At 65.0% G+C, this 54,795-nt stretch carries 58 protein-coding genes and 1 tRNA gene (2 of these 59 cut by a window edge); 13 read left to right on the top strand and 46 right to left on the bottom strand.

Translation table 11 applies throughout. The features are described from left to right. From eno to Q0P60_RS13790, 6 genes are all read right to left on the bottom strand, one after another. Positions 1–892, bottom strand: partial view of a phosphopyruvate hydratase gene (eno, locus tag Q0P60_RS13815; RefSeq protein ID WP_294994375.1) — the 5' portion only. 401 nt of this gene lie to the left of the window's left edge; the window shows 892 of its 1,293 coding nt (coding positions 1–892); its start codon is at positions 890–892; its stop codon lies beyond the left edge, outside the window. Positions 893–988: 96 nt separating this feature from the next. Continuing rightward, positions 989–1,318, bottom strand: a complete 330-nt coding sequence (locus Q0P60_RS13810; RefSeq protein WP_294994372.1) for a hypothetical protein — start codon at positions 1,316–1,318, stop codon at positions 989–991. Further along, on the bottom strand, positions 1,318–1,665 hold the full coding sequence (locus Q0P60_RS13805) for a hypothetical protein (RefSeq protein ID WP_294994369.1): 348 nt from the start codon (positions 1,663–1,665) through the stop codon (positions 1,318–1,320). The genes Q0P60_RS13810 and Q0P60_RS13805 overlap by 1 nt, the downstream gene beginning before the upstream one ends. Further along, complete coding sequence (kdsA, locus tag Q0P60_RS13800) at positions 1,662–2,492, bottom strand: 3-deoxy-8-phosphooctulonate synthase (RefSeq protein WP_014036736.1); 831 nt, start codon at positions 2,490–2,492, stop codon at positions 1,662–1,664. The genes Q0P60_RS13805 and kdsA overlap by 4 nt, the downstream gene beginning before the upstream one ends. Before the next feature lie 89 nt (positions 2,493–2,581). Next, complete coding sequence (locus Q0P60_RS13795) at positions 2,582–4,246, bottom strand: CTP synthase (RefSeq protein WP_294994365.1); 1,665 nt, start codon at positions 4,244–4,246, stop codon at positions 2,582–2,584. A gap of 398 nt (positions 4,247–4,644) precedes the next feature. Then, the gene (locus tag Q0P60_RS13790) at positions 4,645–4,878 is read right to left on the bottom strand and encodes a hypothetical protein (RefSeq protein ID WP_005416022.1); all 234 of its coding nucleotides are present in this window, start codon (positions 4,876–4,878) and stop codon (positions 4,645–4,647) included. A 172-nt stretch (positions 4,879–5,050) separates the two neighbouring features. Between Q0P60_RS13790 and parE the strand changes: the two genes are divergently transcribed. The 3 genes from parE to Q0P60_RS13775 all read left to right on the top strand — a co-directional run bounded on the left by parE (position 5,051) and on the right by Q0P60_RS13775 (position 9,305). Beyond that, positions 5,051–6,940, top strand: a complete 1,890-nt coding sequence (parE, locus tag Q0P60_RS13785; protein WP_294994360.1) for a DNA topoisomerase IV subunit B — start codon at positions 5,051–5,053, stop codon at positions 6,938–6,940. A 185-nt stretch (positions 6,941–7,125) separates the two neighbouring features. Continuing rightward, positions 7,126–7,704, top strand: a complete 579-nt coding sequence (locus tag Q0P60_RS13780; RefSeq protein ID WP_294994412.1) for a GNAT family protein — start codon at positions 7,126–7,128, stop codon at positions 7,702–7,704. Positions 7,705–7,814: 110 nt separating this feature from the next. Beyond that, entirely contained in the window at positions 7,815–9,305 is a 1,491-nt protein-coding gene (locus Q0P60_RS13775) for a S10 family peptidase (RefSeq protein WP_294994357.1), read from the top strand. 190 nt (positions 9,306–9,495) lie between these two features. Here Q0P60_RS13775 and Q0P60_RS13770 read toward each other — a convergent pair whose 3' ends face one another. Continuing rightward, on the bottom strand, positions 9,496–10,617 hold the full coding sequence (locus tag Q0P60_RS13770; protein WP_294994354.1) for an inorganic phosphate transporter: 1,122 nt from the start codon (positions 10,615–10,617) through the stop codon (positions 9,496–9,498). Between the two features lie 13 nt (positions 10,618–10,630). Then, complete coding sequence (locus Q0P60_RS13765; RefSeq protein WP_004152833.1) at positions 10,631–11,257, bottom strand: DUF47 family protein; 627 nt, start codon at positions 11,255–11,257, stop codon at positions 10,631–10,633. Positions 11,258–11,549: 292 nt separating this feature from the next. Here Q0P60_RS13765 and Q0P60_RS13760 point away from each other — a divergent pair, with 292 nt between their 5' ends. Both Q0P60_RS13760 and Q0P60_RS13755 read left to right on the top strand, forming a co-directional pair. After that, positions 11,550–12,854, top strand: coding sequence for a hemolysin family protein (locus Q0P60_RS13760; RefSeq protein ID WP_294994350.1), 1,305 nt, complete (start codon positions 11,550–11,552; stop codon positions 12,852–12,854). Further along, positions 12,838–13,497 (top strand): exopolysaccharide biosynthesis protein, encoded by a 660-nt coding sequence (locus Q0P60_RS13755; RefSeq protein WP_294994347.1) that lies wholly within the window; start codon positions 12,838–12,840, stop codon positions 13,495–13,497. Before Q0P60_RS13760 ends, Q0P60_RS13755 begins: the two co-directional genes overlap by 17 nt. Before the next feature lie 140 nt (positions 13,498–13,637). Here the strand turns inward: Q0P60_RS13755 and Q0P60_RS13750 are convergent, their stop codons facing one another. From Q0P60_RS13750 to Q0P60_RS13735, 4 genes are all read right to left on the bottom strand, one after another. Further along, positions 13,638–14,135: a pyridoxamine 5'-phosphate oxidase family protein gene (locus Q0P60_RS13750; protein ID WP_294994344.1), complete on the bottom strand. Its 498-nt coding sequence runs from the start codon at positions 14,133–14,135 to the stop codon at positions 13,638–13,640. 68 nt (positions 14,136–14,203) lie between these two features. Then, on the bottom strand, positions 14,204–15,199 hold the full coding sequence (locus tag Q0P60_RS13745; protein ID WP_294994341.1) for an LLM class flavin-dependent oxidoreductase: 996 nt from the start codon (positions 15,197–15,199) through the stop codon (positions 14,204–14,206). Between the two features lie 219 nt (positions 15,200–15,418). Then, positions 15,419–16,186, bottom strand: coding sequence for a sulfurtransferase (locus Q0P60_RS13740; protein ID WP_294994338.1), 768 nt, complete (start codon positions 16,184–16,186; stop codon positions 15,419–15,421). A 92-nt stretch (positions 16,187–16,278) separates the two neighbouring features. Then, positions 16,279–16,644 (bottom strand): DUF6164 family protein, encoded by a 366-nt coding sequence (locus Q0P60_RS13735; protein ID WP_294994335.1) that lies wholly within the window; start codon positions 16,642–16,644, stop codon positions 16,279–16,281. 70 nt (positions 16,645–16,714) lie between these two features. On the opposite strand from Q0P60_RS13735, the gene Q0P60_RS13730 reads away from it, so the two are divergent. Together Q0P60_RS13730 and Q0P60_RS13725 are read left to right on the top strand one after the other, a co-directional pair. Next, complete coding sequence (locus Q0P60_RS13730) at positions 16,715–17,149, top strand: FKBP-type peptidyl-prolyl cis-trans isomerase (protein WP_294994332.1); 435 nt, start codon at positions 16,715–16,717, stop codon at positions 17,147–17,149. Next, positions 17,136–18,383 carry a TIGR03862 family flavoprotein gene (locus Q0P60_RS13725; RefSeq protein ID WP_294994329.1) on the top strand — a complete coding sequence of 416 codons (1,248 nt, stop codon included), beginning with the start codon at positions 17,136–17,138 and terminating at the stop codon, positions 18,381–18,383. The genes Q0P60_RS13730 and Q0P60_RS13725 overlap by 14 nt, the downstream gene beginning before the upstream one ends. Positions 18,384–18,467: 84 nt before the next feature. Here Q0P60_RS13725 and Q0P60_RS13720 read toward each other — a convergent pair whose 3' ends face one another. From Q0P60_RS13720 to Q0P60_RS13705, 4 genes are all read right to left on the bottom strand, one after another. Next, positions 18,468–18,929, bottom strand: a complete 462-nt coding sequence (locus Q0P60_RS13720; protein ID WP_294994326.1) for a GNAT family N-acetyltransferase — start codon at positions 18,927–18,929, stop codon at positions 18,468–18,470. A gap of 105 nt (positions 18,930–19,034) precedes the next feature. Beyond that, a complete protein-coding gene (locus Q0P60_RS13715) occupies positions 19,035–20,657 on the bottom strand; it encodes an FMN-binding glutamate synthase family protein (RefSeq protein WP_294994323.1) in 1,623 nt (540 codons plus the stop codon). A 55-nt stretch (positions 20,658–20,712) separates the two neighbouring features. Further along, complete coding sequence (locus tag Q0P60_RS13710) at positions 20,713–21,999, bottom strand: nucleotide sugar dehydrogenase (RefSeq protein ID WP_294994320.1); 1,287 nt, start codon at positions 21,997–21,999, stop codon at positions 20,713–20,715. A gap of 142 nt (positions 22,000–22,141) precedes the next feature. Further along, complete coding sequence (locus Q0P60_RS13705) at positions 22,142–22,576, bottom strand: BLUF domain-containing protein (protein ID WP_294994317.1); 435 nt, start codon at positions 22,574–22,576, stop codon at positions 22,142–22,144. Positions 22,577–22,707: 131 nt separating this feature from the next. On the opposite strand from Q0P60_RS13705, the gene Q0P60_RS13700 reads away from it, so the two are divergent. The 3 genes from Q0P60_RS13700 to Q0P60_RS13690 all read left to right on the top strand — a co-directional run bounded on the left by Q0P60_RS13700 (position 22,708) and on the right by Q0P60_RS13690 (position 24,968). Continuing rightward, a tRNA-Leu gene (locus Q0P60_RS13700) sits at positions 22,708–22,794 on the top strand. 152 nt (positions 22,795–22,946) lie between these two features. Beyond that, positions 22,947–23,921, top strand: coding sequence for a site-specific integrase (locus tag Q0P60_RS13695; RefSeq protein WP_294994315.1), 975 nt, complete (start codon positions 22,947–22,949; stop codon positions 23,919–23,921). Between the two features lie 57 nt (positions 23,922–23,978). Next, the gene (locus tag Q0P60_RS13690) at positions 23,979–24,968 is read left to right on the top strand and encodes a tyrosine-type recombinase/integrase (protein WP_294994312.1); all 990 of its coding nucleotides are present in this window, start codon (positions 23,979–23,981) and stop codon (positions 24,966–24,968) included. Positions 24,969–25,660: 692 nt separating this feature from the next. Here Q0P60_RS13690 and Q0P60_RS13685 read toward each other — a convergent pair. Beyond that, positions 25,661–26,194 carry a hypothetical protein gene (locus Q0P60_RS13685; protein WP_294994409.1) on the bottom strand — a complete coding sequence of 178 codons (534 nt, stop codon included), beginning with the start codon at positions 26,192–26,194 and terminating at the stop codon, positions 25,661–25,663. A 266-nt stretch (positions 26,195–26,460) separates the two neighbouring features. Here Q0P60_RS13685 and Q0P60_RS13680 point away from each other — a divergent pair, with 266 nt between their 5' ends. Beyond that, positions 26,461–27,351: a hypothetical protein gene (locus Q0P60_RS13680; RefSeq protein ID WP_294994309.1), complete on the top strand. Its 891-nt coding sequence runs from the start codon at positions 26,461–26,463 to the stop codon at positions 27,349–27,351. A 693-nt stretch (positions 27,352–28,044) separates the two neighbouring features. On the opposite strand, the gene Q0P60_RS13675 is transcribed toward Q0P60_RS13680, so the two are convergent. Then, positions 28,045–28,455 carry a hypothetical protein gene (locus Q0P60_RS13675; protein WP_294994306.1) on the bottom strand — a complete coding sequence of 137 codons (411 nt, stop codon included), beginning with the start codon at positions 28,453–28,455 and terminating at the stop codon, positions 28,045–28,047. 732 nt (positions 28,456–29,187) lie between these two features. Between Q0P60_RS13675 and Q0P60_RS13670 the strand changes: the two genes are divergently transcribed. Continuing rightward, complete coding sequence (locus Q0P60_RS13670) at positions 29,188–29,466, top strand: hypothetical protein (protein ID WP_294994303.1); 279 nt, start codon at positions 29,188–29,190, stop codon at positions 29,464–29,466. 78 nt (positions 29,467–29,544) lie between these two features. Here Q0P60_RS13670 and Q0P60_RS13665 read toward each other — a convergent pair whose 3' ends face one another. After that, positions 29,545–29,973: a BLUF domain-containing protein gene (locus Q0P60_RS13665; protein WP_294994300.1), complete on the bottom strand. Its 429-nt coding sequence runs from the start codon at positions 29,971–29,973 to the stop codon at positions 29,545–29,547. Between the two features lie 274 nt (positions 29,974–30,247). Next, entirely contained in the window at positions 30,248–31,024 is a 777-nt protein-coding gene (locus tag Q0P60_RS13660; protein WP_294994297.1) for a thioesterase family protein, read from the bottom strand. A gap of 217 nt (positions 31,025–31,241) precedes the next feature. Here Q0P60_RS13660 and Q0P60_RS13655 point away from each other — a divergent pair, with 217 nt between their 5' ends. Then, a complete protein-coding gene (locus tag Q0P60_RS13655) occupies positions 31,242–31,382 on the top strand; it encodes a hypothetical protein (protein WP_294994294.1) in 141 nt (46 codons plus the stop codon). Here Q0P60_RS13655 and Q0P60_RS13650 read toward each other — a convergent pair. The 26 genes from Q0P60_RS13650 to Q0P60_RS13525 form a co-directional block, all read right to left on the bottom strand. After that, the gene (locus Q0P60_RS13650) at positions 31,379–31,849 is read right to left on the bottom strand and encodes a hypothetical protein (RefSeq protein ID WP_294994291.1); all 471 of its coding nucleotides are present in this window, start codon (positions 31,847–31,849) and stop codon (positions 31,379–31,381) included. The genes Q0P60_RS13655 and Q0P60_RS13650 overlap by 4 nt on opposite strands. A gap of 2 nt (positions 31,850–31,851) precedes the next feature. Beyond that, positions 31,852–33,015, bottom strand: a complete 1,164-nt coding sequence (locus Q0P60_RS13645) for a hypothetical protein (protein ID WP_294994288.1) — start codon at positions 33,013–33,015, stop codon at positions 31,852–31,854. Positions 33,016–33,083: 68 nt separating this feature from the next. Further along, positions 33,084–37,766, bottom strand: a complete 4,683-nt coding sequence (locus Q0P60_RS13640) for a host specificity factor TipJ family phage tail protein (RefSeq protein WP_294994285.1) — start codon at positions 37,764–37,766, stop codon at positions 33,084–33,086. A gap of 50 nt (positions 37,767–37,816) precedes the next feature. Further along, positions 37,817–38,212, bottom strand: coding sequence for a peptidoglycan endopeptidase (locus Q0P60_RS13635; protein WP_294994282.1), 396 nt, complete (start codon positions 38,210–38,212; stop codon positions 37,817–37,819). Continuing rightward, positions 38,212–38,673 carry a DUF1833 family protein gene (locus Q0P60_RS13630; protein ID WP_294994280.1) on the bottom strand — a complete coding sequence of 154 codons (462 nt, stop codon included), beginning with the start codon at positions 38,671–38,673 and terminating at the stop codon, positions 38,212–38,214. Before Q0P60_RS13630 ends, Q0P60_RS13635 begins: the two co-directional genes overlap by 1 nt. Beyond that, entirely contained in the window at positions 38,670–39,026 is a 357-nt protein-coding gene (locus Q0P60_RS13625; RefSeq protein ID WP_294994277.1) for a hypothetical protein, read from the bottom strand. The genes Q0P60_RS13630 and Q0P60_RS13625 overlap by 4 nt, the downstream gene beginning before the upstream one ends. Positions 39,027–39,084: 58 nt before the next feature. After that, positions 39,085–42,672 (bottom strand): phage tail tape measure protein, encoded by a 3,588-nt coding sequence (locus tag Q0P60_RS13620; protein ID WP_294994273.1) that lies wholly within the window; start codon positions 42,670–42,672, stop codon positions 39,085–39,087. 61 nt (positions 42,673–42,733) lie between these two features. Continuing rightward, entirely contained in the window at positions 42,734–43,009 is a 276-nt protein-coding gene (locus Q0P60_RS13615) for a hypothetical protein (RefSeq protein ID WP_294994270.1), read from the bottom strand. 62 nt (positions 43,010–43,071) lie between these two features. Beyond that, a complete protein-coding gene (locus Q0P60_RS13610; RefSeq protein WP_294994267.1) occupies positions 43,072–43,314 on the bottom strand; it encodes a hypothetical protein in 243 nt (80 codons plus the stop codon). A gap of 80 nt (positions 43,315–43,394) precedes the next feature. After that, entirely contained in the window at positions 43,395–43,742 is a 348-nt protein-coding gene (locus tag Q0P60_RS13605) for a hypothetical protein (RefSeq protein WP_294994264.1), read from the bottom strand. Between the two features lie 3 nt (positions 43,743–43,745). Beyond that, positions 43,746–44,198: a phage tail protein gene (locus tag Q0P60_RS13600; RefSeq protein ID WP_294994261.1), complete on the bottom strand. Its 453-nt coding sequence runs from the start codon at positions 44,196–44,198 to the stop codon at positions 43,746–43,748. A 66-nt stretch (positions 44,199–44,264) separates the two neighbouring features. Then, positions 44,265–44,603 (bottom strand): DUF3168 domain-containing protein, encoded by a 339-nt coding sequence (locus tag Q0P60_RS13595; RefSeq protein ID WP_294994258.1) that lies wholly within the window; start codon positions 44,601–44,603, stop codon positions 44,265–44,267. Continuing rightward, on the bottom strand, positions 44,600–45,001 hold the full coding sequence (locus tag Q0P60_RS13590; protein WP_294994255.1) for an HK97-gp10 family putative phage morphogenesis protein: 402 nt from the start codon (positions 44,999–45,001) through the stop codon (positions 44,600–44,602). Before Q0P60_RS13590 ends, Q0P60_RS13595 begins: the two co-directional genes overlap by 4 nt. Further along, entirely contained in the window at positions 44,994–45,335 is a 342-nt protein-coding gene (locus tag Q0P60_RS13585) for a head-tail adaptor protein (protein WP_294994252.1), read from the bottom strand. The genes Q0P60_RS13590 and Q0P60_RS13585 overlap by 8 nt, the downstream gene beginning before the upstream one ends. After that, positions 45,332–45,811, bottom strand: coding sequence for a head-tail connector protein (locus tag Q0P60_RS13580; RefSeq protein WP_294994249.1), 480 nt, complete (start codon positions 45,809–45,811; stop codon positions 45,332–45,334). The genes Q0P60_RS13585 and Q0P60_RS13580 overlap by 4 nt, the downstream gene beginning before the upstream one ends. A 3-nt stretch (positions 45,812–45,814) precedes the next feature. Next, the gene (locus tag Q0P60_RS13575) at positions 45,815–46,207 is read right to left on the bottom strand and encodes a hypothetical protein (protein WP_294994247.1); all 393 of its coding nucleotides are present in this window, start codon (positions 46,205–46,207) and stop codon (positions 45,815–45,817) included. 60 nt (positions 46,208–46,267) lie between these two features. Then, positions 46,268–47,521 carry a phage major capsid protein gene (locus Q0P60_RS13570; RefSeq protein WP_294994244.1) on the bottom strand — a complete coding sequence of 418 codons (1,254 nt, stop codon included), beginning with the start codon at positions 47,519–47,521 and terminating at the stop codon, positions 46,268–46,270. A gap of 11 nt (positions 47,522–47,532) precedes the next feature. After that, positions 47,533–48,375, bottom strand: coding sequence for a head maturation protease, ClpP-related (locus Q0P60_RS13565; RefSeq protein ID WP_294994241.1), 843 nt, complete (start codon positions 48,373–48,375; stop codon positions 47,533–47,535). Beyond that, the gene (locus Q0P60_RS13560) at positions 48,353–49,615 is read right to left on the bottom strand and encodes a phage portal protein (protein WP_294994238.1); all 1,263 of its coding nucleotides are present in this window, start codon (positions 49,613–49,615) and stop codon (positions 48,353–48,355) included. Before Q0P60_RS13560 ends, Q0P60_RS13565 begins: the two co-directional genes overlap by 23 nt. 8 nt (positions 49,616–49,623) lie before the next feature. Further along, the gene (locus tag Q0P60_RS13555; RefSeq protein ID WP_294994406.1) at positions 49,624–51,432 is read right to left on the bottom strand and encodes a terminase TerL endonuclease subunit; all 1,809 of its coding nucleotides are present in this window, start codon (positions 51,430–51,432) and stop codon (positions 49,624–49,626) included. A gap of 28 nt (positions 51,433–51,460) precedes the next feature. Continuing rightward, a complete protein-coding gene (locus Q0P60_RS13550; protein WP_294994235.1) occupies positions 51,461–51,838 on the bottom strand; it encodes a hypothetical protein in 378 nt (125 codons plus the stop codon). Positions 51,839–52,467: 629 nt separating this feature from the next. Further along, the gene (locus tag Q0P60_RS13545) at positions 52,468–52,812 is read right to left on the bottom strand and encodes a DUF1064 domain-containing protein (RefSeq protein ID WP_294994232.1); all 345 of its coding nucleotides are present in this window, start codon (positions 52,810–52,812) and stop codon (positions 52,468–52,470) included. Next, a complete protein-coding gene (locus tag Q0P60_RS13540; RefSeq protein WP_294994229.1) occupies positions 52,809–53,099 on the bottom strand; it encodes a hypothetical protein in 291 nt (96 codons plus the stop codon). The genes Q0P60_RS13545 and Q0P60_RS13540 overlap by 4 nt, the downstream gene beginning before the upstream one ends. Then, entirely contained in the window at positions 53,075–53,503 is a 429-nt protein-coding gene (locus tag Q0P60_RS13535) for a hypothetical protein (RefSeq protein WP_294994226.1), read from the bottom strand. The genes Q0P60_RS13540 and Q0P60_RS13535 overlap by 25 nt, the downstream gene beginning before the upstream one ends. A gap of 633 nt (positions 53,504–54,136) precedes the next feature. Next, a complete protein-coding gene (locus Q0P60_RS13530) occupies positions 54,137–54,451 on the bottom strand; it encodes a hypothetical protein (RefSeq protein WP_294994223.1) in 315 nt (104 codons plus the stop codon). After that, positions 54,448–54,795, bottom strand: the 3' portion of a protein-coding gene (locus Q0P60_RS13525) for a glycoside hydrolase family 104 protein (RefSeq protein ID WP_294994220.1). 141 nt of this gene lie beyond the right edge of the window; only the last 348 of its 489 coding nucleotides appear in the window; its start codon lies beyond the right edge, outside the window; it ends in the stop codon at positions 54,448–54,450. The genes Q0P60_RS13530 and Q0P60_RS13525 overlap by 4 nt, the downstream gene beginning before the upstream one ends.

Here is a 54,795-nt window from a genome sequence, read left to right as displayed (position 1 = left end):
AGCCGGCCCAGTCGTTCTCGGCCAGGCCGTCTTCGATGGTGATGATCGGGTACTGCGCGGCCCAGTCGGCAAGGAAGTCGACGAACTGCTCGGAGGTCAGGCGCTTGTTTTCGCCCACCAGGTTGTACTTGCCGTTCTCGAAGAATTCGCTGGAGGCCACGTCCAGGCCCAGCAGCACGTCTTCACCAGCGGTGTAACCGGCCTTGCCGATCGCTTCCAGGATGGTGTCGAGCGCTTCGACGTTGCTGCGGAAGTCCGGTGCGAAGCCGCCTTCGTCGCCGACCGCCGTGCTCAGGCCGTGGCCCTTCAGCACCGACTTCAGCGAGTGGAAGATTTCGGTACCGGCGCGCAGCGCTTCGGAGAACGAGGTGAAGCCGACCGGCAGCACCATGAACTCCTGGAAATCGACATTGTTGTCGGCGTGCGCACCGCCGTTGATGATGTTCATCATCGGCACCGGCAGCGACGGGGTCACGCCGGTACGGGTGGCCAGGTACTGCCACAGCGCCTGCTTGTTCGAGGCGGCGGCGGCATGTGCGGCAGCCATCGAAACACCGAGCAGCGCGTTGGCGCCCAGGCGGCCCTTGTTCTCGGTGCCATCCAGGTCGATCAGGCGACGGTCGAGGCCGGCCTGGTCGCTCGCCTCGAAGCCCTTCAGGGCATTGGCGATGGCGGTGTTGACGTTGTCGACGGCCTTGCGCACGCCCTTGCCCAGGTAACGGGTCTTGTCGCCGTCACGCAGCTCGACCGCTTCCTTGGTGCCGGTCGATGCGCCGGAGGGAACCGCGGCACGACCGAACGAACCGTCCTCCAGGGTGACTTCGGCTTCCAGCGTGGGATTGCCACGGCTGTCGAGGATTTCACGGGCGTGGATGCTGCGGATCGTACTCATGGTCGGGCCGGTTACCTGTATGGAGAGGGGGCGACAAAACGAATGCCGCGTGATTATCCCCGGCTGCCCGTCACTTGCCAAATGGCCCGGACGGCATCAGCCCCAGTTGGCCCCGATCACCAGCAGTACCAGCGATGCCAGCAGTGTCAGCAACACACCGGCAATCCCGGCACAGAGCGCTCCGCGCCCGCGGCGCCAGGCCATCACCATCGCCACCAGGCTGCCGATGAACGACAGGCCCAGCGTGAGCAGCGCGGCCAGGACCCAGTACTGCATGGCCTGCACGCCATGATTGCCGTCGCCCGGCGGCGCGAAGCTGGCGGCGAAGGCCAACACCCCCATCACCAACGCGGCCCAGGCAAGCACGGACAGCCCCAGGGCAATCAGGCCCCAGGGCCACCCCCGCGCGGAGTTCGCCGCATTCATCAAAGCAGCCCGTAGAACAGGGCGCCGAGCCACAGCGACAGCAGGATGATCGCCAGCGCTGCCGTGAGCTTGCCGCGGTTCAGGCGCCAGCCGAGGACCGCCGCCGCCACGCAGCCCAGGCTGCCCAGCAGTTCCGCGACCAGCAGCGCAATGAAGTACGCCTTCAGGTTGTGGGCACTGCTGCCATCACCCGGAGGCCGCACCGAGGCGGCGCCGATCAGCACCAGGCCGAACATGCCCAGCGTGCACAACAGCGCCAGGCCCAGGGCGATCAGGCCCCAGGGCCACTGCCTCCAGCGCCGGCGGCGACGCTGGGCTTCCAGCGCCAGCCACGGGTCACGACTCACGCGAAGCGCGAGAAGCCGTGCTTCTTGGTCACCGCATCAAGTTCCATCAGGGTCTCGAGCAGCGCTTCCATCTGGTCCAGCGGCCACGCATTGGGGCCATCGGACAGCGCCTTGGACGGATCCGGATGGGTCTCGGCGAACAGGCCGGAGATGCCCACCGCCACCGCGGCACGCGCCAGCACCGGCACGTGCTCACGCTGGCCACCCGAACTGGTGCCCTGCCCGCCCGGCAGCTGCACCGAGTGGGTGGCATCGAACACCACCGGGCAACCGGTGTCGCGCATCACCGCCAGCGAACGCATGTCGCTGACCAGATTGTTGTAGCCGAAGCTGGCGCCGCGCTCGCAGACCATGATCTGCTCGTTGCCGGTGGCCTTGGCCTTCTCCACCACCGGCTTCATGTCCCACGGTGCCAGGAACTGGCCCTTCTTGATGTTGACCGGCTTGCCGGCCGAGCACACCTTGCGGATGAAGTCGGTCTGGCGGACCAGGAACGCCGGAGTCTGCAGCACGTCCACCACCGAAGCCACTTCATCCATCGGGGTGTATTCATGGACGTCGGTCAGCACCGGCACGCCGATCTGCTTCTTGACCTCGGCCAGGACCTTCAGGCCCTCTTCCATGCCCGGGCCGCGGAAGGCGGTACCCGAAGTGCGGTTGGCCTTGTCGAAGCTGGACTTGAAGATGAAGTTGACGCCGAGCTTGTCGGTGACTTCCTTCAGCTTGCCGGCGGTATCGAGCTGCAGCTGCATCGACTCGATCACGCAGGGGCCGGCGATCAGGAACAGGGGCTGGTCCAGCCCGACCTCGAATCCACACAGTTTCATGGCGTTTCCTTGTTGTCCGCGGCACCGGCCGGGCCGGCGCGCTGGGGGTTGAAGCGTGCAAGATGGGGGCCGGCGGCCCCCATCACAAGTCAGGCGCGGGCTTCCTGCAGCAGCTTGCCGCCGGCCTTGCGCTCGCGCGCGGCACGGATGAAACCAATGAACAGCGGGTGGCCGTCACGCGGCGTGGAGAGGAATTCCGGGTGTGCCTGGCAGGCCAGGAACCACGGGTGTGCGTCGCGCGGCAGCTCGACCACTTCCACCAGGGTGTCGTCCATCGACTTGCCAGCGATCACCAGGCCCGCATCTTCCAGCTGGGTGCGGTAGCGGTTGTTGAACTCGTAGCGGTGGCGGTGGCGCTCGGCGACCACGTCCTTGCCGTACAGCTCACGCGCCAGCGTACCCGGCTTCAGGCGCTGCTCCTGCAGGCCCAGGCGCATGGTGCCGCCGAGGTCGCTCTTGTCGTCACGCTTCTCGACATCACCGCTGGCGGTGCGCCACTCGGTGATCAGGCCGATCACCGGATTCGGCGACTGGCGGTCGTTCTCGGTGCTGTTGGCACCTTCCAGGCCGACCACGTTGCGGGCGTAATCGACCACCGCCGCCTGCATGCCGTAGCAGATGCCGAAGTACGGCACGCGCTGCTCGCGGGCGAACTTCGAGGTCAGCACCTTGCCTTCGAAACCACGGTCACCGAAGCCGCCCGGCACCAGGATGCCATCGACATCGGCCAGCGCGGCCATGTCGGTGCCCTCCAGGTCCTGGGCTTCCAGCCACTTCAGGTTGACCTTGGTGCGCTGGCGCAGGCCACCATGCTTGAGGGCTTCGCCAACCGACTTGTAGGCATCCTGGTGGTCGACGTACTTGCCGACCACGGCGATCGTCACTTCGTCCAGCGGGTGCAGGGTCGCGTCGACCGCGTCTTCCCACATCGACAGGTCGACCGGGCCGGCCTTGTCGGCCAGCTTCAGCTGGTTGACCACGATCTCGTCCAGGCCCTGCGCGTGCAGGCCCGACGGAATGCGATACAGCACGTCCACGTCGGGCACGCTGATCACCGCACGCTCGGAGACGTTGGTGAACTGGGCAATCTTGCGGCGCTCGGAATCCGGCACCGCCTGTTCGGAGCGGCACAGCAGCACGTCCGGCTGGATGCCGATCGAACGCAGTTCCTTCACCGAGTGCTGGGTCGGCTTGGTCTTCAGCTCACCTGCAGCGCCGATGTAGGGCACCAGGGTCAGGTGCATGAACAGCGCCTTCTCCGGGCCACGTTCGGTGCGCACCTGGCGGATCGCTTCCAGGAACGGCAGCGACTCGATGTCACCGACGGTACCGCCGATCTCGACCAGGGCCACGTCGTAGCCTTCGGTGGCTTCGTCGATGCAACGGCGGATCTCGTCGGTGATGTGCGGAATGACCTGCACGGTCGCGCCCAGGTAGTCGCCGCGACGCTCCTTGCGGATCACGTTCTCGTAGATGCGGCCGGTGGTGACCGAGTTCTTGCGGCTCAGGCGGGTGCGCACGAAGCGCTCGTAGTGGCCCAGGTCGAGATCGGTCTCGGCGCCGTCGTCGGTGACGTAGACCTCACCGTGCTGGAACGGGCTCATGGTGCCCGGATCGACGTTGATGTACGGGTCGAGCTTCATCATCGTGACCTTCAGGCCACGGGCTTCGAGAATGGCGGCCAGTGACGCAGCGGCAATGCCTTTGCCGAGCGAGGACACCACGCCGCCGGTTACGAAAATCAAGGGAGTCATGGCTGCAAGCATCCTGTCTGGAAATGGAAAACGGCAGCACCACGCGCACCCGGAGGGCGGGCATGGTGCTCAGAGGGGGTTTTCCGGTTCGCTGGAGCAGCGAGGGAGGTGCCGATCCGTGCGGCGGCAAGCGCCGGACGGGGACCATCGTGCGAGGTCGGGGCGGCCGTGCCGGTCAAATCGACCGTCACCTGCGACCCGCATTGCTGGAGGCCACGCATGGCCGTGCCAGCCCATTCGCAAATGGTGGACACGCACTACTCCCGGAAAGCCGTAGTTTACAGATTGATGGCCGCCAACCCAAGGGGCTCGTGCGGCCGTTCCAACAAAAAACGCCCCGCTGGGCGGGGCGTTCCGGTACGCAACCCTTGTCGCAAGGGCGCTTGGCGGGTGCGGGATCAGCGCTTCTTGCGCGCCTCTTCCTCTTCTTCCTGCTGCGGGGCCGGCTGGCCCTGCGCCTTCATTTCGGCATTGGCCTGGGCACGGCGCTTGGCCTTGGCATCGGCTTCGGCCTGCGCCTTGTCGGCCTGGTCACCCTGCTGCGGGGCCGGCTGGCCGGCGTTCTGTGCCACCACCAGCGGCACTGCAACGGCGGCAGCGGCCAGGATTGCAATGGTCAGCAACTTCTTCATGAGGTCCTCCTCGCGGTATGGCTTGGACGTTTCGACCCAACCGGGGTCGCCGGCGTTCAGATTCCAGCGACTGCCATTTTACCCCCTCCCCAGCGCCGAGGCTGAACCGCAGGCGTGCAAATTCGCCGCCCAGACCGCACACTTGCGCGTCGCTCCGCGCTTTAGAAGATAGATGAACGCCCGCTATAACGCCGCCGATATTGAAGTCCTGTCCGGCCTTGACCCGGTCAAGCGCCGTCCCGGCATGTATACCGACACCGCGCGCCCGAACCACCTGGCGCAGGAAGTGATCGACAACTCGGTGGACGAGGCCCTCGCTGGCCATGCCCGCTCGATCGAGATCACCCTGTTCAAGGACGGCAGCGTGGAAGTCAGCGATGACGGCCGCGGCATGCCGGTGGACATCCATCCGGAAGAGAAGATCCCGGGCGTCGAGCTGATCCTTACCCGCCTGCATGCGGGCGGCAAGTTCAGCAACAACAACTACACCTTCTCCGGCGGCCTGCATGGCGTCGGCGTCAGCGTGGTCAACGCGCTGTCGACCCTGGTGGAAGTGCATATCAAGCGCGAAGGTGCCGAACACCGCATCACCTTCCGCAACGGCGACCGCGCCACCCCGCTGGAAGTGGTCGGTACGGTCGGCAAGAAGAACACCGGTACCCGCGTGCGCTTCTGGCCGGACCCGAAGTACTTCGACACCCCCAAGTTCGCGGTGCGCGCGCTGAAGCACCTGCTGCGCGCCAAGGCCGTACTGTGCCCGGGCCTGACCGTCAAGCTGACCGATGAAGCCACCGGCGAAGTCGACACCTGGTATTACGAAGACGGCCTGCGCGACTACCTGAAGCTGGAACTGGGCGAGCGCGAATCGCTGCCGGCCGACCTGTTCGTCGGCAACCTGAAGAAGGACACCGAAGTGGTTGACTGGGCCGTGGCCTGGCTGCCCGAAGGCGAGCTGGTCCAGGAAAGCTACGTCAACCTGATTCCCACCGCCCAGCACGGCACCCACGTCAACGGTCTGCGCACCGGCCTGACCGAGGCGCTGCGCGAATTCTGCGACTTCCGCAACCTGCTGCCGCGTGGCGTCAAACTGGCCCCGGAAGACGTCTGGGACCGCGTGTCGTTCGTGCTGTCGCTGAAAATGACCGACCCGCAGTTCAGCGGCCAGACCAAGGAACGCCTGTCCTCGCGCCAGGCCGCCGGCTTCGTCGAGGGCGCCGCCCACGACGCCTTCAGCCTGCTGCTGAACCAGAACGTGGAACTGGGCGAGAAGATCGCGCAGATCGCCATCGAGCGCGCCAGCGCGCGCCTGAAGACCGAGAAGCTGGTCGTCCGCAAGAAGGTCACCCAGGGCCCGGCCCTGCCCGGCAAACTGGCTGACTGCATCAGCCAGGACCTGTCGCGCACCGAGCTGTTCCTGGTCGAGGGTGACTCGGCAGGCGGCAGCGCCAAGCAGGCCCGCGACAAGGACTTCCAGGCGATCCTGCCGCTGCGCGGCAAGATCCTCAACACCTGGGAAGTCTCGTCCAACAGCGTGCTGGCCTCGGAAGAAGTGCACAACCTGGCGGTGGCGATCGGCTGCGATCCCGGCAAGGACGACATCAGCGGCCTGCGTTACGGCAAGGTGGTGATCCTGGCCGACGCGGACTCCGACGGCCTGCACATCGCCACCCTGCTGACCGCGCTGTTCCTCAAGCACTTCCCGGCGCTGGTGGATGCCGGCCACGTGTTCGTGGCGATGCCGCCGCTGTTCCGCATCGACGTGGGCAAGCAGGTGTTCTACGCCCTGGACGAGGAAGAAAAGCGCTCGATGCTGGACAAGATCGAACGCGAGAAGCTCAAGGGCGCGGTCAACGTGACCCGCTTCAAGGGCCTGGGCGAGATGAACCCCCTGCAGCTGCGCGAGTCGACCATCCACCCGGATACGCGCCGCCTGGTGCAGCTGACCGTGGACGATGGCGAGCAGACCCGCTCGCTGATGGACATGCTGCTGGCCAAGAAGCGCGCCTCCGACCGCAAGGGCTGGCTGGAAACCAAGGGCGACCTGGCTTCGCTGGAAGTCTGATCCCCCGACCGGGGTCGGATCCCTTTCCGGCGGAAAGGGCTCTGACCCGGTTGCCCATGAACCACCTGGATATCGAGGTTGCCGGCCAGCGGCCGGCACTACCGGTTCATGCACCCCGGGCATTACGCCCCCATCGGCAAACCCGGCGGCGCCATAATGCGCGTTCATCCGTGTGGACCATCGTATTGGCCAGCCACTCGCAGCTGTTCCCTGCCCTGCCGCTGCACAGCACGCGGCTGGTCCTGAGCCCGATCCGCCGCGACGATGCCGCCGCGCTGTTCACCCTGCAATCCGACCCGGACGTGATGCGCTGGTGGAACCACCCGGCCTGGACGCGGCCGGCCGAAGCGCGCGAACAGATCGACGACGACCTCGCCGCCCATGCCATCGGCACCCAGCTGAAGCTGGCCGTGCGCGAGTCACTGGAGGGACCGCTGCTGGGCATCTGCGTGGTGTTCGCGATCGACCGTGACGCCGCACGCGCCGAGATCGGCTACCTGCTGGCCCCCGATCGCCAGGGCCAGGGCTACATGCATGAAGCCCTTCAGCAGACCCTGGCCTATCTGTTCGGCACCCTGCGCCTGCACCGCATCGAGGCCGAGATCGACCCGCGAAACGTGCCATCGGCGCGCGTGCTCGATCGCCTCGGCTTCCACCGCGAGGGCGTGCTTCGACAGCGCTGGCGCATCCAGGGCGAGCTTTCGGACTCGGCCGTCTACGGCCTGCTGGCCAATGACGAAGCCGCCACCGCCCTGCCCGCTTGACCCCATCTGGCCGCAAGCCGCTGCAGCCTGCGGCCATGCCTTTGGACACATACGGCACACCCCGCCGCCGGCCTAGCATCGGAACCCCCTTCCGCTGCCGATACGGTGCCATGAAGTCCCTGCTGCACACTGCCGCGCTCTGCGTCGGCCTGCTCATCGCTCCGGCCAGCGTGCTGGCCGCGCCCGACGCCAAGCCCGAACCGAAAGACGAAAAGACCGAAGCGCCCGCGCTGCCGGCCGATGCCTCGGCCCGCCAGAGCATGCGTCTGGCCGGCCGCACCCTCGATTACACCGCAACCGTCGGCACCCTGCCGGTGCGCGACGCACAGGGCAAGGTGATCGCCGACGTGGTGTTCACCGCCTACACCCTGCCGGGCAAGGACCGGCCGGTGACCTTCGCCCTCAACGGCGGCCCCGGTGCCTCGTCGGTCTACCTCAACATGGGCGCGATCGGACCGAAGGTGGTGACCTTCGGCTCGGAGGGCGACAGCGCCTCGGCGCCGGCGACCCTGCATGACAATCCGGGGACCTGGCTCGACTTCACCGACCTGGTGTTCATCGATCCGGTCGGCACCGGTTTCAGCCGCGCGCGCATCGGCGACGACGAAGCCAAGAAGCAGCTGTACAACCCCGCTGCCGACATCGAGTACCTCTCGCGCTCGATCTATGACTGGCTGCTGCGCAACCAGCGCATGGCCTCACGCAAGTACCTGACCGGCGAGAGCTACGGCGGCTACCGTGGCCCGCGCATCACCCATTTCCTGCAGACCCGGCTGGGCGTGGCCATGAACGGCCTGGTGCTGGTCTCGCCGTACCTGAGCCCGACCCTGGAAGACAACGCCGACGTCTCGCCGATGGCATGGATGCAGACCTTGCCGTCGATCGCGGCGGCACACCTGGAACGCCAGGGCAGGCTGACCGATGCCGCGATGCGCGAGGTGGTGGAATACACCCGCGGCGACTACGCCACAGCCCTGATGAAGGGCCGCAGCGATCCGCAGGCAACCGAGGCGATGCTGCGCCGGGTGACCGAACTGACCGGGCTGGACCCGCAGTTCGTGCGCCGTGCTGGTGGCCGCCTGGAGACCCAGGCCTATCTGCGCGAAGTGTTCCGTGACAAGGGCACGCTGGGCAGCCGCTACGACTCCAACGTGACCGCGTTCGATCCGTTCCCGAACGATCCGGAACAGCGCGCCAACGATCCGCTGCTGGACAGCATCATCGCGCCGACCACCACGGCGATGGTCGACTTCGTGACCCGGGTGGTCGGCTGGAAGGTGGATGCGCGCTACCAGGCACTGAACTACGACGTGAACCGGCTGTGGGACCGCAACGGCGAGCTGCGCCAGGGCGCGGTAACCCAGCTGCGCCAGGCGGTGGCGATCGACCCGCACCTGCAGGTACTGATCGTGCATGGCTGGAACGACCTGTCGTGCCCGTTCATGGGCTCGATCCTGACCGTGGACCAGATGCCGGCAATGGGCAGCAATCCGGACCGGGTGCAGGTGCGCAGCTATCCGGGTGGGCACATGTTCTACAGCCGGGCGGACAGCCAGGCGGCGTTCCGCAAGGATGTGCAGGCGCTGTTCCAGCGTAATTGAGGGGGCGGCCGGGCCTGCGGCCCGGCACCCGCTGGATCAACGGCAACGCCAACGGCAACGTCAGTTGGTCGGCACGCTGGATGCGGAAAAATTCTCTGCCCATGAAAAAAGCCCGCCGGAATCCGGCGGGCTTTTCCATTCTCTGGGGTCAGATCCCGTTCCCTGTGGAAAAGGGATCTGACCCCGAACCTCAGGTCCAGCCGAACAGCGCGAACAGCTTGAGGATCAGGTAGGCACAGCCGCCCGCCGCCGGGATGGTCAGGATCCAGGCCCAGACGATGCGTTCGATCACGCCGAACTTCAGCGAACGCGGGTTCTTGGCGAAGCCGACGCCCATGATCGCGGTGGAGATGCTGTGCGTGGTCGAGACCGGCATGCCGAAGTGGGCCGCCAGGGTCAGGATGGTGGCCGAGCTGGTTTCCGCGGCGAAGCCGTGGATCGGGTGCAGCTTGACCATCTTGTGGCCCAGGGTCTTGATGATCTTCCAGCCGCCCGAGGCGGTACCCGCGGCCATCACCACCGCACAGGTCAGCACGATCCACATCGCGATGCCGTCACCGGCGCTCGCGTCCGGGTGCATGAAGGCCAGCCACGACGGCAGGTCATCCAGCGCACCGGTGGCTTCGGCACCGATCAGGGTCATGGCGATGATGCCCATGGTCTTCTGCGCATCGTTGTGGCCGTGGGCGAAGCCCATGTAGGCCGCCGAGGCGATCTGTGCCTTGCCGAAGAACGCATTGACGATGCGCGGACGGGCCAGGCGGCCGATGGCGCCGCCCACCTTGGCCAGGCCGGCGATCAGCGCCCACAGCAGCACCATCACCACGATGCCGAGCAGGAAGCCGGCGATCGGCGAGGTGATCATCGGCACGAACACCTTCCACAGCAGGCCCTTGTTCTGCGCCCAGCTGCCCAGGCGCTCGGACCAGATCAGCGCGTCCCAGTTGTTGTGGGCAGCGGCCAGGCCGGCGCCGCAGAGGCCACCGATCAGCGCGTGCGAGGAGGAGGACGGCAGGCCCTTCCACCAGGTGATCAGGTTCCAGATGATGCCGCCCAGCAGGGCGCACAGGATCACCTGCGGGGTGACGTCGACCACGTTGGTGTTGAGCAGGCCCGAGGCGATGGTCAGCGCCACCGCGGTACCGGTCAGCGCACCGATGAGGTTCATGAAGGCGGCCAGCATCACCGCCCAGCCGGGCGAGAGCACCTTGGTCGCGACCACGGTGGCAATGGAGTTGGCAGTGTCGTGGAAGCCGTTGATGAACTCGAAGACGAGTGCGGCCAGGATCACCACCAGGACAAGGGTCAACATGCGGCGGCGTCCGTCAGCTGTTCTTCAACACGATCTGGTACGCCACCACGCCGGCCTCGCGGCAACGGTCGATGGCCTTTTCCAGGATCTCGAAGAATTCCTTCAGCAGGAACATCTGCAGGTTGTCCAGGCGGCCGGAATAGATGTCGCGGTACAGCTCCAGCATCAGGCGGTCGGCCTCGTTCTCCAGCGAGCGCAGCTTCTCGTTGAGCGCGGTCATCCGGTCCAGGTTCATGTGGCGCAGGTCGGCCACCATCTCCACCACCACCCCGGCCGCCTGTTCCAGCATCGCCGCGCGCGGCGCGAAGTCGATGTGCTCCAGGTGGGTCGTGGCCAGCGAGTAGCGATCGGCGAACTTCTCGATCTGCTTGGGAATCTTGTACAGCGCCGAGCCCAGCGCTTCGATGTCTTCGCGCTCGATCGGGGTCATGAAGCTGTCCACCAGCGCCTGGCTGATCTTGTCCGAGGCCGCGCGTTCGCGCAGGCGGGCCAGCTTGAAGGCGTCCAGCGCGGGCTGGCGGTCGGCCTCGCGCAGCATGGAATGCAGCGCCTTGGCGGCGTCGGAGGCCGCGACGGCGGCCTCATCGAGCAGGGTGTAGAACTGTTTGCCGGAACCGAAAATGGTCTGCAGAGAGAACATTGAGAAACCTGTCAGCCGTCGCGGGAAGGACGGCACCAGACGGAATTATGACGGCTAGATGACCATCACGGGTATCCCTGCCCCCTTTTGGCGCCTTGCCGGCCCCAACCTGAACAGGCAGTTGCCACCCGGCTACGCCCCTTTGCTAAGATGCCAGCGCGCCTTCGGGCGCACCTTATGGACGACGACCCTTATCCCCCAGCGCCGCGCCGGACCCCGCTCCTGAGCGCCTGCCGCCATCGCAAGCACCCGCCCTCCCTGCCACCAACCGGGGACGACGCCCGTGTTTGAAATGATCCTGATTGTCTTCGCGCTTGTTCTGCTGAACGGCTTCTTCGCCATGTCCGAGATGTCGGTCATGACCTCGCGCAAGAGTCGCCTGAAGCAGATGGCCGCCACCTCCAAGCGGGCCGCCAAGGCGCTGGAGCTGTCGGAGAAGCCGGAGAGCTTCCTGTCCACCGTGCAGATCGGCATCACCGTGATCGGCGTGCTCACCGGCTACCTCGGTGGTGAAGCGCTGGGCGAGGCCTTTGCGGGCTGGATCCAGGGCCTGATGCCGGGCTTCGCCTACGCCGGCAACGTCGGCACCGCGCTGGCGGTGAGCCTGATCACCTTCATCACGCTGATCTTCGGCGAACTGGTACCCAAGCGCCTGGCACTGACCCGCTCGGAAGCGATTGCCGGGCTGGTCGCGATGCCGATGAGCTGGTTGGCCAAGCTCGCCCTGCCCTTCGTCTGGCTGCTGTCCAAGACCACCCAGCTGGTGCTGAAGGTGCTGGGCCTGGGCCAGGACGAGGCCGCCCAGGTGACCGAAGAGGAGATCCGCATGCTGGTGGCCGAGAGCCACGAAGCGGGCGTGATCGATGCCCACGAGCGCGACATGATGAACCGTGTCATGCGCCTGGGCGACCGCACTGCCGACAGCCTGATGACCCCACGCAACCGGATCGCCTGGCTCGATACCCAGGCCGGCCTGGAACGCAACCTGGAGATCATGGCCGAGCACGAGTTCTCGCGTTACCCGGTGTACCGCGACAACGACCAGGACGTGGTCGGCGTGCTGGAACTGAAATCACTGGCGACGCGCATGGCACGCGGCGACAACGCGCTGTTCCAGACCCTGCGCGAACCGCTGTACGTCTCCGAATCAACCCACGCGATGAAGCTGCTGGAGATCTTCCGCGAGGAACAGCAGTCGATGGCGCTGGTGGTGGACGAATATGGCGAGATCCAGGGCCTGGTGACCATCAGCGACCTGATGGGTGCGGTGGTCGGCCGCCTGCAGGCGGTGGAGAACGCCGACGAGGACGCGCTGGTGGTGACCCGAGAGGACGGTTCGCTGCTGGTGGATGGTTCGCTGCCGATCGAGGACCTGCGCGAACTGATCGGCAGCAACGACCTGCCCGACGCCGAGGACGGCGACTACTACACGTTGGCCGGCATGTGCATCCACTACTTCGGCCGCATCCCGCACGCCGGCGAATACTTCGACTGGGCTGGCTGGCGCTTCGAAGTGGTCGACCTGGATGGGGCGCGGGTGGACAAGCTGCTGCTGCGCACGCTGTCCGACGAGCAGGCCGATGAGCTCACCGCCTGAGCCCGGCCAGGGTCCGGGCGGCGAGCGCCCGACCTACCGCAACGAAGGCATCCGCACCCTGCTGGAGATGTTCGCCTCCGGCGACCCGGCCGAGCACATGCCGCTCGGCCAGATCCTTGGCAACCTGCAGCAGAGTGCATTCGGCGTCTTCCTGTTCGTGGCGATCCTGCCGTCGTTCATCCCGATTCCGGGCATGGGCGGCGCGCTCAGCGGACCGCTGGTGATCCTGATCGGCCTGCAGATGCTGTGCGGCCTGCGCCGGCCGTGGCTGCCCGGCTTCATCGCCCGCCGCGGCCCACGCCGCGCCACCATGCACCGCTTCCTGGACCGGATCGACCGCCCGCTGCGGCGGCTGGACCGGATGCTGAAACCCCGCCTGCCGCAGCTGCTGGCGCCACTGCCGGCACACGCCTTCAGCGGCCTGCTGCTGGTGCTGCTGGGCATCCTGCTGTCGTTGCCGATTCCCTTCACCAATTTCCTGTTCGGGTTCCAGCTGCTGCTGTTCTCGTTGGCGCTGCTGGAACGCGATGGCGCGCTGATGCTGTTCAACTGGATCGCGGGCCTGGCGGCGATCGCCTTCTTCGGTTTCAGCTCGGGTCAACTGGTCGGTTACACGATCGACCTGTTCCAGCGCTGGTTCTGAGCTGAAATCCGGTAGTGCCGGCCGCTGGCCGGCTGCAACGCTTCCCGTTTGCCGGCCAGCGGCCGGCACTACCAGCATCGGACGTATCCCATCCACACAGCGCGTCGCCAGTAGATCCACGCCATGCGTGGATGAAGCGGTCAGCGCAGGTCGATGAACCCGTTGTCGGCCAGCGGCGCCGGCTCGTCCTGCACTGCCGAGAGCACGAAACTCAACGCCTTGCCCAGCAACGTACCCGGGCCATCCCAGTACTCGGCCGAATCAGCACGCACCTGGATCAGGCGCAGGTTCGGATCATCGCTGCCACCGGGGAAGAACAGCTTCATCGCCGGTGACCACAGCTCCTCGATCCGGGCGCGGTCGTCGACGATGCGCGCGCGCCCGGCCACCGACACATAGGTGTTCCTGGACGGCGAGGCATAGGCCACGTTGACGCGCGGATCCAGCGCGATCTCGGCCACCTTCGGGCTGTCGGCGGTGATGACGAACCACAGGTCACCGTTGAACGCGACCTGCTGGGTGGCCAGCGGCCGGCTGTAGAGGCGGCCATCGACGCCGGTGGTGGTGAACATCGCCACCTCCACGTCCTTGATCAGTTCGGCCAGCTGGGCAATGTGTTCGGCGCGGGTCTCGGCCATGTGGGGGCTCCATCGATATGAGCCCCCATCAGACGCGGTCCGGCCGCAATGGACCGTGACGCAATCGTTCAGTTCGCGTGGCGGGCATGCCAGGCATGCATCGCCAGCTCGAACGAACGCAGCCGCGCGCGGTGGTCGTACAGGTTGGCGGTCAGCATCAGTTCGTCGGGCCTGTGCCGTTCGACGAACGCCGCGATTCCGTCGGCCACCTGCTGCGGATCGCCCAGCACGGTGCAGGCCAGTGCCCGCTCCACACCCAGCTTCTCGTGCGGCTCCCAGAAGGCCTCGATGTCGTCGATCGGTGCCGGAATCTTGCCGGGACGGCCGCGCCGCAGGTTCACGAAACTCTGCTGCTGGCTGGTGAACAGGCGGCGCGACTCGGCTTCGCTGTCACTGGCGACGACGTTCAGGGCCAGCATTGCGTGCGGCTGCTTGAGCGTGGCCGAGGGACGGAACTCGCGGCGGTACACCGCCAGCGCTTCGTCCATCACGTCGGGCGCGAAGTGCGAGGCGAACGCATACGGCAGGCCCATCGACGCAGCCATCCGCGCCCCGAACAGGCTCGAGCCGAGAATCCAGGTCGGCACCCGCAGGCCGCCGCCCGGCACTGCCTGGACCGCCTGGCCGGGCTGAACCGGCTCGAAGTAGTGCAGCAGCTCGCGCACGTCCTGCGGAAACTGGTCGGCGCTGTCGAAGTAGCGACGCAGCGCGCGCGCGGTCGGCTGGTCGGTTCCCGGCGCGCGGCCCAAGCCCAGGTCGATGCGGTCGGGATACAGCGATGCCAGCGTGCCGAACTGCTCGGCCACCTGCAGCGGTGCGTGGTTGGGCAGCATGATGCCGCCGGCACCGACCCGGATACGCCGGGTACCGCCAGCGACGTGGCCGATCAGCACGGCAGTGGCCGCACTGGCGATGCCGGGCATGTTGTGGTGTTCGGCCAGCCAGTAGCGGCGGTAGCCCAGCGCATCGGCGTGCTGGGCCAGTTCCAGCATGTTGGCGAAGGCAGCGGTGGTATCACTGCCCTCGCAGACCGGGGCCAGGTCGAGAATCGACAATGGGATCATCAGGCGGTTTTCCGTCACAGGATCACCCATGCATGGGGTCGACCAGCGGCAGCGGCCAGTGACGATGGCGGGATGCTGATTCCCGCGGGGCGGGTTCAGCACCACAGGCCAATGCAGCGCCAAGCCCAGGCTCGGCCGCTGTTGGGTAGTGTCGGCCGCTGGCCGGCAGGCAGAGCGATTTGCAGCCGGCCAGCGGCCGGCTCCACCGGGCAGGCGCGCTCAGAAGGCGCTGGGGCGTGGCTCGGGCAGCGGCTGGTCGACCATCGGCTTCAGTTCGGCATCCAGCGCCACCCGCTCGTCGAAGACGAAGCAGCGGCCCTCGTAGCCCTCGCCCCCCACCTCCTCGAAGTAGCCCAGGATGCCGCCGTCGAGCTGCAGCACGTTGTCCATGCCATCGTTGACCATCCACAGCGCCGCCTTCTCGCAGCGGATGCCGCCGGTGCAGAAGCTGACCACCGTGCTGTCCTTCAACGCCTCGCGATGCGGCGCCAGCGCCTCCGGCAGGTCGGTGAACTTGTGGATGGGCAGCACCAGCGCATCCTTGAAGGTGCCGTACTCCACTTCCTGCAGGTTGCGGGTATCGAGCATCACCACCGGCTTGCCGGCGTCGTCATGCCCCTGCCGCAGCCAGCGCTGCAGCGTGGCCGGATCGACCGCCGGTGCACGCGGGTAGTCCAGCGGCTGCCCGTCATCACGGCGGAAGCTGATGATCTCGTCCTTCACCTTGGCCTTCAGCCGCGCGAACGGCTGGTGCTCGCTGAGGCTGGTCTTGACCCGCATGCCGGCAAACCGCGCATCCTCGTGCAGCGCCGCGTAGAAACCCTCGATGGCCCCCGGCTCACCGGCCAGGAACAGGTTCAGCCCTTCGGGCGATACCAGGATGGTGCCACGCAGCTCCGCCGCCCCGGCACGCGCCAGCAACTGGTCGCACAGGACCTGGGGCGTATCGATGACGGTGAAATGGTAGGCGGCGGTATTGGCGATCATCCCGCTATTTTAGCGCCAGACCGCCCCAGGACCAGATTTACCGTTCATCCACGCATGGCGTGGATCCACAGCCGGTCGAAAACTGCCGAACCCTACCCCCGCAACAGCATGAACGGCAGCAGGACCAGCGCCGCCGCGGCCGCCATTCCGAGCAGCACCAGCACCACGAACAACGGTCGCCGCCGCAACAGGCTGCCGAAGGTCTCGGCGGTGCCATCGCGCAACGCCTGCTCGCGCTCGGCACGGATGCGTGGCCCGCGTTCGGCCTGGTACTCCGCCATCAGCGCCTTCGCGCGCGCATGGTCGGCGTCCTCGCGCAGCCACAAGCCGCCGTTGGAGATACCCCAGGGGCTGGGTTCGGTGCGGTACCAGGCGATGCCGTGCTGGTCCAGCAGCGTGCAGACATCGGCATATTCGTCGTCGCCGACATTGCGCAGATTGAGCAGGAGTTTGGCCATGCCGCCATGATACCCGGCGTCGATGCGCTACCCTTGCCGCCCTCGCCCTGCGCCCTTCCGGAGACGCCCGATGCGCCGCCTGCTGCTACCCCTGCTGTTGTCCCTCGCCGCCGCCGGCTGCTCGACCGGGCCGTCCGGTCCGCCGCCGGGTGGCACCCTGACCGCCTTCGAGCGCATCGACACCGTGCCCGGCACCGGTGCCGAAGCCGTCTCCGGCAGCAAGGTCACCGTGCACTACACCGGCTGGATCTACGACAACCGCACCGAAAGCAAGCACGGCAAGACGTTCGACAGCTCGGTCAGCCGCGGCGAGCCGTTCACCTTCGCGCTCGGCGCTGGCCAGGTCATCCGCGGCTGGGATGAAGGCGTGGCCGGCATGAAGGTCGGTGGCAAGCGCACGCTGATGATCCCGCCGGACTACGGCTATGGCGACCGCCGGGTCGGCCCGATTCCGGCCGGTTCCTCGCTGGTGTTCGATGTCGAGCTGCTCGATGTCAAACCGTAATGCCGCCCAGCCCGCCCGGGTCGCCGTCATCGGCGGCGGTCCAGCCGGCCTGTTCGCCGCCGAGCGCCTGCGTGGCGCCGGGCTGGAAGTGGACCTGTACGAGGCCAAGGGCTCGCCCGGCCGCAAGTTCCTGATCGCCGGCAAGGGCGGGCTCAACCTCACCCATTCCGATCCGCGGCCGCTGTTCGACAGCCGCTACCGCGAGCAGGCCGCTGCGGTGGGCCGCTGGCTGGACGGTTTCGACGCACAGGCGCTGCGTGACTGGGCCGCCGGTTTCGGCGTGGACACCTACGTCGGCAGCTCCGGCCGCGTGTTCCCGGTCGATCGCAAGGCGGCCCCGCTGCTGCGCGGCTGGGTGCGCCGGCTGAAGGAGCAGGGCGTGCGCCTGCATGCCAACCATCGCTGGACCGGCTGGAACGACGACGGCAGCCTGCGCTTCGCCTGCGAAGGTGGGCAGATCGACGTCCGTGCCGATGCCACCGTGCTGGCGATGGGCGGGGGCAGCTGGCCGCAGCTGGGCAGTGACGGCAGCTGGGTCGCGCCGCTGCAGGCGCGCGGCGTGGACATCGCGCCGCTGCAGTCGGCGAACTGTGGCTTCGACGTGGACTGGACGCCGTTCTTCGCCCAGCGCAATGCCGGTGCACCGTTGAAACCGGTGGTCGCGCACTGGATCGACCTGGCCGGACAACCGCGCTCCCTGCAGGGCGAATGCGTGGCCAGCGAGTACGGCATCGAAGGCAGCCTGGTCTACGCGGTGGCTGCCGACCTGCGCGAGACCATCAACCGTGATGGCCACGCCATGCTGTGGCTGGACCTGGTGCCGGGCCGCGACGAAGCACGCCTGCTGGCCGACCTGTCACGCGCGCGCAAGGGCCGCAGCTTCGGCGAGCATCTGCGCCGCCAGGCCGGCCTTGATGCAGTGAAGGCCGCACTGGTGTTCGAGATTCTCGGCAGGGAGGCCGGCAACGACCTGCCAGCGGTGGCCGCCACGCTCAAGCGCCTGCCGTTGCGACTGCTGCGCCCACGGCCGATGGCCGAGGTGATCAGCACCGCCGGTGGCGTGCGACTGCAGGCGCTGGATGAAGGCCTGATGCTGCGCGCCCTGCCCGGCGTGTTCTGTGCCGGCGAGATGCTGGACTGGGAAGCGCCCACCGGCGGCTACCTGTTGACTGCCTGCTATGCCAGCGGCCTGCGCGCCGCGGAAGGCGCCATCGCGTGGTTGGCCGGGCGGTGAAGCCGGCTCAGTAGAGCCGAGCCGATGCTCGGCAGTTTCCGCAGATGCCAGGCGCAGCCGAGCATGGGCACGGCTCTACAACCTTCACCACGGCCTGCGCATGGTCACCGAGGCCAGCGCCACGCCGCTGGGATGCGGATAGAGCTCTTCGCGCACGCTGCTGAAGCCCTGCCGTTGATAGAACGGCACGGCATTGAGCGAGGCTGACAGCACCACGTCGCGCGTGCGGTCGGCCATCGCCAGCAGGCGCTGCATCAGGGCCTGGCCGATCCCCCTGCCACCACGATCCGGATCGACGAACAACGCATCGACTTCATTGGCGTCGCGGTCGAACACGCCGAAACCGAGCAATGCGCCCTCCCCGTCCTCGGCCACCACGCAACCGCCCTGCTCGAGCAAGCGCGCGTACTGCGCCGGCGGCGGCGACGCCGACCACGGCGCGATGACCTCCGCAGCGTAATGGCTGCTGCAGGTCTCGCGCACACAGCGCGTGCGCAGGGCCCACAGCGTGGCCACATCATCCAGGGTGCCGGTCCTGAACTGCATCTCCCACCTCCGTGTAGCGCCAGGCCCATGCCCGGCGGTTGTTGATTCCGGCGTCACGATGCCAGCCCGCAGGGCAGTTGGGCATGGCGCGACGCGACGAACCTGTCATCGCGACTTGCTGGCGCGCAGTGCCTGGATCTTCGGCGGCGGCTGGAACGAGTCGCTGCGCGCATCGGCCCAGAATGCATGGAACACGGCATGGTCCGGCACCTTGTGCAACAGCTCACCCGGTTCCAGGTAACGGTACAGCGAGGCCAGTGAGCGGATCTCCACCGGCGAGACCCGGCGCAGGATGTGCTCGGGCCCCAGCTCGGCCGGATCGTTCAGGCCGGCGGCGCACAGCAGCTCCTTCAGCGCGTGCAGCGTGTGTTCGTGGAAGCTGTGCACACGGGTGGCCTTGTCCGGCGCATCCAGGTGCTTCCAGCGCGCCGGGTCCTGGGTGGCGATGCCGGTCGGGCACTTGTCGGTATGGCAGCTCAACGACTGGATGCAGCCCAGCGCGAACATGAAGCCACGCCCGGCATTGCACCAGTCGGCGCCCAGCGCGATGGTGCGCGCGATGTCGAATGCACTGGTGATCTTGCCGGCCGCACCAATGCGGATGCGCTCGCGCAGGTCGAGGCCGACCAGGGTGTTGTGCACCAGCAGCAGCGCTTCGTGCATCGGCACGCCGACGTGGTCGACGAATTCGGCCGGTGCCGCGCCGGTGCCGCCTTCGGCGCCATCGACCACGATGAAGTCCGGCAGCAGCCCGGTTTCCTGCATCGCCTTGGCGATGCCGAACCATTCCCACGGGTGGCCGATGGCCAGCTTGAAGCCGACCGGCTTGCCGCCGGACAGCTCGCGCAGGCGGGCCACGAACTGCAGCAGTTCGACCGGCGTCGAGAAGGCCGAGTGGCGCGACGGCGACACGCAGTCCACACCCATCGGAACGCCACGGGTCACCGAGATCTCGGCCGTCACCTTCGGTGCCGGCAGCACACCGCCGTGACCGGGCTTGGCGCCCTGCGACAGCTTGATCTCGATCATCTTGACCTGGTCATGGGTGGCATTGGCAACGAAGCGCTCTTCGCTGAAGCCGCCCTTCTCGTCACGGCAACCGAAGTAGCCCGAGCCGATCTCCCACACCAGGTCACCGCCCATCTCGCGGTGATACGGCGAGATCGAGCCTTCGCCGGTGTCGTGGTAGAAACCGCCGCGTCGCGCGCCCTCGTTCAGGGCGCGGATCGCGTTGGCCGACAACGAGCCGAAACTCATCGCCGAAATGTTGAACACGCTGGCCGAATAGGGCTTGGCGCAGGTCGGGCCGATCAGCACGCGGAAATCGTGCTTGGCGATGGCGGTGGGCGCCAGCGAATGGTTGATCCACTCGTAGTCCACCGCATAGGTGCTGCGCAGGGTTCCGAACGGCACCGTGTCCATTTCGTTCTTGGCACGCTGGTAGATCAGCGCACGCTGCTGGCGCGAGAACGGCACGTCTTCCAGATCGCTCTGTACGAAGTACTGGCGGATCTCCGGGCCGATCGATTCCAGGCCGTAGCGGAAGTGCGCCATCACCGGATAGTTGCGGCGCAGCGTGCTGCGCTTCTGCAGCAGGTCCCAGGTCCCCAGCGCCACCATCGCGGCGGTCAGGCCGACGCCCCAGTACCAGGCCGGCCATATGAAGGCCAGCCACAGGCATATCGGGAACATCAGGATGGCGAGCAGGTAGACGATATACCGGTGCATGGCTTTCCTCGGTTGCAACTGCCCCCGAGTCTACCGCGCCGCCCGCTCGCCAGGCTTACAAGCGGGCATCGACCACGTTGCGTGGCCAGGCCGATTTCACGTCGTAGACCAGCCCACCCGGGGCCAGCAGCTCGCGGATACCGGCTTCGTCCATCGCCTTGAACCTTGCGTGCGCCACGGCCAGCACCACCGCGTCATAGCCAGCGGGCACCGGTTCGGCCAGCCACTGCAGCCCCGCCTCCGCCAGGGCTGCCGGGCCCACCCAGGGATCACTGACCTCAACCCGTGCGCCGGCATCGCGCAGGCGCTGCGCCAGTTCCAGCGCACGGCTGTTGCGCAGGTCCGGGCAGTCCTCCTTGAAGGTCACGCCCAGCACCAGGATGCGGGAGGCCGCCGGTGTACGGCCACGCTCGGCCAGCATCGCCAGCACCCGCGCCGCCACATGCTCGCCGACGCGGTTGTTGACCTGCCGCGCGGTGTGGATCAGGTCCGGGTGGTAGCCGACGCTCTCGGACTTGTGCAGCAGGTAGTACGGGTCCACGCCGATGCAGTGGCCACCGACCAGGCCCGGCCGGAACGGCAGGAAATTCCATTTGCTGCCGGCCGCATCCAGCACATCCTGGGTATCGATGCCGAGCCGGTCGAAGATCAGCGCCAGCTCGTTGACCAGCGCGATGTTGACGTCGCGCTGGATGTTCTCGACCACCTTGGCCGCTTCGGCCACGCGCATCGACGGCGCCGGGAAGGTGCCGGCGGCGATGATGCGCTGGTAGAGGCCATCGATCACCGCGGCCACTTCCGCTGTCGAGCCGGAGGTGATCTTGCGGATGTCGGCCAGGCGCCGCTGGCGGTCGCCGGGACTGACCCGCTCCGGGCTGTAGCCGCAGTAGAAGTCCTCGTTGAAACGCAGGCCGGAGCCCTGCTCCAGCAGCGGCACGCAGACTTCCTCGGTGGTTCCCGGGTACACCGTGGATTCGTAGATCACCAGGTCACCGGCACGCAGGTGGCGGGCGATCAGCCGGCTGGCAGAGCGCAATGGCTCCAGATCAGGCTGCTCGTAGGCATCGATCGGGGTCGGCACGGTGACGATGTAGACGTTGCATCCATCAAGAAGAGCCGGATCGCAGCCGTACTGCAGCTGCCGGGCTTCCGCCAGCTCGTCGGCTTCCATTTCCAGCGTGTGGTCCTGGCCGCTGCGCAGCTCGGCGATGCGGCCGGCATCGATGTCGAAACCCAGGGTCGGCCAGTGCCTGCCGAAGGCCACCGCCAGCGGCAGCCCGACATAGCCCAGCCCGATCACCGCGAAACGCGGCGTTGCCGCCGCCGCGATCGGCGCGCTCATCGGCACGTCCCGCGCATCGGATGCAATCGCATGCGCACCGGCATGGCTTCGGCCCACCCACTCATTCGCTGTAGCACTCCGGGAAACCCGCGCCAGAAAGGCTACAGCCTAACGGTCCCGGCGCCCCGTCGCCAAGGCAGGCTCAGGAGCCCAGCGCGACCGCGGCCGGTTCCAGCTCGCCATCGGCACCGGTCCAGGCCTGCAGCAGGCAATCGAAGCCGCCGCTGCCGAGCAGGAAACCCGGCCATGCCGCATTGACGATCGGGGCCAGCAGGTCCGCTTCGATCCGCCGCGTCCCCATCGACCAGCGCGGGAAATTCCGCTGCGCCACCGGTGCGCGGCACAGCACCTTCACCTGGCCGTGGCTGCGCGCATTGAGGATGCGCTGGAACACCGAATCGATGCCATCCTCGGGACCTTCCAGGTATTGCAGGAAGCGGCTGCCGTCGAACATCAGCACGCCGGTGACGCCAGCCACACGGTTGAAGGCCGTGGCATCAGCCAGCAGGCGATCAAGATCGGTTGTCTGCAGATCGGCACGGGCCTCACTGGCATAGGCAATCGCGTGTAGCGACATCGGATGGCTCCCCCCCTGGGAACGATGGCTGGGACTATGACATGAACAGGGACAACAGTTAAGCACGTAGCCGATTCCATGCGGCGCCTTCGGCGCGCTGCGGGTGGGCTACAATCGGCGCCGCGCTGCAGGCCCGGATGGCGAAACTGGTAGACGCATCGGACTTAAAATCCGCCGGGGGCAACCCCATGCCGGTTCGATTCCGGCTCCGGGCACCATCGCATGTTTTGGGGAGCCAACGTGTTCGCCACGATTCACCCCGATTCGGCACGAAATCAGGCACTTAGGGTGATCCGAATTTCCGCGATCACCACGATTTGCCCGGAGTTGCCCGGCTGCTCTCCCCAAAAATTCCCCATATGATGCGGCCATGGCCAGCATCCAACGATCAGGGAACAAGTGGCGCGTGCAGGTGTACGTGGCGGGCGTTCGCGACTCCACTACTAAGCACACAAAGCAAGAAGCCGCGAAGTGGGCTCTTGAGCGCGAGGCTGAGCTGCGTGGCGGGAAACTGCCAGATAAGTCGCTGCGCGAAGCTATGCGCCGCTACGTCAAGGAAGAGGCGCCCAAGCGAGCGGGCGAACGGTGGGAATCGGTGCGCATCGCTTCTTGGGAGAGATCTCTGCCGCTTCTGGACCGCCGCATTGCGGCAATCGACAGCTCGGACATCATCACTTGGCGAGATGGAAGGCTTAAGCAGGTCAAGCCTGGGACGGTCGCTCGCGAAATGAACCTGATGCGGTCCGTATTCGAAACCGCACGTCGGGAATGGAAATGGATCAAGCAGAACCCAATGTCGGACGTTCGGTGGCCGCAACAGCCTAAAGGCCGCGCGCGACGCGTATCTCCAAGTGAGGAAGCCGACCTTATTGCGGCATTCGGTCTCGAGAAGGGTCTGTCAGCGGAGACGGCCACCCAGCGGACGGGCTTGGCTTTCCTGCTCGCCTTGGAGACAGCCATGCGATCAGGGGAGATCCTGTCACTGACTTGGCCGAACGTGCATCTGTCCGAGCAGTACGTTCACTTACCCAAAACCAAGAACGGCGACGCGAGGGATGTACCGCTTAGCCGACGGGCCTGCGAGATTCTGAGAACGCTTCCCCTTGGCTTCGGGTCCGTCTTCCAGCTCAAGTCTGCCGTGCGTGATGCACTCTGGCGAAAAGTCCGCGATTCGACCGGACATCGAGAGGTGCACTTCCACGATAGCCGTGCCGAGGCCATCTGGAGGCTCTCGAAAAAGTTAGACATCCTGCAGTTGGCTCGAATCATCGGACATCGAGATCTCAAGTCTTTGATGATCTATTACCACGAGCCCGCTTCTGAGATCGCTCGCCAGTTGGGGTAGAGCGCTCCTAGGGTGACCATGTGGACCGCAAGGCATGCCCTACTCAAGGTGACCGGAATGGCGACGGTGCGACTGTACTGGAGAGGAACGCGAGCCTACATCGACTGGACTGAGAGCAACGGCCGCTTTCGCAGGTCCATTGGGCAGTGCGATGCCCTTGAGGCGGAGAGAATTAGGTCCGCAAAGGAAGCAGAACTGACCCATGGCGTCCGGATCTTGGCGCGCTTGCCCAGGGTTCGCGACTATCTGGAGTGGTATCTGGCCTGGTATGAGGCCGAGCATCCGACCACCATCTGCAAAGCAAGGAGCGAGGTGAAGCGCTTCATGACGCGCTTCGGCCATCGACAGATCGACGGCATCCGCCCAGTCGAGGTGGAGCATTACAAACGCTCCAGGCTACTGGATGACAAGGCTGCAAAGGAAACAGTGGGGAAGGAGATTCGACGGCTCAAGGCGGCCTTCAACCGCGGCGTCGAATGGAAAGAGCTGGATGTAAACCCCCTAGCCTGCGTGAAGGCGCCTCGCGGCGTACGGAGCGTGGCGGTAAAATTCTACGATCGAGCGGCGATGCGCCGGTTGTATCGGGCAAACCCTACCCGGGCACCACTGTGGCTATTCATGGCCCACACCGGCCTGCGCCGCGGGGAGTTGATGGGCCTCGAGAAGTCGTCGGTGGTGCGCGGTAGGCTTCTAATTGAAAGCAATCCAGACGCGAGTGAAAACGGCCGGACGAAGTCGGGAAAGTGGCGCGAGGTCCCGCTAAACCGTTATGCCCGATGGGCACTCCGACATCTACCCGACCCATTGGTAAGCATCCATAAGGATACTGTCAGCGGCTGGTTCTCTTCTGATGCTAAAGCCGCGGGCATTGGCGGCAGTCTTCACCGCCTGAGACACACTTTCTGCGCGCACATGGTCATTGCAGGTGTACCTCTACGCCGCGTACAGATCCTTGCCGGTCACGCGGATTACGCGACTACTGAGAAGTACTACGCGCACCTGAACGCGGAAGGCGATGCCGACGCTGTCGCCAAGCTGAGGTTCTAATGTCGGCCAGCTCGCCGCCATACGGCCTGGAGCAAAGCGATATTATCGCATCGAACTCATGCGACCGATCTCTAGCTTTCGTGGCAGAGACAGCAGTGGAGCCCAGCTTCGACTAGGTCTTACTACTGTCCGTCGCCGGAGGGCTGCCGCGCCGAGCTTCTCCGTCTGCGGGCTAGTGTCCCGGGACGGTGGCTATCTCGCCATCTCAGCACTTCCCCGGCCACCCACGTGGCTGGCCGCATCGACAGCCTGACAGGGAAGTCGGGACGGCACGCGACCGACTCCAGCACGGATCTTCGGGTCAAGCCCAGCAGTTCGCCTACTACGTCCGCATTTATCGCCCTGAGCTCAAAGGGAACCGGGCTATCGTGTTCGTTCATAGTCACACCCGTTTACAACGGCTGGGGCGATCAGCCTAACCAAGAATACTGCCACTGTCGCGCACGAGAATTTAGGACTCGAATACCCTGTGCGGCAATGCATTTGAGGTCACTGGCGTAAAAGAGGACGGAGATGCAGCGCTTTCGCCGTCGGCGTCTTGCCCTTAGCCGGGCTGGGCAAGCCGTCCGTTCGAGCTTGTGCCCGCCTGTGCGGGATGGTAGCTGCCGGCCAGCGGCAATCCACCTGGCCTTTGCCGCCGCAGGCCGTAACGAGCCCCATTTCCGCTATTCATAGCCTTTAGCTGCATGCCACTACAAGCGGCTACCACCTACCGGCAAATAGCCGCGGCGTAGCTCGGCGCGCCCTGCCCCCACCCACATCTTCATCGGATCCTTCGCCCTGGGCTTGGGCTCCTTCAGCGGTCGGCGCGGCTCCAGCGCCTCCTTGATTCGCGCCAATTCCACCGTCCCGGCCTCGGCCAGGCGCCGGGCCTGTTGCTGCTGCTCTTCGGTCGGAGGCAGGCCGGGCAGCGGTGCGAGTGGCTCGGCCGGCGTGGTGTCCAGCAGTCGGGCCACGGCCGCGCGTAAGCGCATCTCCGGGTAGAGCCTGGCTGCGCACCAGCGCTCGGCGTAGCGCTTACCCTGGACGATGCTGGCGGCTGGTATTTCCTTGACCTGCCCCATCTTCCGGGCATCCAAGCGCACGCGCACAGCGCCATCCTTACCGCGTCTGATGTTGGCGATCTGTCGACCGCTCCACCACAGCACCCAGCTCTCCCCAATCTGGACCCAGCCAGAGGGGATCGGGGCGACGCGGAAACCTTGGTAGCCCTGGGAGGGAAGCATGGCCGGGAGGATACGACCGCCCGTCGCAGATTCTGCGAACGCGGCAGCGACCTGCCTGAATCGTTGGGGATGGGTGCCGGCGCGGCGCTGCTCACGCGCCCCGGGTTGAGCTGCCTGCAGCTTCAGATCGCGAGGTTCCAGAGTCGCATGCTGCATTGAGTAGGAAATTCCCTACACGCAACGAAGAATCGACTGATTGACAAATCCTCACTCAATTGTCAGCTTTCAATTAGCAATCGGCACGGCTTGGCTTCGGCGGAAAGAAATTGAAAAAGACCTTAATCGCAGCTCTTGTGGTACTTGCAGCTACCGCGGGCGTTATCGCGCTCACTCTTGGGAGTTCAAAGCGCCACGCTAGCGCCGAACAAGTCGAGACCGAAGGTACACGGTCGGCGATTCTGCACGGCGACGGACAGAAGCCCTACACATCTCTTATATCCCAGCGAAAGGTTGACGCGAAGGTCGTCCAGCCGTTGGGCCCGAAAGCATTTGCCATATCCCGTAGCGGCGCATTTCGCCCCAGTGGCAATGCAAGAGACTTCATCCTCTCTCGTATAGGTGCATCGGACGCTGGCGACAGCACGGCAACCTTCGAGATATATCTAGCCACCTTGGACTGTCGAAACGCAGGATCGCCCGACGAAATTCAGTCGGCCGCTCTCCTTTTGGCCAAATCGGATCAAATGAGCTCACTAGAATCATCAGATCAAAGGTTAAAAGAGTGCTCCTCGCTGCTGAAAGACTCAGCGCTGAACGTACCCGGCAAATGGCTACTCAAAGCAGCACAGCAGGGTTCCGTGGAAGCAATGCTGCTTTATGCCACCGACACCCAGTCAGCATTCGGCGGATCAGACGCTGCCATACGAAACCCTGAAGCCGTAGTTGAATGGAAGAAGGATGCTGCGTCATTCCTAAACACTGCGGCGAGTCAGGGTAGCGTAGATGCTCTGGTGGCACTAGGCCGCGCAAACACAAGCGGAATCATTGTTGAAAAAAATCCCACCGAGGCCTACGCCTACTATCTAGCGGCGAGAAAGGCGATGCCGTCAGCGTTCTCGGAAAAATTGCTCGATATGTACAGTGAGGAACTGAGCCCCGCCCAGCAGCAGGCGGCTATCAGACGTGCGGATGAAATTTACAGGAACTGCTGCCAATAACCAGAAAGGATTTCTGATGTCTCGTAGCACCAATGCAGTGCTTTCCATCGCGCTGGTGGCGGTCTGTGGCTGGGTCTTCTACGCGAAGGCAACTGAAGGGGGGCAAACTTATGGTCCACTACCCTGCTCAGCATGCCGCTTGGAAAGCCCAATGCCAGGCCCCGGAACACAGGCTTTCCTCGATGCGTGGGCTTGGGACGTTCGGCATACTATGGCGGTCTGGACTCAGATTGTGGTCAAGCCCAACGACAAAATCGTTGTCTGCAACGGAACGTCATGCGTCACCTACACGATGACCGACAGCAATAGCTACTTGGGAGGACAGTCGACACGTCAAACGTCATCCCCAGGTGCGGGCGGTGGCGGTGGCGGTGGCGGTGGCGGTGGCGGTGGCGGTGGTGGCGGTGGTGGCGGTGGCGCAAACCTTCCCGGCGGCTGCTTTGGCAACTGCGGGAAAGTAACCGTAGGCTCCAAATAACCTTCGACTCAAGTGGCGTTGTTGAGAAACGCAGGCTCCTTAGCCGGCAATTTCGAAAGAGTTCTCTGCAAGTGACCCTCACTTCGCTGCCCTTTGAGGCGGCGAAGTGTTACTTGCGGATTGGCGGTCGGTTCCAGTGCCCGGTGCTGATGTATGCGTAGTAGCGCGCTGCCTCATGTGGCCTTCTGATATGCAGGTCACATGGTCGCGGCAGATCAGTAATTCGTTACGTCGACCGCCATCACGATCCCGACCACGGCCTGGTTGGGCGAGCCGCCGGTTCCTATCTTCGGAATGGTGATGGCGTTGCCGAACAGGCCGTGTTTCCCACTGATGCCCTGCCCGTTTCCGATTCCCATCACGGTGAAACTGTTCTGGAACGTGCTGGTGGCCGGCGCGCAGATCACTCCGGCGACCGTCTTGCCCGTGAAGTCAGGAAACCTGTCCTCTTCCATACCGCCATTGGGAAAGACGCCGCCCACACCGATGATCCGCATGGGCTTGGAGCCCAGCGCATACGTCAGATGGCCGTTCGCATCCCACAATGCGAGATACTGCGCATCCTCGTTGGAGGGCGATCGAACACGTAGGCCCAGCCCTGCAGGCGCGCGGGCGTGTTCGTCCACAGCGTCAGTCTGAACTGGTTCGCACCGATCTCCTGAAGCTGCGGGAAGAATGGGTAATGATCGAAGCATGGGAGCAGCTGCTGGCTCGGCGCCACCGCATCTTTCAACTAGCTACACTGGAATTCGTTCCGCTTCAGTGTGCAAAACTGAACCTCAACAGCATTGCGCCGCAAGGGGTATGGGAATTTTGCGGAACGGATTTCCGCGACCTCTCGTGGCCTTGCCGGGGCTTATCCCATCCAGCCAAAAGGCGGGTCCAGGTCGGTCTTGGCCAGCCAGTTCCCCCGGACCCGATCCTGCCACGCAAGGATCTTTGCTACGTCCTCCCGCAATCGCTCTTCATGCCTGACCACCCACAGTTCGGCACCAGCTCGGCCCTGCTCATAGTTTGTGCAACACCGGAACGGACCGCCAGGCCCGTGCCGATGCCGGTCAAGCGAGGCTATCCAGATGCCGTCGTTCACGCGCTGGGCCATGGCCACTACCCACACCCCGTGGGAGGCGATCACGGTCAAGGGGTCGTTTGTCCGGCTGGCTGACAGCGTCGTCCAGTAAAAGTCTTGGGGAAGCAGCATGGTCGCGAGAATACAGCCGGCAGTCGCAGATCCTGCGAACGCGGCGGCGACCAGCCTGAATCGTTCGGAATCGGTGCAGGCGCGACGCGCGATTTACACGGGTAGAGGCACGCGCAGACTATTCTCAACGCCCCATAGGTGGCCGCCTTCGAAAATCATGACGATCACAACTGCTGCAATTCTCGATCGCTTAGAAGCCTGCGAGACTGATCTCGAGGCCCAGAGAGGCTACATCAAGGCCCTTGAGTACGGCCTCAGAGCGTTGATCATCACCCACCCTGATCCGACGAACCTGCATGGAAGTTGGAGCGCGCTGCTACCAGGAATTGCTGACGTGCATGCCGGCAACGGCAGTGCGATCTTCAGTGCTGCCTTCCAGCAAGCATTGGCGCTGCTGAGCGAACAGATCGAGCATGAATCTGCCAACAGGCGCTGACACCGTTTCCTGCAAGGCCGCACTCTAGGTGCGCCGAACAAGCCGCAGCCAAGCAGCGCAGCCGGGCTTAGCACTTCCCTACGCTGCGATCGCGTAGGGCTCTACGTATGCCACAAGGAGATCCATAGCCGTCAGGGGTGTCCCATCCCTGCCTCCACGCTGCGTGAAGCTGGTCCAGTCCGCCAAGGCCAACGCCTTAAGCTCATCGGGCTGCACCGGAAGCGATCGCATTGGCCAGTACGGCAGGCGTCGCTGCCCTACCCGCCCACGCGCAATCTCGATCAATCCCGAATGGCTCGTTGCCCCGACCGCTCTGGAGAATGCGACATCAAGGCCATCTGGCGGCCCCTCCATATAGGAAAGGAAACGCCGCCCGTCGAACAGCGTAATGCCAGTTACCCCTGCATTGCGGTTGAAGCGCTCGGCATCGGCCATGATCGTTGACAGGCGAGCCTGACTCAGCCCGCCATGGGCCTCGCTGACAAACACCACCGCCCTGTTGGGCATGACCTACTCCGGGCTCATCTGGGGACCCCGAACGTAGACCTGGCGGCGTAAGCGTCATGTTGAGGCCGCCGGATCGTTGTCACAGTTTCCCCGGTTCCTGCACGCCCCGGGCACGGCTGGCGGGGCTATCACGGCTGATCAGTACGTTGAGGATGCTTACTGGGCACGTCTACTGGCCAGCTTTGACTATGGCCAGAGCCCTACCCTCTGTCCACTGCACGTGCGCCGCCACCGCGCTGCTTGAAGCGCTGCTTAAGCAGCGACTGCAAAGGGTTCAGCCAAAGACTGCAACGGTCTGCGTGCTCAACATGACCAAATTGCCGTGAACGTCCCAGATCTCCATTAGTTGGAATGAATATCCATTCGAAGCAGCTAGGCTGCGTGATCGAAGCAAGAGCCATCCCGGCGTTCCTGCAGGGCCAACCAAGTCGATTGTCCAGTTCATCGAACTTATTGGGGTTGGGCCGGCAAACATTGCCATCGCTGCCGGCGGCAAAGAATCCCCCGTCGCCATGAGGGCGACCTCTGCTCTTATGCCATCGGCATCACGAAGCCGCACCCAGGCCAGAAGTTCAGGGACGGTGGACGATGAATCGGGGAGCGATTCTCCAACGAATCGAACATCGAAGTTTTGAAAGAATCCAGGCGGGTTCGCCCAAGCGATAGATTTGTCGTAGTCCGACGGCGGGCCTACGTCTGGGCGCTGAGCGCGCATGTGATGGATGGCACTTTGACGTTCCGCAGCAAAGCAGAAGGACGCCCTCACGGCTAATGCATCCGCCACATGCCCATCAACACCGATTTGAGTTACCGACTTTCCTCGGCGCAGCACCTCCGTCCGGAAACAGACTGACTCCGTGACCGGGCCGATGAACGATATCTGAGCTGTTCGCAACGGGGGCAAGTCCGTCGAGTGCTCTTTCATCGCCAGCTGCAATGCCATCGCTGCGGAAAGACCTCCATAGGCCGTACGCCCCTGCAGCCAACTCTTGGGAATGGCGCATGGAGTGCCACTGGAAATGGTATCGAGAGTCAGGGCAAGAGAGTTCATGGGGACTGGACGTTCTTCCATATGTCACTCATAACCTTTAGCTTCGCGGCATTGATAGGTAGTTGGCGCATACGCCTCAAGCGAGGCCAGTCTTCCTACTTGTTCCGAGGCCTGACTGTCCGGGAGTAGATTACTCCAGTCGAAATGAGGCGCCCATAGGGTCACTTCTCCAGGTGAGGGGGACAGCAGCAGCGTTTCGGCCGACGTCCACGACCGCATGCCTGTGTGGCTGCAGATCGGCCAGATCGATGAGTGGATGGCGGCCAGCAAGCCGCCGGCCACGGTGGAGTACCACTTCAGCTGCGCATTGAACACGCCGCGGAACAACCGAGAGGACCTGCTGCAACAGGTGGCTTAGAGAACTACGGCAGGGCTCCCGGTCTCCAGCGGCAGCTCGGCCCTCTCGGGCCAGGCGAAGGCCTCCGGCTGGGGCAGCAGCGCTCGCACCTGGTCCCAGGTCTCGATGCCCGTCGGCGGCGCCAGCACCAGCTGCTCCAGTTGCTGGTTCACGGCATCGCGCCAGGCCACCATCGCCCGCGCCTCGAGGCGATACCGGCTCACGCCGCTGTTGTAGTAGCTGGCGCACGATTCGATGCTGTCATAGCCGCGGGCCACGGCCGCGCCGCGCATCCACGTAAACGCCTGGTCGCGGATCGCGCGGAAGTGCTCGGGCGAGTGGAGCGCATAGCTCGGCCCGATGGGCGCCGGCGTGTTGCCCTCTTTCAGCCAGAGCTGGTACTGGTCCCACAACCAGGTGCCCTCGGAGATCCACGACTGGCGCTCGGGACAGTAGACGACGGAGGGGTCTGCAGTCAGTTGGTACATGATCAAAGCTCCGCGTCGGCAAAGCAGTAACTGGCCACAGAGGTGGGCGCGCGCCCGTCCATGCTGAACCAGGTTGTGGAGCCCCGCGCGTTCAATACCGCCGGTGCGATCGAACTGCCGAGCACGGTCAATGTCGGAACAACGCGCTTCGGCACCTTGTAGGAATACGGCGTGTAGTTGGCGCCCTGCGAATCGGCGATGAGGCCGATGGGCTCCCCATACCGGTAGCAAAGCAGCAACTCTGCCCCTGGCGGCCGCCGCGCAAAGGGCGTTGCCACCGCCCCGGCTTCCCACTTCATTTTTCCGAAGTACAGAGAGCCTGTCTGCAAGCCCAGCCCGGCGGTGCGCGCACTGAAATCCGAGCCCGCCGTGGTCCAGATGGCGACCACCGCTGCACTACCTGCACCTGCCGTCTTTCCTGCGATGGACGGAAGCGTAACGGTCTTGGTGATGATGTTCAGGCCAGCGGCCAAGGTGAACACCTGTGGAGCAATTCCCAGCACGGTTGCCGAGCCACCTGCCCCGAAGGTCTGCGCAAACTCAACGGCGATCTTGCGCCCAGCTGCGCCTGGATTGAACACCCTGAAGCTCAGCGTGGATGGCACGTCTGCGAAGGTCCGGCAATCCTCAACGCGTTGTTCAAACACCTGATGCGCGCCGCTGGCATTGCTGTTCCCGGTGAGCGTGACGAAAAGGTTGCTTTCACTGGCCGGGAAATTGACGTCGCCAAGAGACAAGGCGTTCTTGGCAAAGGACTGGCCGGTCACACCGCCCTGCTGGATGAACCAGCGATCAGGACCGTATACCGCCGTAGCGGTAAACGATGTTCCCCTCTGCCAGACGTCAAAATCGCCGTTGATCAGCGCGTTGTCACCCAGCATCCGGCCGCGGAGCCCATCAACCCGCAGATCCAGGGCAGCATCGGCCTGCTGGCGCGCCAGCGCCTCGGCCGTATCCGCCTGCTGTCGGGCCTGGCTCTCCTGCTGCAGCCCCAACTGCAAGGCTGCCACGTCCTGCCCCACCCCACCGGCACCGGTCTCCAGCGCGTGCAGCCTGGCTTCTGCGTCATCAGCGTTGTCGTTGAAGATGGCAAAGGCGGTGAACGCGTCATCGCCGTGACTACCATCCGGATTGAGTGTCGTCTGGTCGGTTTTCTTCTGAGCCATTGCTCTTGTCCCTTTCCTGATGCGCGGGCATGGCAGCGAGCCCCGAAGGGCCCGCTGCCGCTGCGCGCTTAGCTTTCGATGATGTTCAACACCGCAACACTTGGCAGGGCTCCGACCACAGACGCGGGAATGTCGTAGCGGGTGCCACCGGTGAAGTCGATCTGCATGCGGTACGGCACGTTGCCGGTGGCGTTGGACGTGTCGGTGATCGACAGCTGCGGCCACTCCCAGGTCTGCGTTGTGAGCGTGCGGTTCGAGTCGGGCTCATAGACGTTGACCGAGGAGGCGGTAATGCTCTGGTCCGACAGCAGCGTGCTATCCCGCCACAGGCGCAGGCGCATCGTGCCTGTGCGGGTGGGCAGCGAGGCATTGCCGAACGAGACCGCCTCTGCACTTAGCCGTGCCCAGCGCAACACCACCTTGGGCCGCCCCTGTGACCCCGCGTGCATTACGCTCAGGTAGGTAGCGCTGTCCCAATTGGCGTTGTTGAGATTGAACTGGCCGCCGCTGTTGATCGCACCCGCGCGGAGAGCGCCGCCAAAGTACGCGTTGCCGTCCATGTCCATCCACATCGTGGCGTTGAGCTTGGACGCATTGGCTGCACCGACGTTCGGGCCGAAGTAGTCCATGAGCCGATCAGCCGGCTTGCCGAACCCGACGCCGATGATGCGCTGAGCGTTGGCACTCCACACCCGGTGATAGCCATCGCGGATCTCGATCCCGCTGGCCGCGTTAGGGGTCAGGATCTCGAACTGGCTGCTCACGAACCGCGTGGCCACCGTGTTGCCGTCGTTGTCGATCTCCATGCCGCCAATCAACGGCCCCTGGCCGGCGTCGGCGATCACCTTCAGGTATGCCCGGGCCCGGACCGACTGCAGCCCCTGCTCGGTCTGGACCACGCGTGCCTCCATCCCCTGCACGACCTGCGCACTGGCCTTGCCACCCAGATCGGCCTTCACCGACTCCAGCTGGCCAGAGACGGCCTGCAGCCCTCCCTCGGTCTGCTCCACCCTGCTGCTGACCTGCCGCAGGGCATCGGCGGATGCCTTTCCCTCCAGCTCGGCCCCGACATGCTCGATCTGCTCAGCCTGCGCGGCCTGCTTGGTGGCGATCACCTCGATGGACTTGGTGGTCCCAGCCTTGAACGAACCCAGTTCGGCATTGGTGGCATCCACTCGCTTGGCCACCGCCCGGTCACCTTCGGCCATGACCGACTGCCAGGTGCGCACACCGGCGCGCACGTTCATGTCGCCGGCGTTCCAGTCGCGGTCCCCGGCGTGCTTGTAGCTGAGCTGCGCCTCAAGCGAGGTGGTCCGCTCCCCGACCGCGCGCACGCCGCCCTCGGTTTGCTCCACGCGCGCGTTGACCGCATCGACTGCCTCGACCGAGGCCACCTTGCCGTCGCCAGCCGGCATTCGGGCGAGGATCGCATTGATGCGGCCGGCCTCGGCGGCCAGGTCGGACGCGTTTTGGAACGACATATCGATGGACGCGGCCAGCGCCTCGCCGACGCCGGCGAAGTTGCCGATCAGCTGCCAGTCCTCCGGGCTGAGCCCCGGCTCGGCTCCGGTGCTCTCCCGCAGCGCGCGGTAGAGCTTGCCGCCGTGCTTGACGAAGTCCCCGGCCGGGTACGTCTTGGGCGCCACCCAGTCGTCGGCCTCGGTGATATCCGACACGATGGCAGCGATGGCATCGGCATGGGCAATCGCCGCATCCCGCGCCGCATTGGCCTTGGCCGTTGCGTCGGCCGCGGCCTGCTGCGACACGCGCGCATCCTCGTTGAAGCGGTCGACCTTCTCCTGGTCGATCTGCCGCTGCTGGTCGATCATCTGCTGGACCGTCGTATCGAGCACCTCGCCCAGGTTCTGGCCAAGGGTCTTCATGACCACCCGGCTTTCCGTGGACAGCTCGCCCGAGGTATTCACGCTGCGGCAGGCGAAGGTCCAGTCGCCCGATTCCGGAATGACGTTCTCGAATGGCGCGGTGTGGTAGCCCGTCTCGCCCACCGGCGTCATCGCGTGCCAGTCCGGCGCTGCCACCTTCCCCGGCATGTACCGGATCTCGACGCCGGCAAAGTCCGGCGAGCGGGTGGTGCTACCCAGCCAGCCCCAGGTGTAGAGGCGCACGCCGCCGCTGCGTTCCTCCACGTCGAACAGGTCCACCAGCACCGGCGGCACGTCGGCGCCTTGGGTGGCATAGGTCACCGTCACCGCCACGCCGGCCTGGCCGTCCGGGCTGTAGGGGCGAACCGTGATCGGGTAGACGCCGGCGCGCGGAATGCGCCAGCTGGCTGTGCGCGTCGTGGTCGACGCGACCTGTTCCAGCTCCGCATTCTGGTCCAGGTCCGACAGCACCCGAATTTCGCCCACCGGCCCGGAGATATCGAAGGACGCCTGCAGCTCGGAGAACACCGTGTCGCCCTGCACCACCTGGCGCTCGGTGATGCGCAGATTGCTGGCCACCGGCCGCGTGCCGAGCTGCGAGCCGCTGTCGGGCGGGATGTACTCGCCCGTCTTGACGTAATGCCAGTATTCCGGCCCCTCGGCCACCACGTCGACCGAAGCGCCCTTAAGGTCGTTCTCCGGCTGGATCGCCACCACGCGGACCCGGTAGCCCGGCGTCTGCTTGAAGTCGTAAATCCAGATGGTGTCCCAGGCTGGATTGCCCTCGCTGTCGCCGGGCAGCGCCGCATCGGTCGGCCACGGATCGGCCAGCACCAGCTGATCGCTCTCACCGGTGAACGGGCGCACCCGCAACACGCGGTACACCCGCTCGCCCGGGATCCGCAGACCGATGTAGGCGCTTGCCTGCGCGCGCCCAGGCACCTGCACGTCCAGCTGCAGCGTGACCGCCCTGCCCGGCCCCATCGTGGCCGACAGCACCTGGCCACCGAAGCCCCACTGCGTCAGGTCGTGCTGCAGCGCCAGCACCGACATGCGGCCATAGGCCAGATGCTCAATGTTGGTGCTGTAGCTGATCGACTTGTACTGGTAAAGGCTCTGCGCCAGATGCCAGCGCGCCAGGGTGGCCGCGTGCGCCTCGCTGGTGACGCCCTCACCGGTCACCTGCGCCGGGTTGAGCATGGTAGACACGCCCGGCGCGGGAACGCGAAGGGTCCGGGCCTCCCAAGTGGCCCGGTCCAGGTAGCTGTACTCGATGCCGTCGGCACCGTTGGCCAGGGTGTACTCGACCTGGAACTGGCCCTTCTTGATGGTGGCCATGTTGACCACGCCCGAGAGCGGCTGCTCATCGGCGGCCCACACCACCGCCAGCCGACCCTTGGGCCAGGCGATCTGGCCGAAGCCGGCCAGCGCAATCGCATCCATCACCGCCTGATGGTTGCGCTTGTCGGTCACCAGGTAGTCGTAGGTGAAACCATTGGCCGCGCAGTGCAGCATGAAGGCCTTAAGGGCTTCCACGTCGATCTGGCTGTCGGGTAGCCCCATGCCGCCGATCCGCACGCCGGCCGGCGACTTGATGCCGCGGGCATAGGCCAGGATCTGCGCACCGGGGTTGCTGCTTTCCTCCGTGACCCAGCCGATGGCGTCGCCCTTCCACACCAGGATCGGCAGGGAATGCGCCACACAGCGCAGCTCGTCGGGGCTGCCGTTGAGCTGGCCGGAAGCCTTCATCCGGATACCAATGCGCGGGATGCCGTCATAGCTGGCGGTGTCGGCCATCACGCTCACCAGGTTGGTCCAGGTGAAGCTGGCCTGCGCGTTGTTCCCGTCGGTGTTCTGGCCGGTGGTGCGCACCTGCACTTCGTACTGGCCCGGCGCCACGTCCAGCCCGTAGGTGGCCCGGCGCGACTTCTGCGTGCGGCCGGACACCGAATAGGTGCCGAACGGGCGCCAAGCGCTCTCCCCCACGGCGCGGTACTGGATCTGGATCTGCTCCCGATTCTCGTACTCGCGCCCCTTCGAATCGGCGTCGAAGATGCGGAAGTCCATGTTCACCTGCAGGCGGATGGCACCGGGCGCGCTGGTGCGCTGAATCCACTTGCTCGGGGTGTGCTTCGGATCGCTGCTGGTGTCCAGGATCGTGCCGCCGTCGACGCTTGCGGAATTGCTGTAGAGCGGAATGGCCTGGCTGGGCATGCCCGGGAAGCCGTTGTGCCAGACCTGCACACCCTCGTAGGTGCTCAGCAGCGCGTCGCCGTTGTAGAGCGCTTCGACACGCCCCACATTCACACCCGGCGTAAGCACCAGCGACAGGTACTGCTCGTCGCCCTCGTAGTGCATGTACGGCTTGCTAGCCACGTCGGGGGCGATGCGCACGCTGCCGAACAGCAGTGACAGAGGCTCATAGGCGCGGGCGCGATTCCGGGGCGCCGAGATCGAGAACGCCGTATCCGCCGGCGCCGTCGCTGCGGCACTGGGCAACTTAGGCCCCAGCACTTTGTTGATGAGCAAGCTGCCGGCGACGTAAACCGCGATTCGGGCGATGGTCGTGCCCAGCGCCGTGGATGTGCCGATGCTGAAGCCCGCGATGGACGCGCCACCCAAAGTGAAGTAGGTAAGCGCGATCATCGCTACGAGGCGGATAGCGCTCTTGCCTACCACGGCGCGGACCTCGATCACCTGGCCGTGCTTCGGGTACACGTTGCACCACAGGTGGCGTTCCACCGGCCGGCCGCCGATGGTGACCACCCATGCCTGTCCGTCCAGCCCGTGCACATGGCGCGCGAGGAACCCATACAGGCTCTCCCCCGGGCGCAGGTCGGCCTGCAGGTTCTGCTGGCCGTCCAGCATCACCGGATGCGGGGTGATGATCAGTCGGCCGGCATCGGTTGGCGCTTGCATCAGGCCCATGCGTAGTAACCCTCGATTCGCAGCCCGAAGCCGGGCAGATCGCGCACCCGGTGCAGCACGCTGCAGCCGTTGCACTCGTTGCTGTGGAGAACCCAGCCCTCATGGGCCAGAAAGAAGAAAACCCCGGCATGGCCGGGGTTTCGGTGTCCCTGATCGATCATCAGAACAAGGTCGCCATCTTCCGGCGGTCCGTCCCGCCGATGCGCATAGGGCCGCGACAGCGCGCCCAGCTCGGCCGAGCCCTGCAGCCCGCGGGGGCGGCGCCCTGGCAGCGTGATGGCCCGGCCGAACAGCTGCTGCTGCACCAGCACCACCAGGTCGGCGCAATCGAAGTGATCGCCGTCGTAGGGAATGCCGACGAACCGTTCCACCTCTGCCGGGCGCATCAGAAGATGCCCGGCAGGGTGAACGGGTTGGCGCGCAGCGTGACCGCTTGCTGGCGGGTCAGGAAGTCCACGCCCAGCTGGGCCGACGCGGTGCGGCTGTTGACCACAACCTGCGTCATCGGCAGGTCGTAGCTAGCCTCGATCACGTTGGGGTCGGCCCGGTCGGTAATCATCAGCCGGGCGGTGACCAGCTCGCCAGGCTGCATCCGCTCCAGGTCCTCGGTAATCGAGCGGCCCACGTTGTCCAGCACCAGCTGGGCGCGCGGCGCCTGCCCGCCCATGTCGTCGGGCAGCTTGAAGCCGAAGGGGAAGCCCGTGTAGATCTTGCCCTGGCTCACCCAGTCGGCCGTGTCGTTGACGATGCGCAGCACCTCAACGAAGGACGGGGCGCTCAGTTCCAGCAGGAGCAGGATCCCGCTGGTGTCGTCGGTACGCTGCCGGCGCTCGGTGAATGTGCTCATCGCATGTACTCCAAAACCAGATCGCGCTTGGCGAATCGAAACTGAGTGTTGAGCGGCTGCAGCTTGCCGATCTTCCCGCCCTGGAAACGGGCGCGAATGATCCGACCGGTGCGGGGGTGCTCCATGTTGAACCAGCCAATGCGCTTGAGGTTGTCGAAGTACCATGCCTCGAAATCGGCCACTGCCTGCGCCGAGCGGAACTGCACCGACGCCTCGATTGTCTGGATGACATGGGTATTCAGCAGTCGCTGCCGCGGCACGCCCCGCTCCATCTCGGTACGCTCCACCGCAGGGTCGAACTCTTCGCCGTAGTCCGCGAATCGGATCTCGGCATAGCTCGGGAAGGTCTCCATTGCTCTTTGCCTCTTCTCTTTCAAATAGGTGGGCGCAGCGGTTCCTGCGCCCACCCGATTACCTGCCGCTGTCCTGCCACCCGTAGCGGGCCTGACCAACCCTGCCCCACGAACCACCATCCAGCTCCTCAGCGCCAATCTGAACGATCAGCTTCCGGATCTCCGAGCCATCGGGCATGGTCCGCGACTCCTCGCGCTGCTTGACCGGGCTTCCGCTGTAGTTGTGGATCTCAACCAGCGGTTCGCTCTGCCCGCTGGCACGCCTGCTCACCGCGACGCGCGTAGGCACCTGACCACCGATGCCGCCTGCGTCGTAGCCGCGCCGCAGCGAGGCACGCAGTGCGTGGAAGGCCGAAGGCCCGCCCAGCGCGCGCATGTCATCCTGGCTGAGCACACCTTCGCCCTTGTGGACTATGCCGGCTGGCTCCAGTCGCCCGCCGTGGCCGGTATAGCCGCCGCCATCGAAGCCTGGAACGATCTTCTCTCGCTGCACGGCGCCAACCGGGCCGGCGAAGGCGTTGAAGGCTGCATTGAACAGCGCGGACGTTGCCTGCTTGGCTGCGATCCGGGCCAGGTCGGCGATGATCGAGTTGGCCAGCTGGCTGAAGCTCAGCTTCCCGGTCATGGCGAAGTTCACCAGCGCGTCTTCCATTCCCTGGAATGCGTTGGTGAACGCCTGATTGCTCAGCTCTGCCGCATTGGCCGCCTGAGAGCGATAGTCCTCAAAGGCTCGATATGCGCCCAGCGACCAGTTGGTGATCGAACTCTGGCGCTCCGCCTGGTACTGCGCCTCCCGCCCCAGTGCCTCCTTGTGGTACTTGTCCAGCTCGTCCAGCTGCTGCGCGTACTGCTTGCTGGTGTAGCCGTTGCCGTTGTTGGCACTGGCGTTGCGGTCGTTGAGGGCGGACAGGCGGCGGTCGTAGTCTTCCTTGAGCTGCAGCTGGCGGCGCAAGCGTTCCATCTGCTCGCTGCCAGTGCCGATGCCGGCCAGGTCGATTGCGTTGCCCTGTTGCTGGGTAACGGCGGCTTCGCTCAGCTCCTTCCGGAGCCGCAGCATGTCCTGCGCTGCCTTCTTCGCGGACTCCTGCGCCGCCAGAGCCTTGCCCTGAGCCACCGCCTCTTCAAGCAACGCCTTGACGCGCTTCTGCTCCTCCTCGCTCAGCTTGCTCTTGGCCGAGGCCAGCTCGTTTGTGATGACCACCTGGAGCTTCTGCGCCGCCGTCATGTCGTCGGTCAGGCCCATCTGCTCCTTGTCGAGGGCAATCTGTCGCTTGATCCGATCTGTGATCGACGCGTACTGGCTCTCCTGGGCCTTGCCGTTGGCGATTCCTGAGCGGGTAGCCGCAGCGTTGGACTTTTTTTCATCCTCGAGCTGCTTCATACGCTCAAAGTGCGCCTTCTTCCGGGCGGCTTCAGCGTTGAAAGATGCCCGCTCCTGTGGTGTCAGAGCCTGGACACCTCCATTGTCGTTGATGACCTTGCCTTGCTCGGCCATCCATGCCGCGTACTCGCCTTTGGATTTCTTGATCCACTCGACCTGATCTTTCCAACTATCGGTTCGCAAGCCAGAAAGCATTCCTTGGATCGCGTTCCCTGCGTCTACTGCACGCCTGGCCGCCTCAGGCAGCGCTGCCAGAAACTCCTCCAGCTTCTCATTACCAAGGGCTGCCGCTGCCTTTGCAGCATCGAACAGCTCAGGTGTCAGGCGTGATCGAAGAACCGTCGACATTTCCTCGAACTTGGCTTGAGTCGGGGCGACCTCCTCTTGGAACTTTTTCAGATCCGCCTTCGCGTCAGCGAGGCGTTCCATGTCACCAACAATCGTGAGCCCCGAGCCCTCGCGCGTGGACGTTCTCCCTTGATCCACCAGCGCCTGATAGTTGCGGACAGCGGCCTCAAGCGCCCTCGCACGTTCCTCCGACTGCTTGATCTTCTGCGCAGCCTCATTCCATTGTCCGATGAAATCCTTAAGAGAGATCTCACTACCGAACTTTTGAAATCTCTCCGTAACATCCGAAATCTGGTAGGCCAGAAGACCTAGAGACTTGACCTGCTGTGCGTACTCCTCTCTCGCTTGTTGGGATTTGCGCACCATGTCCATGTATGCGATGCCCACACCACCAATGGCAATCGCTGCGGCTCCCCACGGGCCACCGGCCAGGGCGAGCAGCCCGCTTCCAGCACTGCGCAATCCGTTTGCCGCCATTCCGCCAAGCGATGACGCCGATGCTGCGGCGGCCTCCCTTCCCCGCGCCGCGGTGAGGTTCTTGGTTGCGACGGCAGCAGCCTCTTGGGCCAGGATAAGCCGCCCCTTCGCCGCGGTAGAGGCTGCATCTGCCCGTGCACCGGACAGAGATGCTGCGTTGTACTCCGCCTGCGCACGCGCCAGATTACGCCTGCTGACAACAACTGCAGCTTCTGCGTCCTTCTGCGCCCGAAGGTTCGCCGACAGCGTAGCGGAACCCCGTTGGTGATCCAACGTCCGCTGGGCCGCCTCGTAGGCAGCAGCGGCCATGGCCCGTTGTTCTCGAGCAGTATCCTGAGCAGCCGCTGCTTGGGCCTTCCATGTCGCCGTGAGACGAACGGATTCCCGAGCCTGATTGACCGTAGCGGCGGCCTCTCTGACGCGCTCCCGCGCGACGTTCGCCATATCCGATGCCTGGCTGGATGCAGCCATGCGATCAGAAATCGGTGCGGAAACTGCGCTATATGCCCTCCCGACACCGACGCCAACGAGACGGCCAGCAATGACACCCGCAGCCAACGTCGCCGCACCGGCGACATTCTCCAGGTTCTCGGCCATGAAACGAACGGACGAGATGGCAGCATCGCTGAACACTCCGCCGCTGGCCTTGACCTTCAAGTTGAACCAGGCCGTGGACAGTCGATTCAGCTCTGCACTCAGGCCCTTTGCGGCTTCCTCCGCTCCTGTTCCGGACGCCTCCAGCGCCTTGATCATCGCTGGAAGGTACTTCTGGACGCTCAGATCACCGTCTTGCAGTAGTTTGTCGAAGGACTTACCAGCAAGAGCCGTTCCTTCGTTCATCTTGGCAACCGCCTGCATGAAGCGAGGCACAATGCCAGGGATTGCTTCGCCAAGTTGCTGCCGGAGTTCCTCGGCCTGGAACTTGCCCTTGCTGAAGGACTGCCCTAGCGCCGTGGTGGCTCGCCCCATTTGCTCGCTGGTGAGGTGCATCACGGTCGCCGAACGGGACAGCTGCCGGAACAGCTCCTGCTGATCCTTCATGGCTATGCCGTTCGCGGTGGCGGCCGCCGACATGCTGGTGAAGCTCTTGCCAGCCTCCTCCAGGTTCAGGCCAAGGTCCTTCGCGGTCTGCGCGACGAAGCCGTAGGCCTTGTCTGCGGCCTGGGCCGACCCCGTAGCACCCATGAGGCCGTAGTGGATTTGCTGGATCGACTTCTGCGCATCCAAGAGTGCCAACACGCCACTCTTGACCGCTTCGAAGCCTACGAATCCAACCGCCGCCTTGTTGAGGTTCGCAATGGAAACCGCTGTGTGTGAGGCCTCCTTACGGATCAGGCCAAGCTGCTGCGTGGTAGTACGCGCAGAGTTGACCATCTCGGCACGGTAAGCGGCAGTGCTCGCGCGCAGTTGTACATCGATGGTCGCGGCCGTCGAGGTCATGAATTGCTCCAAATAAAAAGGGCCGCCAGAAGGCAGCCCTCAAAAGCCGGTCTCGGATTGTTCAGGGCTTAATACAAAGCCTGCGCAGGCTCAGGACAATGTCGGCGAAGCCATAGAGAAACGGTGCAGACAGAAGCGTCGTTGCCGCGAGAACGAACAATGAGATTGATGGGTGATACATGGCGTACCCGCCCACTGCAACACCTGCCACCAATGACAGATGCCCGGCTGTCTTGATCGCCTCGGGCAGGAAGCTGCTACCGATGCGAGCGATCTCCTGCTGCACGTCAACAGGCGCCGAAGTATCGGCTGCTTGAGAGTCCTGGCTACCTTCCATGCTCGACCTCACATAACGGGGCCCCAAGTATGCCTTTCCCCAAGCGCCGGCAACGCCAGCACTTAGTGCACTGAATTCCTGGCCGACGCTGCCTGGAACAGCTCGGCGATCTGCTGGGCTCGGGCAGCATCTTCTCCCAGTGCCCTCGGCGCCTCCCTGACGAGGAGGAAGTCCTTGGGGCTGGTCTCGTTGCCATGAACCCGGGCCAGCACGTCGGTCAGCTGGGCGAGCATGTCCTGCAGGGGCTGGTCCAGCGGTTCCATACGGGCAAACGCGTACATCTCCGTCAGCTGGCGGGAATCCATCCCCGCCAGCAACTGGTCAGGATGCGCGTAGCCAAGCCGCCACGCGATCCGAAACTGCAGCCGGCGCTCAGGCCGGCTTGTCAGTTTTTTTCGGCGGCCTCGATGGCGGCGTCGCCCAGCGCGTTGAGCTTCTGCGCGGCCCGGAACACGCGGTCCAGCGCCGCGGCCGACTTGGCACCCAGCTGCGCCACGTCCTTGTCGGTGAACAGGCGGTCGCCCTTGTCATCCACCAGGCACAGCGCCACGAACCGGGCGCGGAAGTCCTCGGTCTTGGTCTTCTCGCCGCCGTAGGTGTCCTGCTCCCACTTGTCGCGGTCGCTGGCCGACATGGTGGAGATGCGGACGGTTCCGCCCCACTCCTTGACCTCCAGGTCTTCGGTCTTGCGGTCCGAAGCGGCGAGGATCTGGCTCTTGTTCAGCAGGGTCATGGCTTACGGTCCGGTCGGCGGGATGACGATGGCGAAGTCACGCGGCAGCAGGTCCGCGGTGAAGGTCAGCACCGCGTTGGTGCCCGGGGTGACGTTGAAACCGGCCACCTTGCCCACGAAAGTGGCGGCATCACCGGTGGGGAGCACCATCAGGAAATGCAGGTCCTCGTCGGGATCGGCATCGCGGAGGATCTCCTGGCCCGCCGACTTGCCCACCGGCCAGCGGTGGCCGGCAACCTGCACGGTTTGGCCGCCGGCCAGGCCTGCGATGTTCTCGACCTGCGCGGACTTCAGGTTGGTTGCGTCCAGGGTGTTGGCCTGGCCCCGGCCGAACGGGAAGCCCGTCAGTCCGTCGACCTCGGTATAGCCGGCCGGGTCGTTCGGCGTGGTGGGCGCAGTGCCCTTCTTCACGTAGAGCGCAGAGTTCTGTGCGGAAATCGCTTCGTTCTTGGCCATGGTGGCTCCTTGGGATAGAAAAATGCCGCCCGTGGGCGGCCTGTTGGTGGCAGTGGTGGCGAGCACTCAGGCCCACACAGTCACGTCGAAACTGGCGCGGTGAAGCGAGGTTTCCGCCTCGTAGTCATCGGGGTTGTCGGTGATCTCACCGACCTTGAGCAGGTCCTGCAGATCATCCTTGAGTCGGTCAGCAAGTTCCCGGACAGCTCCCTTCTTCGGGCCCCACACATCGATCTGGAACACGCCTTTTTCGGCACCGGTGCCCGAGTTCAGCGTCGCGTGTTGTTTGCCGCCTGCGCGCTGATACGTCACGTACAGCAGCGGGCGGTCCTTTGGGGCCGGAAACGGGTAGAACGCCTTGGTGATCGTGTTTGCGGCCGCCGTGAGGCGAGTATCCAGACTCATGAGCGGGCCCTCCGCATTTCATCCGCAATCCCCTCGCCAAGAGCGTCACGCATGGTGCCTACGGCCTCCTCGGCCTTGGACTCAGCTGCCGGGCGCATGAACGGCCAGGCGGCCATCTTCGAAGTACCGTACTCGCCGAACTTGCCATAGAACGCCGAGCGCGGCACCTCAACAGCAAACCGCATCCAGCCCTGATCATCGCTGCGCTCCCGTACCCGGATAGAACGCCGCAGCTTTCCCCGCGCAATCCTGACGCGATTGCGTGCGTCGTTTCGGACCACGATTGCTCCGCGGCGCATGCCCTTTCGGAGCGCACGACGCGCGGCCTTGTCCGAAAGCGCCAGTAGCGCCGATTCCAGCTCGCTCAGGCCGGTGATATGGATATCGAAGTCAACCATGCTGCAACCTCGCTATCAGGTGCATGTCCAGCGGCGACTTGGAGGCGCGCACCGCGATCACCAGCAGTTGCTTGTCGGCGTCGCGCCCAGTTGTCCGCGCTACCCGCCATCCCGGCTGGATATCCTGGTTGACGCGCACCGTCATCCACCGAAGATCCGGAGCGTTCAGCGCACCGGCCCCAACCCCGAGCACAGCGCTTGTGCTGCGCAGGGACAGCGGCTCATCTGCTGCCCATACTTCGCCAGCCTCAGTGAAAGCTTCCACCTCTTCGCCGTAGTCGTCGCGCGTCGTGGTGGGCTTGAAAAGCTTGATTCTCAGGTTCTTGGCGCTCATGGCGTCATCACCCGCCGATAGGGCCGCAGGAGTGGTATCACGCCTAGCGGCAACTCGACGGCGGTGGCACCGATAACCACCGCGCCCTGGTTCTCCCACAAGTGCGCCAGGGTCAACCGGACGGCTGCAACCACGCTCGGGTTGACGACCATTCCCGCCAAGTCCCGCGACAACGCTAGGTCAGCCGAAGCCTTGCGTTGCCTCGCGACGGAGCGCATCGCCGCTGCCTTGGCCGCGTCAGGCTCAGAATCTGTGGCCGTCATGGATGCGGAGTAGGCCGAGGCAGCTGCCGCCGCAGCAGCCGGGAACGCGTCCAAGGCGCCGGCCAGTGCTGCCTGGTCGGAAAACAGAGACCGGTTTAGGTATGCCGCCGCCGCGTCTTCGGCCGATGCGAGCAGCGCCGCCAGCTCGGCATCGGCGTAATCCCCATCGACCCTGCATTGGGCGCGGCACTGCTCAGGCGTCAACAGGGGCATGGCTTACTCCTTCTTACCTTCGGCCAGTGCAGCAGAGAGCTTCCCCGCCCCCCAGCGCTTGTCGAAAGGAATGCCCGCAGCTTCCAGCTGCCCGATCAGCGATTCCTTGTCCGTCGCCGGAGCGGAGTCACTGGTGCTGGCCTCGCGTTCCTGGGGTTCGGCGTCGCCGGAGGCGGAGGTGGCAGCCAGCTGCACCTCGGAGGCAGACAGGTCCGGCACCTCATGGGCCTGGCTCTCCAGTGCGCCCAGCGGCGGCAGCTGCGCGGCCAGGCGCAGGGCACCAACCGACAGCGCACCTGCCACCAGCTCGGGCGGGCAGTCATCGCCGGCGGCGAACTGGACGGGATAGATCTCGCCTTCCGGCACTCCACGGAAGGGCTTGATGAGCTTTTCCATTGCGGCTCCTCGATCACAGGTTGGATGCCGGGCGGCGAGAGGCCGCCCGGCAGGTGGTGATCAGGCCGAGGCCGCGATCTTGAGGGCGCGCATCGGCTCGGGGTTGTGCACACCGCCGCCCACGCGCTTGGTGGTGTAGAACATCACGTAGGGCTTGTTGGTGTACGGGTCGCGCAGCACGCGCACGCCCTTGCGGTCATAGACGGTGTAGGTCTGCTTGAAGTCGCCGAACAGCATGGCGATTGCGTTGGCGGCCACATCCGGCGTCGCCGCCACGTCCTGCACCGGGAACCCGGCGAGGGTTGAGGGCTGGCCGGCCACGAGCGACGGCTGCCACAGGTAGTTGCCCTGCCCGTCCTTGAGCTTGCGCACCGCGCCCTGGGTCTTGCGGTTCATCGCGAACTTCGCGCCGGCCGTGAAGGCCGAGGGCAGGTCGTACACAAGGTCGATGATGCTGTCGCCATTGATGCCGGCGGCCACGCCGCTGTTCACCGCCTTGATAGCGCCGAACGGGTGCTTTGCCGCGTTGGCACCGCCATCCACGTAGGTCAGGATGCCGAACGGCTTGTTGACGCCATTGCCGGAGAAGAACCCATCGCCCTCCTGCTTTGCGAACTCCAGCTCGACCTCGCCGGCCAGCCACGCTTCCAGGTCGATCTCGGCGTCGTCCAGCAGCTGCTGGGTGGCCGCCGGATTGGCGTAGATCTCGCCCCAGCCGAAGCTCAGCGCGGCAAACTGCGCCGTGCCGGTCTGCGGACGCGGCGCGGCTTCGCCCACCCAGCCGGAGGCAGTGCCGCCCGTGTTGAACAGCTTGGTCAGGCCTTCGCCCGAGCACGGCTGGACCGTGGCCAGCTGTCGCATGTCCGAGACGATGACCAGGCGATCAGTGATCGAGCGGTCCCACTCGACCGGGGCCAGGTAGCCGCCTTCGTTGGCCGCGCCCTTGTTGAGGGCGGACTGGACTTCGCCGCGGCGGAAGTGTGCGCGGAACGCGTCGGTGTACTCGGCGTCCGCGACGCCACCGCCGCCGGCCGAACCGCCGCCCATCTGGAAGGCGGCCATCTGGGTGTTGGCCTGGTCGACCGCCGCCTGCAGGCGGGTAATGTCGGCGTTGATGTTGTCGACCTTCAGGGCCTGCAGTGCATCGGCGCTGCCCTTCTTGATCTCTTCCAGCTGCTTGGTGTGCTCGGCCTTGAAGTCGGCGAATGCCTTGTTCAGCGACTCCACCAGCGCCTTCACATCGGGCTGGCTGCCGCCGTCGGCGCGCACGGAAACGAGGCCGCGCGGAATGCGGCCGTGGGTCATCTTGGTCATGTGTTGGCCTCTTAGGCTTTGATGTTGTCGAGAAGGCCCTGCAACAGGGCCGAGGTTTCGTTGCCGCCAGCGCTCGGCGTAGCGGACCCGGCAGCGCTCGGCTTGCCGTTGAACAGCGATTTCAGCGTGTCGCGCCGCATGGATCGGGAGTGACCTGCCTTGACCATGGCCGCCTCGACCAAGGCCAGAGCCTTGCGCCCACCCGATGCCTGCTTGGCATCCTTGGTGGCGGCGGCACCATCGAGCAGACCATCGGCAAAACCGTTTTCCACCGCCTGGCCTGCGCCGATCCAGGTCTCGGCGTCCATCATCCGCGCCGCTTCGGCCTCGGTTACACCCGAGCGGGCCGCGTAGACCTTGGCCATTGCCGTATCGAACGGCTCCAGCAGCTTGGCCGCGTCGGACATATCGTGCCGATTGCCGATGGCCACCGCCCAGGCGTTGTGGATCATGAGGAAAGACCCATCGCCCATCAGGATCTCGTCGCCGGCCATCGCGATCACCGACGCCGCCGACGCGGCCAGTCCCATGACCTGGACGGTCACCCTGCCCTGGTGCTCGCGCAGCAGGTTGTAGATGGCGACCCCCTCGAAGAAGTCACCGCCAGGGGAGTTGATGTTCACCACCACGTCCCTGTCGCCGATGGCACGAAGGGCCGCGCTGATCCGCTTGGCGGTGACGCCGGTTCCCTCCCAGTTCTCGCCGATGGAGTCATAAATCGAGATGCTGTTCGCGTCGTTGCCCGCGGCGCGAACTTCGGGCTCCCAGCGTTCGAGAGCATCGGGCCGCATGTCGAACTGGGCGGCGCCGAGCCGTCGCTCGGCACGGATTTCAGGCAGCTGCCGGAGGCTCATTGCTCTTTCCCTTCTGTGTCATGGGGTTGATCAGGTCATTTGCCCCGGGCTGATCCGATTCGGGGTAATCCAGCAGGTCGCGGACCTCGTTCTGTGTATGGAACGGTGCCGTACCACCCGAGCCCAGGGCGGCCTTGAAGAAGTCGGCCTGATCCTTGAGCGTGCCGCGCATCAGCGCCCGCACGTTGAACTTCGGCTGGTAGCGTTCCAGGTCCCGCTCGTCGATTAGCGATCGCGCGACCGCCTGCTCCCAGTTGGTGAAGTGCTCCAGCATCGTGTACTGCAGGAAGAAGATCCCCAGCTGCTCGATGCCAGTGCCCCAGCTGGTGTCGCTGAGGAACAGGAGCGGTCGGGGGACGCCGTAGAGCCTGGCCACCTCCTCCACCTGTGCGCTGCGGTTCTCGACGTGCTGGGCTTCCTGGGCGGTGCTGCCGAACTTATTGGCCTCAGCCCCCTCTTCCAGCAGCATCCATCGCTGCGCCGCGCTTGCGCCCGCATACTCGGTATCGAGTGAGGTTCGCATGCGCTCGTAGGCCACATCGCTAAGCGCATTCGGCACCTCAATGGCGCCGCCGGCCATGTTGCCGGTCTCGAAGATCCGGCTTGCTGCCCGTTCCGCATCCAGCGCAAGACGGATGGCGCGGTCTGCCAACTTCATCCTGGACAGGCTGGTCACGCCGTCCACGGATAGGTCGCGGATGTGCAGCACTTCCTCCTGCTTGAGGATGACCTCGCCACGCTTCTTGCTGTTGAACCGGTAGAGCATGCGCCAGTCGTCGCCAAGCTCAGCCCGCACCGCGAGGGAGTCCAGTGGGATCAGGTGGATTGGCCGGCCTGCTGACCACACGATCCGTGCGTAGGCATCCCCGTGCCTCTGCCTGGCCAGCTCCATCTGCCGCTTGAACTCCAACGGCGTCTGCCACGGGTTTGGCTTGATCTTCAGAAGGCGGTGCGCGGGATGCTCGGTGGCTATCCGCTTCTTTCCGCCAGACTCGACCAGGTTCAGCGGCAGCATGCCAATGGTCCCGCAGATCAGAGACAGGCAGCGGAGTACCGCCATGTTGCGCATCTGGTAGCCACCGCCGCCGTGGCCGCCCTGTGATCGGATGAACTCCAGCAGTGCCGGATCATCCATTCCCGTGAACTGGCCGGCCTCAGCGCGTGCACCTGGTGGCGCCGCCGGCGGTGGATTCCAGAGCCGGTCCAGCGACTTAAGGTCTTCTTCGTTGAACCTGGACATTGCGCTTCCTATAAGAATCGGATGCCCCGCTGCTCATAGACAGAGGCGGGCGCTACCGATGAATGTGCGGAGCCGAAGGCCATCACTACCGCCACCGCGGCGTCGATCTTGTTGACTGAACGCGCCTTGGACAGCCAGCGGTTCTCCCATTTGTCGCTCTCAATGACGGCCGACATGATTGCGGACACCAGCACAGGGTTTCCGAACAAGCGGACGCGCCCTTCCAGCAGGGCTTCTTCGAACAGCCGTAGCGATCCGGGCATCCAGAGCCCTTCCGGTTGGGGCTTGCCGGCTGCGGCAGCTGCCTTTACTGCGGCCTCCGTGGGCTTGCCCTTCTTCAGGCCACCCTGCGGGTGCTCCACGAACGAGACGGAAAGCCCCAGCTCCTTCACTTCCTCTTCGAACTGTCGGAAGGCGTACCGGTCGTAAGCCACTTGGACAACTTCGAAGTCCCGGTCGTACTCGGCCACCGTCTGCGCGACATGCCGGTAGCTGATCGTCTGCCCCTTCGGGGCGTGCAAGTGACCCTTGGCAATCCAGGTGCTGTAAGGAAGCTTGTCGCGCAGTTCGCGAGCCTTGACCGTATCGCCCGGCGTCCACGCCTCCACCCACGCATCGAACGTTGGCTTGTTGACCAGGGTTTTCTTGCCCTCAACCTCAACCAGGACCTCCTTCGATCCGGTCTCCACCACCGCACCTAGAGCCGTAATGTCGCGGTTCTGCGACAAGTCCAGCCCGAGATGTAGGCGCTTGCCGTGGTGCTGCGTCCTGTCGAACGACTGCATCGCAGGCTCGACAATTTCGCGGCTCATCCACGCCTGGTCGGCGTCGGTCCACATGCAGAAGTTGAGTCGCAGGATCTCGTTGAGCTTGCTCGGGATCTGCTTGGCCAGGTCAACCCGGCCCTGCAGGTATTCATCCGTGATGGTGATACCCAGCATCGGGTTTGCTTTCACCCAGCAGGCCGGATCCTCGAGCGGCTCGTCGCCCTCATCAAGCCCACACACGAACGAAAACGTGCGGTCATCAATGACGTCTCCGACGAAGGTCGGATCGTTCACGGCCTCGTGGTGGCCAGCAGCCACCTTGACGGCATGCTCATGCTCTGCCCAGGCAACGCTGTTCCGGTCGCTGCCCGAATTGGTGATCATGAACAGCAGTGGGGAACGGCGGAACTTGAAGCCGTTCTCCATCATTTCGATGATCTTGCCGTCTGCCATCTCGTGCACTTCGTCGGCCAGGACGAAGTGCGGCCGGTAGCCCGATCCAGTCTTGCCAACGTCACGAGACGCCGGCCGGAAATAGCTCTGCGACTTGTGATGGGCGATGTTGTATTCCTTGCCCTCACCGCCCGAGAACTCCAGCCGCTTCTTCAGCGCCGGTGACGCCTTCACCATCTTCACGGCGTCCCGGAACAGGATTCCGGCCTGATCCTTGTGCGAGGCCACCGCGTACACCTGGGCGCCGGCCTCCTGATCGGCACAAAGCCCGATGAGCGCGATCCCACCGGCCATCGGCGACTTACCGTTTCCCTTGCCCTCCTCGATGTATGCGCGGCGGAAGCGCCGGGTGCCGTCCGCCTGCTTCCAGCCGAACAGACTGCCGATCTTGAATGCCTGGCTGGGGTGCAGCTTGAACGGCTTGCCCTCGAACTGGCCCTCGCTGAGGCGCAGCACTTCTTCGAAGAAGGCGATCTTCTTGTCGGCGGCCTCTCGATCGAAGTAGAGGCCACGCTCGTGAGCGTCCTCCAGGTCTTTGAGATGGCGCCGGCAGGCGTTGCGCACGTGGGGGCCCGCGACGGTCTTGCCTTCGACCACTGCCAACGGATACTCACTGGTCCGGCAGTTAGAAGTGCTTGTCGTCCGGGTCTTCGTCTTCGCCTGAGCCATGATTCACTTTCGTCTCATCCACCGGGGTTGCTCCGAGCTTGGATAGCAGTGAGCCAAGCGCCTGCATCGCGGAAACACCCATATCGGGGTCGGTCGCCATTCGTGCGGCCAAGATGCAAACCTGGCGAAGCAGGAGGCGGTGCCCAGCGTGCAGCCAGGGCATGTTATCCACCTGCTCTTTCCAGACGGCCACCTGCTCCTTGGTCATGCCCTTGTACGGGGTGCCGATCGCTTTCGGCCCCTTGGGCGTCTTCCGATTTCGATGCCGTTGCGGATTCTTTGCCGCAGCGCCAGACACTGCCGCTTTCGCCGCTGGCGTGCGGGGATTTGCCATCGTTTCCCCACCTTGAGGGGGTCGTCTTTCCAACTGTGGATGCGCGAAGAACGGGGGACGGTCGGTCTAGGTCCGAATCGACCCAAACAATTCGCCCCCCCTACCCTGCGCAGCGTGGAACGCGATGCCGTGGAACCATTCAGCCGACCGGCCACCCGTCCTCATCGCACCCTCGGACCTGCACCGCACCTCGTTCCAGACGCGCCTGATCGACGTTGTGGCAGTCGGCGCACTGACTGTCGAAGGGTCCAGTCCAGAACATCTCCTCCGTTTCTCCAGGCGGGTGTCCGTTCGTGTGGTTGCATACCGTCGCCACCGTCACATGCCCGCGTGCCTTGCACCGGCTGCAGAGCGGCTCACGCTCCAGCTGCGCCTTGCGCGTGCGCTGCCAGCGCGCGGTGCCGTACAGGTGGGCGAAGGAGCTACCGCCGGTCTGCCGGGTCCTGCGGCCGCGAGCCACGCTCACTGGCCAGGCCCTGCAGCCCGGATCACCAGGCCACGGCGTATCCACCACTCCACCCGATCCCAGTTCGGGTCCATGCCCGTTGCCCGAGCGAGCCACACCACGGCAGCCAGATACCACCGCAACCACCACTGCAGGCGGACAGACGCAATCACTGTCGCGTGCATCAGAACTCCTCCACTTCCCAGCCACCGCCATCGCGCTTTCGCCGCACTTTCACCGCGATGAAGCGGAATGGGTACATGGCCGCTGCAATCTTGATCTTGGCCCGTGCATCGTCCTGCCAGTGCCCCTTCACCTCGTGGCACTCCATGACGCCGTCGGCTGCCATCACCGCAAAGTCCGGGGTATAGAACGTGTTGTCGGCCAGGCGCAGCTTCATGCCCTCGAACCGGTGCCACTGGATCCCACCAGCCGCCTGCAGCGCGCGCAGCCGCTCTGCATACGCGGCCTCGGTCTTGTTCATCTCGCCGGTCTTCAACCGGCCAAGGGCGAGAACCCGACGGTTCATCGCTTCACCCGGTCAACGCCCAACTCCCGGATCTCGCCCAGCTGCTTGTTGCACTGCTGCAGGCTCAGGATGTTGGCGTTGTAGGCGGACACCACCTGCTCCACCGAGCGCTCCCGCACGCGGATGATCTGGCAGGGCTGGGTCAGTAAGGCCGGGGGCGCCACTGCCGTCTCCACCGTGACATAGACCAACTGGGGGATGTCCGGCCTGCTGGCCTTACTGCAGCTGCCGAACCCGCACAGCGGCAGCGCCGCGGCCAGGATCACAGCAATGGAATGGCGTCGCATAGCTTCTGCTCCAGCTGTTGCCGGCATGCCGGCTGGGTCTTGGCGTCCTGCAGCGCGCGGCTGGCCTGATCAGCCCGGCGCTGACTCTCGGCCGCTGCCACCTCGGCCCGGCGCGCAGCCTCATTGGCTGCCTCCTTCTGCCGGGCTGCCTCATCGATTGCCGCCTGGCTCTGCCGGTTCACGTCCTTCAGTAGCAGCCCGCAGGCGTTGGCCGCGCGGAAGTTCTCGGCAGCTTCAGCCTCAGCAGCAGCGCGCGCCTTGTCGGCCTTGGCGATGGTTGCCTGGTCCTTGGCGGACTGGCGATCTTCACCGCGCTCGCAGCCAGTCACGAACAGACCACCAGCCAGCACCAGAACCGCCAGCACCTTGAGCAGGTCGGCGTAGGGACGAAGAGGGTTCAGCATTGGGCACCTATATGAATGAGTCGCCCTGCCTGGAGTACGCTGCGCGTGCTACCAACACAGCCCAGGGAGGGCGACATGGACAACACCGGGCCTACGGCTCTAGCCGCAGTGATGGCAATTGCTATTGCTCTTCACCAGGATGGCGTACTGCCAATGGAGCGATTCCTCCAAACACTCCGAAGACACGCCCTGCGTCTAAAAGCAGCTGGCCAAGAGACGATTGCCGACGAGCTACTGGCTATGGCTTCGCAACTTGCGACAAATCTTCCGCCGCGCAGCGGATAACAGTCGTCCCCAAGTCAGAGCCATCCATGCTCTGCTCCGATCGTTCCCCGTGCCTTCTCTCTTCCTCATGCTCCCGAAGGGCGAGCAGCAGCAGACGAAGCCACTTGGAGAGTTGAGGCAGACCCCGGAGTTCACATGCACTGGATATGGAAGGATGTTCAGGGTCGATATGGCCCAGCTCGATGCCGTGTTCGTCGGCCTCAAGCACCTGCAACGCCATCCATTGGAGATATCCGGGAGCGCGGGAAACCCGCTCCCCAATTTCCCTCAGTTCCGCGGTCAGCTGCGCAGCGCTGCACACGACAGTGAGTTTCGCCGGAACAGAGCATTCGCTAGGCCTATCTCCGTTCATTCCGAACCTCCTGCTCTGATCGTGTCGCTGTCCGGGTCGAACGGCGGCGGCTCCAGGCTTGCCGCGCGCATCAGCCCTTCAAGCCGGTAGATGTGGCGGATCAAGCGCAGCTCCCTGGCCTCCATCCGTCCCACCCGTTCGCCCAGCCGGGTCACTTCCTCGCGCATCAACTGGATCACGTTGACCTCCGCCCCTTCCCTGGCTGTCTCTACGAACTGCTTGCGCCACCACAGCGCCACGCCGCCAGCGCCAACCATCAGGCCGCCAAACGCGGTCCCAATGGCCTGCCAGTCCACATCGCCCCCGATCATGGCGCCACCGTCCCGCCGGCCCGGCGGTAGACCGCCAGCAAGTCGGCCAGCTTGTGCTCCGGCTGGCCGTAGCCGGCTCCGGGCAGACTCGCCCAGATGTTGCTGACCGCCTTGATGGCCTCGGTGATCTTGCCCGCCTGGATCAGCGGCAGAGCGCGGCGCTCCCGGATCTGCTGCAGCGCAATCAGGTCCTGGCTTAGGGGAGTGAAATCCTTCAGGTCGAGCGTCTTCTTGTAGGCGTCGTAGTAGCGGCGCAGCAGCTGGTAGCGGCCGGCTGCCGTGGACTGAATCTTCAGCTTCGGCAGATCCACCAGCACGCGCGGGTGGTCGGCGTAGCTCTTGAA

Source organism: uncultured Stenotrophomonas sp. (assembly GCF_945952405.1).
In the GTDB taxonomy this organism is placed as follows: Bacteria; Pseudomonadota; Gammaproteobacteria; order Xanthomonadales; family Xanthomonadaceae; genus Stenotrophomonas.
Note: the sequence above shows the minus strand (reverse complement) of the source record. Positions and strands in the feature narration are given on the sequence as shown.

What these genes read in the sequence shown, in the direction of transcription:
- Q0P60_RS13810 (WP_294994372.1), bottom strand. Translation starts at nt 1,318, where the DNA reads ATGAATGCGGCGAACTCCGCGCGGGGGTGGCCCTGGGGCCTGATTGCC.
- kdsA (WP_014036736.1), bottom strand. Translation starts at nt 2,492, where the DNA reads ATGAAACTGTGTGGATTCGAGGTCGGGCTGGACCAGCCCCTGTTCCTG.
- Q0P60_RS13795 (WP_294994365.1), bottom strand. Translation starts at nt 4,246, where the DNA reads ATGACTCCCTTGATTTTCGTAACCGGCGGCGTGGTGTCCTCGCTCGGC.
- Q0P60_RS13790 (WP_005416022.1), bottom strand. Translation starts at nt 4,878, where the DNA reads ATGAAGAAGTTGCTGACCATTGCAATCCTGGCCGCTGCCGCCGTTGCA.
- parE (WP_294994360.1), top strand. Translation starts at nt 5,051, where the DNA reads ATGAACGCCCGCTATAACGCCGCCGATATTGAAGTCCTGTCCGGCCTT.
- Q0P60_RS13775 (WP_294994357.1), top strand. Translation starts at nt 7,815, where the DNA reads ATGAAGTCCCTGCTGCACACTGCCGCGCTCTGCGTCGGCCTGCTCATC.
- Q0P60_RS13770 (WP_294994354.1), bottom strand. Translation starts at nt 10,617, where the DNA reads ATGTTGACCCTTGTCCTGGTGGTGATCCTGGCCGCACTCGTCTTCGAG.
- Q0P60_RS13765 (WP_004152833.1), bottom strand. Translation starts at nt 11,257, where the DNA reads ATGTTCTCTCTGCAGACCATTTTCGGTTCCGGCAAACAGTTCTACACC.
- Q0P60_RS13760 (WP_294994350.1), top strand. Translation starts at nt 11,550, where the DNA reads ATGATCCTGATTGTCTTCGCGCTTGTTCTGCTGAACGGCTTCTTCGCC.
- Q0P60_RS13755 (WP_294994347.1), top strand. Translation starts at nt 12,838, where the DNA reads ATGAGCTCACCGCCTGAGCCCGGCCAGGGTCCGGGCGGCGAGCGCCCG.
- Q0P60_RS13750 (WP_294994344.1), bottom strand. Translation starts at nt 14,135, where the DNA reads ATGGCCGAGACCCGCGCCGAACACATTGCCCAGCTGGCCGAACTGATC.
- Q0P60_RS13745 (WP_294994341.1), bottom strand. Translation starts at nt 15,199, where the DNA reads ATGATCCCATTGTCGATTCTCGACCTGGCCCCGGTCTGCGAGGGCAGT.
- Q0P60_RS13740 (WP_294994338.1), bottom strand. Translation starts at nt 16,186, where the DNA reads ATGATCGCCAATACCGCCGCCTACCATTTCACCGTCATCGATACGCCC.
- Q0P60_RS13735 (WP_294994335.1), bottom strand. Translation starts at nt 16,644, where the DNA reads ATGGCCAAACTCCTGCTCAATCTGCGCAATGTCGGCGACGACGAATAT.
- Q0P60_RS13730 (WP_294994332.1), top strand. Translation starts at nt 16,715, where the DNA reads ATGCGCCGCCTGCTGCTACCCCTGCTGTTGTCCCTCGCCGCCGCCGGC.
- Q0P60_RS13725 (WP_294994329.1), top strand. Translation starts at nt 17,136, where the DNA reads ATGTCAAACCGTAATGCCGCCCAGCCCGCCCGGGTCGCCGTCATCGGC.
- Q0P60_RS13720 (WP_294994326.1), bottom strand. Translation starts at nt 18,929, where the DNA reads ATGCAGTTCAGGACCGGCACCCTGGATGATGTGGCCACGCTGTGGGCC.
- Q0P60_RS13715 (WP_294994323.1), bottom strand. Translation starts at nt 20,657, where the DNA reads ATGCACCGGTATATCGTCTACCTGCTCGCCATCCTGATGTTCCCGATA.
- Q0P60_RS13710 (WP_294994320.1), bottom strand. Translation starts at nt 21,999, where the DNA reads ATGAGCGCGCCGATCGCGGCGGCGGCAACGCCGCGTTTCGCGGTGATC.
- Q0P60_RS13705 (WP_294994317.1), bottom strand. Translation starts at nt 22,576, where the DNA reads ATGTCGCTACACGCGATTGCCTATGCCAGTGAGGCCCGTGCCGATCTG.
- Q0P60_RS13695 (WP_294994315.1), top strand. Translation starts at nt 22,947, where the DNA reads ATGGCCAGCATCCAACGATCAGGGAACAAGTGGCGCGTGCAGGTGTAC.
- Q0P60_RS13690 (WP_294994312.1), top strand. Translation starts at nt 23,979, where the DNA reads ATGGCGACGGTGCGACTGTACTGGAGAGGAACGCGAGCCTACATCGAC.
- Q0P60_RS13685 (WP_294994409.1), bottom strand. Translation starts at nt 26,194, where the DNA reads ATGCTTCCCTCCCAGGGCTACCAAGGTTTCCGCGTCGCCCCGATCCCC.
- Q0P60_RS13670 (WP_294994303.1), top strand. Translation starts at nt 29,188, where the DNA reads ATGACGATCACAACTGCTGCAATTCTCGATCGCTTAGAAGCCTGCGAG.
- Q0P60_RS13665 (WP_294994300.1), bottom strand. Translation starts at nt 29,973, where the DNA reads ATGCCCAACAGGGCGGTGGTGTTTGTCAGCGAGGCCCATGGCGGGCTG.
- Q0P60_RS13660 (WP_294994297.1), bottom strand. Translation starts at nt 31,024, where the DNA reads ATGAACTCTCTTGCCCTGACTCTCGATACCATTTCCAGTGGCACTCCA.
- Q0P60_RS13655 (WP_294994294.1), top strand. Translation starts at nt 31,242, where the DNA reads ATGCCTGTGTGGCTGCAGATCGGCCAGATCGATGAGTGGATGGCGGCC.
- Q0P60_RS13650 (WP_294994291.1), bottom strand. Translation starts at nt 31,849, where the DNA reads ATGTACCAACTGACTGCAGACCCCTCCGTCGTCTACTGTCCCGAGCGC.
- Q0P60_RS13645 (WP_294994288.1), bottom strand. Translation starts at nt 33,015, where the DNA reads ATGGCTCAGAAGAAAACCGACCAGACGACACTCAATCCGGATGGTAGT.
- Q0P60_RS13640 (WP_294994285.1), bottom strand. Translation starts at nt 37,766, where the DNA reads ATGCTGGACGGCCAGCAGAACCTGCAGGCCGACCTGCGCCCGGGGGAG.
- Q0P60_RS13635 (WP_294994282.1), bottom strand. Translation starts at nt 38,212, where the DNA reads ATGCGCCCGGCAGAGGTGGAACGGTTCGTCGGCATTCCCTACGACGGC.
- Q0P60_RS13630 (WP_294994280.1), bottom strand. Translation starts at nt 38,673, where the DNA reads ATGAGCACATTCACCGAGCGCCGGCAGCGTACCGACGACACCAGCGGG.
- Q0P60_RS13625 (WP_294994277.1), bottom strand. Translation starts at nt 39,026, where the DNA reads ATGGAGACCTTCCCGAGCTATGCCGAGATCCGATTCGCGGACTACGGC.
- Q0P60_RS13620 (WP_294994273.1), bottom strand. Translation starts at nt 42,672, where the DNA reads ATGACCTCGACGGCCGCGACCATCGATGTACAACTGCGCGCGAGCACT.
- Q0P60_RS13615 (WP_294994270.1), bottom strand. Translation starts at nt 43,009, where the DNA reads ATGGAAGGTAGCCAGGACTCTCAAGCAGCCGATACTTCGGCGCCTGTT.
- Q0P60_RS13610 (WP_294994267.1), bottom strand. Translation starts at nt 43,314, where the DNA reads ATGGATTCCCGCCAGCTGACGGAGATGTACGCGTTTGCCCGTATGGAA.
- Q0P60_RS13605 (WP_294994264.1), bottom strand. Translation starts at nt 43,742, where the DNA reads ATGACCCTGCTGAACAAGAGCCAGATCCTCGCCGCTTCGGACCGCAAG.
- Q0P60_RS13600 (WP_294994261.1), bottom strand. Translation starts at nt 44,198, where the DNA reads ATGGCCAAGAACGAAGCGATTTCCGCACAGAACTCTGCGCTCTACGTG.
- Q0P60_RS13595 (WP_294994258.1), bottom strand. Translation starts at nt 44,603, where the DNA reads ATGAGTCTGGATACTCGCCTCACGGCGGCCGCAAACACGATCACCAAG.
- Q0P60_RS13590 (WP_294994255.1), bottom strand. Translation starts at nt 45,001, where the DNA reads ATGGTTGACTTCGATATCCATATCACCGGCCTGAGCGAGCTGGAATCG.
- Q0P60_RS13585 (WP_294994252.1), bottom strand. Translation starts at nt 45,335, where the DNA reads ATGAGCGCCAAGAACCTGAGAATCAAGCTTTTCAAGCCCACCACGACG.
- Q0P60_RS13580 (WP_294994249.1), bottom strand. Translation starts at nt 45,811, where the DNA reads ATGCCCCTGTTGACGCCTGAGCAGTGCCGCGCCCAATGCAGGGTCGAT.
- Q0P60_RS13575 (WP_294994247.1), bottom strand. Translation starts at nt 46,207, where the DNA reads ATGGAAAAGCTCATCAAGCCCTTCCGTGGAGTGCCGGAAGGCGAGATC.
- Q0P60_RS13570 (WP_294994244.1), bottom strand. Translation starts at nt 47,521, where the DNA reads ATGACCAAGATGACCCACGGCCGCATTCCGCGCGGCCTCGTTTCCGTG.
- Q0P60_RS13565 (WP_294994241.1), bottom strand. Translation starts at nt 48,375, where the DNA reads ATGAGCCTCCGGCAGCTGCCTGAAATCCGTGCCGAGCGACGGCTCGGC.
- Q0P60_RS13560 (WP_294994238.1), bottom strand. Translation starts at nt 49,615, where the DNA reads ATGTCCAGGTTCAACGAAGAAGACCTTAAGTCGCTGGACCGGCTCTGG.
- Q0P60_RS13550 (WP_294994235.1), bottom strand. Translation starts at nt 51,838, where the DNA reads ATGGCAAATCCCCGCACGCCAGCGGCGAAAGCGGCAGTGTCTGGCGCT.
- Q0P60_RS13545 (WP_294994232.1), bottom strand. Translation starts at nt 52,812, where the DNA reads ATGAACCGTCGGGTTCTCGCCCTTGGCCGGTTGAAGACCGGCGAGATG.
- Q0P60_RS13540 (WP_294994229.1), bottom strand. Translation starts at nt 53,099, where the DNA reads ATGCGACGCCATTCCATTGCTGTGATCCTGGCCGCGGCGCTGCCGCTG.
- Q0P60_RS13535 (WP_294994226.1), bottom strand. Translation starts at nt 53,503, where the DNA reads ATGCTGAACCCTCTTCGTCCCTACGCCGACCTGCTCAAGGTGCTGGCG.
- Q0P60_RS13530 (WP_294994223.1), bottom strand. Translation starts at nt 54,451, where the DNA reads ATGATCGGGGGCGATGTGGACTGGCAGGCCATTGGGACCGCGTTTGGC.